58 protein-coding genes (2 of these 58 cut by a window edge) are annotated in these 54,957 nt (G+C 65.6%); 33 read left to right on the forward strand and 25 right to left on the reverse strand.

The genetic code is table 11. The features are described 5' to 3' along the window. The 5 genes from mnmE to L2A60_RS06610 all read left to right on the forward strand — a co-directional run. Positions 1-433 carry the 3' portion of a tRNA uridine-5-carboxymethylaminomethyl(34) synthesis GTPase MnmE gene (gene mnmE / locus L2A60_RS06590; RefSeq protein WP_235703581.1) on the forward strand. The gene continues 857 nt to the left of window position 1, outside the view, so the window shows 433 of its 1,290 coding nt (coding positions 858-1,290); its start codon lies off the left edge, out of view; the stop codon is at positions 431-433. Positions 434-449: 16 nt separating this feature from the next. Then, entirely contained in the window at positions 450-2,168 is a 1,719-nt protein-coding gene (mnmG, locus tag L2A60_RS06595; RefSeq protein WP_235703582.1) for a tRNA uridine-5-carboxymethylaminomethyl(34) synthesis enzyme MnmG, read from the forward strand. Beyond that, positions 2,168-2,794, forward strand: a complete 627-nt coding sequence (gene rsmG, locus L2A60_RS06600) for a 16S rRNA (guanine(527)-N(7))-methyltransferase RsmG (protein WP_235703583.1) — start codon at positions 2,168-2,170, stop codon at positions 2,792-2,794. The genes mnmG and rsmG overlap by 1 nt, the downstream gene beginning before the upstream one ends. Positions 2,795-2,907: 113 nt before the next feature. Continuing rightward, positions 2,908-3,729: a ParA family protein gene (locus L2A60_RS06605; RefSeq protein WP_316044769.1), complete on the forward strand. Its 822-nt coding sequence runs from the start codon at positions 2,908-2,910 to the stop codon at positions 3,727-3,729. Then, the gene (locus L2A60_RS06610; protein ID WP_235703584.1) at positions 3,726-4,604 is read left to right on the forward strand and encodes a ParB/RepB/Spo0J family partition protein; all 879 of its coding nucleotides are present in this window, start codon (positions 3,726-3,728) and stop codon (positions 4,602-4,604) included. The genes L2A60_RS06605 and L2A60_RS06610 overlap by 4 nt, the downstream gene beginning before the upstream one ends. A gap of 8 nt (positions 4,605-4,612) precedes the next feature. Here L2A60_RS06610 and L2A60_RS06615 read toward each other — a convergent pair whose 3' ends face one another. From L2A60_RS06615 to L2A60_RS06625, 4 genes are all read right to left on the reverse strand, one after another. Further along, complete coding sequence (locus tag L2A60_RS06615; protein ID WP_235703585.1) at positions 4,613-5,101, reverse strand: GNAT family N-acetyltransferase; 489 nt, start codon at positions 5,099-5,101, stop codon at positions 4,613-4,615. Between the two features lie 129 nt (positions 5,102-5,230). Further along, the gene (locus L2A60_RS20565) at positions 5,231-5,356 is read right to left on the reverse strand and encodes a hypothetical protein (RefSeq protein ID WP_268920160.1); all 126 of its coding nucleotides are present in this window, start codon (positions 5,354-5,356) and stop codon (positions 5,231-5,233) included. Between the two features lie 5 nt (positions 5,357-5,361). Next, entirely contained in the window at positions 5,362-5,685 is a 324-nt protein-coding gene (locus L2A60_RS06620; protein ID WP_235703586.1) for a chaperone modulator CbpM, read from the reverse strand. Next, the gene (locus L2A60_RS06625; protein WP_235703587.1) at positions 5,682-6,608 is read right to left on the reverse strand and encodes a DnaJ C-terminal domain-containing protein; all 927 of its coding nucleotides are present in this window, start codon (positions 6,606-6,608) and stop codon (positions 5,682-5,684) included. The genes L2A60_RS06620 and L2A60_RS06625 overlap by 4 nt, the downstream gene beginning before the upstream one ends. A gap of 278 nt (positions 6,609-6,886) precedes the next feature. Between L2A60_RS06625 and L2A60_RS06630 the strand changes: the two genes are divergently transcribed. Beyond that, on the forward strand, positions 6,887-7,408 hold the full coding sequence (locus L2A60_RS06630; RefSeq protein WP_235703588.1) for a MarR family winged helix-turn-helix transcriptional regulator: 522 nt from the start codon (positions 6,887-6,889) through the stop codon (positions 7,406-7,408). A 175-nt stretch (positions 7,409-7,583) separates the two neighbouring features. Further along, entirely contained in the window at positions 7,584-8,096 is a 513-nt protein-coding gene (locus L2A60_RS06635) for a hypothetical protein (RefSeq protein ID WP_235703589.1), read from the forward strand. Between the two features lie 60 nt (positions 8,097-8,156). Here L2A60_RS06635 and L2A60_RS06640 read toward each other — a convergent pair whose 3' ends face one another. Continuing rightward, positions 8,157-9,050, reverse strand: coding sequence for a hypothetical protein (locus L2A60_RS06640; protein ID WP_235703590.1), 894 nt, complete (start codon positions 9,048-9,050; stop codon positions 8,157-8,159). A gap of 64 nt (positions 9,051-9,114) precedes the next feature. Continuing rightward, positions 9,115-9,444: a hypothetical protein gene (locus L2A60_RS06645; RefSeq protein ID WP_235703591.1), complete on the reverse strand. Its 330-nt coding sequence runs from the start codon at positions 9,442-9,444 to the stop codon at positions 9,115-9,117. A 12-nt stretch (positions 9,445-9,456) separates the two neighbouring features. Here L2A60_RS06645 and L2A60_RS06650 point away from each other — a divergent pair, with 12 nt between their 5' ends. Continuing rightward, a complete protein-coding gene (locus L2A60_RS06650) occupies positions 9,457-9,729 on the forward strand; it encodes a hypothetical protein (protein WP_235703592.1) in 273 nt (90 codons plus the stop codon). 143 nt (positions 9,730-9,872) lie between these two features. Here L2A60_RS06650 and L2A60_RS06655 read toward each other — a convergent pair whose 3' ends face one another. The 3 genes from L2A60_RS06655 to L2A60_RS06665 all read right to left on the reverse strand — a co-directional run bounded on the left by L2A60_RS06655 (position 9,873) and on the right by L2A60_RS06665 (position 11,838). After that, positions 9,873-10,499, reverse strand: a complete 627-nt coding sequence (locus tag L2A60_RS06655; RefSeq protein ID WP_235703593.1) for an NADPH-dependent F420 reductase — start codon at positions 10,497-10,499, stop codon at positions 9,873-9,875. Between the two features lie 55 nt (positions 10,500-10,554). Continuing rightward, positions 10,555-11,274: a GNAT family N-acetyltransferase gene (locus L2A60_RS06660; protein ID WP_235703594.1), complete on the reverse strand. Its 720-nt coding sequence runs from the start codon at positions 11,272-11,274 to the stop codon at positions 10,555-10,557. Positions 11,275-11,358: 84 nt separating this feature from the next. Beyond that, positions 11,359-11,838: an OsmC family protein gene (locus tag L2A60_RS06665; RefSeq protein ID WP_235703595.1), complete on the reverse strand. Its 480-nt coding sequence runs from the start codon at positions 11,836-11,838 to the stop codon at positions 11,359-11,361. Positions 11,839-11,919: 81 nt separating this feature from the next. On the opposite strand from L2A60_RS06665, the gene L2A60_RS06670 reads away from it, so the two are divergent. Both L2A60_RS06670 and L2A60_RS06675 read left to right on the forward strand, forming a co-directional pair. Then, positions 11,920-12,735 carry a DUF3667 domain-containing protein gene (locus tag L2A60_RS06670; RefSeq protein ID WP_235703596.1) on the forward strand — a complete coding sequence of 272 codons (816 nt, stop codon included), beginning with the start codon at positions 11,920-11,922 and terminating at the stop codon, positions 12,733-12,735. A 31-nt stretch (positions 12,736-12,766) separates the two neighbouring features. After that, positions 12,767-13,798 (forward strand): sulfotransferase family protein, encoded by a 1,032-nt coding sequence (locus L2A60_RS06675; RefSeq protein WP_235703597.1) that lies wholly within the window; start codon positions 12,767-12,769, stop codon positions 13,796-13,798. Here L2A60_RS06675 and L2A60_RS06680 read toward each other — a convergent pair. After that, positions 13,793-14,401 carry a LysE family translocator gene (locus L2A60_RS06680; RefSeq protein ID WP_235703598.1) on the reverse strand — a complete coding sequence of 203 codons (609 nt, stop codon included), beginning with the start codon at positions 14,399-14,401 and terminating at the stop codon, positions 13,793-13,795. The genes L2A60_RS06675 and L2A60_RS06680 overlap by 6 nt on opposite strands. Before the next feature lie 301 nt (positions 14,402-14,702). On the opposite strand from L2A60_RS06680, the gene L2A60_RS06685 reads away from it, so the two are divergent. Then, positions 14,703-15,920, forward strand: coding sequence for a polyhydroxyalkanoate depolymerase (locus tag L2A60_RS06685; protein ID WP_235703599.1), 1,218 nt, complete (start codon positions 14,703-14,705; stop codon positions 15,918-15,920). A 219-nt stretch (positions 15,921-16,139) separates the two neighbouring features. On the opposite strand, the gene L2A60_RS06690 is transcribed toward L2A60_RS06685, so the two are convergent. Both L2A60_RS06690 and L2A60_RS06695 read right to left on the reverse strand, forming a co-directional pair. After that, positions 16,140-16,538, reverse strand: a complete 399-nt coding sequence (locus L2A60_RS06690) for a hypothetical protein (RefSeq protein WP_235703600.1) — start codon at positions 16,536-16,538, stop codon at positions 16,140-16,142. Between the two features lie 46 nt (positions 16,539-16,584). Then, positions 16,585-17,226, reverse strand: coding sequence for a TetR/AcrR family transcriptional regulator (locus L2A60_RS06695; protein ID WP_235703601.1), 642 nt, complete (start codon positions 17,224-17,226; stop codon positions 16,585-16,587). Positions 17,227-17,304: 78 nt separating this feature from the next. On the opposite strand from L2A60_RS06695, the gene L2A60_RS06700 reads away from it, so the two are divergent. The 4 genes from L2A60_RS06700 to L2A60_RS06715 all read left to right on the forward strand — a co-directional run bounded on the left by L2A60_RS06700 (position 17,305) and on the right by L2A60_RS06715 (position 21,373). Continuing rightward, positions 17,305-17,940, forward strand: coding sequence for a glutathione S-transferase N-terminal domain-containing protein (locus L2A60_RS06700; RefSeq protein WP_235703602.1), 636 nt, complete (start codon positions 17,305-17,307; stop codon positions 17,938-17,940). A gap of 38 nt (positions 17,941-17,978) precedes the next feature. Further along, positions 17,979-18,131, forward strand: a complete 153-nt coding sequence (locus L2A60_RS06705) for a hypothetical protein (RefSeq protein WP_235703603.1) — start codon at positions 17,979-17,981, stop codon at positions 18,129-18,131. A 379-nt stretch (positions 18,132-18,510) separates the two neighbouring features. After that, entirely contained in the window at positions 18,511-20,076 is a 1,566-nt protein-coding gene (locus L2A60_RS06710; protein WP_235703604.1) for a Hint domain-containing protein, read from the forward strand. Between the two features lie 163 nt (positions 20,077-20,239). Next, positions 20,240-21,373 (forward strand): OmpA family protein, encoded by a 1,134-nt coding sequence (locus L2A60_RS06715; RefSeq protein WP_235703605.1) that lies wholly within the window; start codon positions 20,240-20,242, stop codon positions 21,371-21,373. 39 nt (positions 21,374-21,412) lie between these two features. On the opposite strand, the gene L2A60_RS06720 is transcribed toward L2A60_RS06715, so the two are convergent. Together L2A60_RS06720 and L2A60_RS06725 are read right to left on the reverse strand one after the other, a co-directional pair. Further along, positions 21,413-21,823: a PIN domain-containing protein gene (locus L2A60_RS06720; protein ID WP_235703606.1), complete on the reverse strand. Its 411-nt coding sequence runs from the start codon at positions 21,821-21,823 to the stop codon at positions 21,413-21,415. Beyond that, positions 21,813-22,043 (reverse strand): AbrB/MazE/SpoVT family DNA-binding domain-containing protein, encoded by a 231-nt coding sequence (locus L2A60_RS06725; protein ID WP_235703607.1) that lies wholly within the window; start codon positions 22,041-22,043, stop codon positions 21,813-21,815. Before L2A60_RS06725 ends, L2A60_RS06720 begins: the two co-directional genes overlap by 11 nt. 161 nt (positions 22,044-22,204) lie before the next feature. Between L2A60_RS06725 and L2A60_RS06730 the strand changes: the two genes are divergently transcribed. From L2A60_RS06730 to L2A60_RS06750, 4 genes are read left to right on the forward strand one after another with little or no spacing between them, the layout of a single operon-like run. Continuing rightward, positions 22,205-23,119, forward strand: coding sequence for a bifunctional helix-turn-helix transcriptional regulator/GNAT family N-acetyltransferase (locus tag L2A60_RS06730; protein WP_235703608.1), 915 nt, complete (start codon positions 22,205-22,207; stop codon positions 23,117-23,119). A gap of 44 nt (positions 23,120-23,163) precedes the next feature. Then, positions 23,164-24,513, forward strand: coding sequence for a TolC family protein (locus tag L2A60_RS20570; protein ID WP_268920161.1), 1,350 nt, complete (start codon positions 23,164-23,166; stop codon positions 24,511-24,513). Further along, positions 24,510-25,388, forward strand: coding sequence for an efflux RND transporter periplasmic adaptor subunit (locus L2A60_RS06745; protein WP_235703609.1), 879 nt, complete (start codon positions 24,510-24,512; stop codon positions 25,386-25,388). Before L2A60_RS20570 ends, L2A60_RS06745 begins: the two co-directional genes overlap by 4 nt. A 6-nt stretch (positions 25,389-25,394) precedes the next feature. Continuing rightward, the gene (locus tag L2A60_RS06750) at positions 25,395-28,487 is read left to right on the forward strand and encodes an efflux RND transporter permease subunit (RefSeq protein WP_235703610.1); all 3,093 of its coding nucleotides are present in this window, start codon (positions 25,395-25,397) and stop codon (positions 28,485-28,487) included. Between the two features lie 7 nt (positions 28,488-28,494). Here the strand turns inward: L2A60_RS06750 and L2A60_RS06755 are convergent, their stop codons facing one another. After that, a complete protein-coding gene (locus L2A60_RS06755) occupies positions 28,495-30,861 on the reverse strand; it encodes a TonB-dependent receptor (protein ID WP_235703611.1) in 2,367 nt (788 codons plus the stop codon). Between the two features lie 143 nt (positions 30,862-31,004). Continuing rightward, a complete protein-coding gene (locus L2A60_RS06760; RefSeq protein WP_235703612.1) occupies positions 31,005-31,655 on the reverse strand; it encodes a cation transporter in 651 nt (216 codons plus the stop codon). Between the two features lie 63 nt (positions 31,656-31,718). Here L2A60_RS06760 and L2A60_RS06765 point away from each other — a divergent pair, with 63 nt between their 5' ends. After that, positions 31,719-32,132 carry a MerR family transcriptional regulator gene (locus L2A60_RS06765; protein ID WP_235703613.1) on the forward strand — a complete coding sequence of 138 codons (414 nt, stop codon included), beginning with the start codon at positions 31,719-31,721 and terminating at the stop codon, positions 32,130-32,132. On the opposite strand, the gene L2A60_RS06770 is transcribed toward L2A60_RS06765, so the two are convergent. Both L2A60_RS06770 and L2A60_RS06775 read right to left on the reverse strand, forming a co-directional pair. Beyond that, positions 32,129-33,418, reverse strand: coding sequence for an adenylosuccinate synthase (locus tag L2A60_RS06770; RefSeq protein ID WP_235703614.1), 1,290 nt, complete (start codon positions 33,416-33,418; stop codon positions 32,129-32,131). The two genes, L2A60_RS06765 and L2A60_RS06770, sit on opposite strands and share 4 nt — an antisense overlap. 3 nt (positions 33,419-33,421) lie before the next feature. Beyond that, positions 33,422-34,567: an ATP phosphoribosyltransferase regulatory subunit gene (locus L2A60_RS06775; protein ID WP_235703615.1), complete on the reverse strand. Its 1,146-nt coding sequence runs from the start codon at positions 34,565-34,567 to the stop codon at positions 33,422-33,424. A gap of 114 nt (positions 34,568-34,681) precedes the next feature. Between L2A60_RS06775 and L2A60_RS06780 the strand changes: the two genes are divergently transcribed. Both L2A60_RS06780 and L2A60_RS06785 read left to right on the forward strand, forming a co-directional pair. Beyond that, the gene (locus tag L2A60_RS06780) at positions 34,682-36,139 is read left to right on the forward strand and encodes an MBOAT family O-acyltransferase (protein ID WP_235703616.1); all 1,458 of its coding nucleotides are present in this window, start codon (positions 34,682-34,684) and stop codon (positions 36,137-36,139) included. Then, positions 36,139-37,236 carry a hypothetical protein gene (locus L2A60_RS06785; RefSeq protein ID WP_235703617.1) on the forward strand — a complete coding sequence of 366 codons (1,098 nt, stop codon included), beginning with the start codon at positions 36,139-36,141 and terminating at the stop codon, positions 37,234-37,236. Before L2A60_RS06780 ends, L2A60_RS06785 begins: the two co-directional genes overlap by 1 nt. Here the strand turns inward: L2A60_RS06785 and L2A60_RS06790 are convergent. The 3 genes from L2A60_RS06790 to L2A60_RS06800 are packed head-to-tail and all read right to left on the reverse strand — an operon-like array spanning position 37,140 to position 39,957. Continuing rightward, positions 37,140-37,604, reverse strand: coding sequence for a hypothetical protein (locus L2A60_RS06790; RefSeq protein WP_235703618.1), 465 nt, complete (start codon positions 37,602-37,604; stop codon positions 37,140-37,142). The two genes, L2A60_RS06785 and L2A60_RS06790, sit on opposite strands and share 97 nt — an antisense overlap. Next, a complete protein-coding gene (locus L2A60_RS06795) occupies positions 37,601-38,116 on the reverse strand; it encodes a TadE/TadG family type IV pilus assembly protein (protein WP_235703619.1) in 516 nt (171 codons plus the stop codon). Before L2A60_RS06795 ends, L2A60_RS06790 begins: the two co-directional genes overlap by 4 nt. Positions 38,117-38,160: 44 nt before the next feature. Continuing rightward, positions 38,161-39,957 (reverse strand): pilus assembly protein TadG-related protein, encoded by a 1,797-nt coding sequence (locus L2A60_RS06800; protein ID WP_235703620.1) that lies wholly within the window; start codon positions 39,955-39,957, stop codon positions 38,161-38,163. 254 nt (positions 39,958-40,211) lie between these two features. On the opposite strand from L2A60_RS06800, the gene L2A60_RS06805 reads away from it, so the two are divergent. From L2A60_RS06805 to L2A60_RS06855, 11 genes are all read left to right on the forward strand, one after another. Continuing rightward, positions 40,212-41,249 carry an ABC transporter substrate-binding protein gene (locus tag L2A60_RS06805; protein WP_235703621.1) on the forward strand — a complete coding sequence of 346 codons (1,038 nt, stop codon included), beginning with the start codon at positions 40,212-40,214 and terminating at the stop codon, positions 41,247-41,249. A 350-nt stretch (positions 41,250-41,599) separates the two neighbouring features. Then, positions 41,600-42,634 carry an ABC transporter substrate-binding protein gene (locus L2A60_RS06810; protein WP_235703622.1) on the forward strand — a complete coding sequence of 345 codons (1,035 nt, stop codon included), beginning with the start codon at positions 41,600-41,602 and terminating at the stop codon, positions 42,632-42,634. A gap of 12 nt (positions 42,635-42,646) precedes the next feature. Continuing rightward, positions 42,647-44,158, forward strand: coding sequence for a sugar ABC transporter ATP-binding protein (locus L2A60_RS06815; RefSeq protein ID WP_235703623.1), 1,512 nt, complete (start codon positions 42,647-42,649; stop codon positions 44,156-44,158). A 5-nt stretch (positions 44,159-44,163) separates the two neighbouring features. Next, positions 44,164-45,138, forward strand: coding sequence for an ABC transporter permease (locus L2A60_RS06820; RefSeq protein WP_235703642.1), 975 nt, complete (start codon positions 44,164-44,166; stop codon positions 45,136-45,138). Positions 45,139-45,140: 2 nt separating this feature from the next. After that, positions 45,141-46,115: an ABC transporter permease gene (locus tag L2A60_RS06825; protein ID WP_235703624.1), complete on the forward strand. Its 975-nt coding sequence runs from the start codon at positions 45,141-45,143 to the stop codon at positions 46,113-46,115. Positions 46,116-46,259: 144 nt separating this feature from the next. Next, positions 46,260-47,351, forward strand: a complete 1,092-nt coding sequence (locus L2A60_RS06830; RefSeq protein ID WP_235703625.1) for a sugar ABC transporter substrate-binding protein — start codon at positions 46,260-46,262, stop codon at positions 47,349-47,351. Positions 47,352-47,414: 63 nt separating this feature from the next. Then, positions 47,415-48,389, forward strand: coding sequence for an ABC transporter permease (locus tag L2A60_RS06835; protein WP_235703626.1), 975 nt, complete (start codon positions 47,415-47,417; stop codon positions 48,387-48,389). Continuing rightward, positions 48,386-49,150: an ATP-binding cassette domain-containing protein gene (locus L2A60_RS06840; protein WP_235703627.1), complete on the forward strand. Its 765-nt coding sequence runs from the start codon at positions 48,386-48,388 to the stop codon at positions 49,148-49,150. The genes L2A60_RS06835 and L2A60_RS06840 overlap by 4 nt, the downstream gene beginning before the upstream one ends. Positions 49,151-49,164: 14 nt before the next feature. Beyond that, a complete protein-coding gene (locus L2A60_RS06845; protein ID WP_268920162.1) occupies positions 49,165-49,938 on the forward strand; it encodes an SDR family NAD(P)-dependent oxidoreductase in 774 nt (257 codons plus the stop codon). Between the two features lie 18 nt (positions 49,939-49,956). After that, complete coding sequence (locus L2A60_RS06850) at positions 49,957-50,841, forward strand: 2-dehydro-3-deoxygalactonokinase (RefSeq protein ID WP_235703628.1); 885 nt, start codon at positions 49,957-49,959, stop codon at positions 50,839-50,841. Continuing rightward, positions 50,832-51,458, forward strand: coding sequence for a 2-dehydro-3-deoxy-6-phosphogalactonate aldolase (locus tag L2A60_RS06855; protein ID WP_235703629.1), 627 nt, complete (start codon positions 50,832-50,834; stop codon positions 51,456-51,458). The genes L2A60_RS06850 and L2A60_RS06855 overlap by 10 nt, the downstream gene beginning before the upstream one ends. On the opposite strand, the gene L2A60_RS06860 is transcribed toward L2A60_RS06855, so the two are convergent. The 4 genes from L2A60_RS06860 to L2A60_RS06875 all read right to left on the reverse strand — a co-directional run. Further along, the gene (locus L2A60_RS06860; RefSeq protein ID WP_235703630.1) at positions 51,459-52,073 is read right to left on the reverse strand and encodes an MgtC/SapB family protein; all 615 of its coding nucleotides are present in this window, start codon (positions 52,071-52,073) and stop codon (positions 51,459-51,461) included. A gap of 107 nt (positions 52,074-52,180) precedes the next feature. Beyond that, a complete protein-coding gene (locus L2A60_RS06865; RefSeq protein WP_235703631.1) occupies positions 52,181-53,557 on the reverse strand; it encodes a carbohydrate porin in 1,377 nt (458 codons plus the stop codon). Positions 53,558-53,610: 53 nt separating this feature from the next. Then, positions 53,611-53,817: a hypothetical protein gene (locus L2A60_RS06870; protein WP_235703632.1), complete on the reverse strand. Its 207-nt coding sequence runs from the start codon at positions 53,815-53,817 to the stop codon at positions 53,611-53,613. Between the two features lie 9 nt (positions 53,818-53,826). Continuing rightward, a protein-coding gene (locus tag L2A60_RS06875; protein ID WP_235703633.1) for an NRAMP family divalent metal transporter crosses the window boundary here: on the reverse strand, positions 53,827-54,957 show its 3' portion. The gene runs 243 nt beyond the window's last position; only the last 1,131 of its 1,374 coding nucleotides appear in the window; its start codon lies off the right edge, out of view — the gene reads right to left on this strand; its stop codon occupies positions 53,827-53,829.

Here is a 54,957-nt window from a genome sequence, read left to right on the forward strand (position 1 = left end):
CGCTCATGGCGCCCGCGCCGATTTTTTGCTTCTCATTTCTGCTCCGCCGGATTTTATGGCACCTGAAGCGCCGCCTGGTATCGAAACCTTGCTGGTCGCGACCAAATCCGATCTTCCTTTTGCGCCGCCTGACAATGCTTTGGCGGTCAGCGCGAAAACCGGCGCCGGCATGGCCACGCTGATCGAAATTCTGAAGGCGCGGGTTATGGATTTGACCGATCGCGGCGCCGGTCCGGCCTTGCCACGACCCCGGCAGATGACCTGTCTGCGCGACATGGTTGCGGCGCTCGATCGGGCGATGGCGGTCTCGGCGCCGGAACTGCGCGCCGAGGAATTGCAACTCGCCGCCAATGCCGTCGCTCGCCTGACCGGGGTGATTGGCGTGGAAGACGTGCTCGATCAGGTGTTTTCCAGCTTCTGCATCGGCAAATAATGCTATAGGCGGCGCCATGAGCGAGACGGAGCAAAACTTCGATGTGGTGGTGATCGGCGGCGGCCACGCCGGAACCGAGGCGGCGGCCGCGTCGGCGCGGATCGGCGCGCGCACCCTGCTACTGACCCACCGTCTCGACCGGATCGGCGAAATGTCGTGCAATCCGGCGATCGGCGGGATCGGCAAGGGCCATCTGGTGCGCGAGATCGACGCGCTGGATGGCATCATGGGCCGCGCCGCCGATGCCGCCTGCATCCATTTCAAGATGCTCAACCGCGCCAAGGGCCCGGCGGTGCGCGGCCCGCGCGCGCAGGCGGATCGGGCGCTGTATCGGGAAGCGGTTCAGGCGAGGCTGCGCGATCAACCCAATCTTTCGCTCCGCGAAGGCGAGGCGGCGGACCTGGAACTTGCCGCGGACGGATCGCTCGCGGCGGTGCTCACCGCCGATGGCGCACGAATCGCGTGCAGGACGGCGGTTCTGACCACGGGGACGTTCCTGCGCGGTCTTCTGCATTTCGGCGATCGCACCGAAGCCGGCGGCCGGGTGGGCGATGCGGCGTCGAACGCGCTGGCCGCGCGCTTGCTCGGGCTCGGATTGGCGCTGGGCCGGCTGAAAACCGGCACGCCGGCGCGATTGGACAAAAAATCGATCGACTGGGACTCGCTGCCCGAGGACAAGGGCGAGCACCCGCCGACGCCGTTCAGCCTGCTGACCGAGTGGATCGAAAACCGGCAGATTTCGTGCCGGATCACCGAAACCACCGCCGCGACCCACGCGATCATCCAGGCAAACCTGCACCGCTCGGCGGTGTATGGCGGCAGGATCGCAGGGATCGGGCCGCGCTATTGCCCCTCCATCGAGGACAAGGTGGTTCGCTTCGCCGACAAGTCCCGTCATCAGGTGTTCCTGGAGCCGGAGGGGTTGGACGACGACACGGTCTATCCGAACGGGATTTCGACAAGTTTGCCGGTCGAGGTGCAGGAAGCGTTCATCCGCACCATGCCGGGCCTGTCGCGCGCGGTGTTGCTCCGTCCCGGCTATGCGGTGGAATATGATTATATCGACCCGCGCGAACTGACCCATGATCTGGCGCTGAAGCGCGTGGCCGGCCTGTTTCTCGCCGGACAGATCAACGGCACCACCGGCTATGAGGAAGCCGGCGCGCAGGGGATCGTCGCCGGGATCAATGCCGCGCGGCGCGCGGGAGGCTCGGCACCGGTCACGGTCGGGCGGGCCGAAGGCTATATCGGCGTGCTGATCGACGATCTGGTGACGCGCGGCGTGACCGAACCATATCGGATGTTCACCTCGCGCGCCGAGCACCGGCTGAGTCTGCGGGCGGATAATGCCGATATCAGGCTGACGCCGCGCGGGATCGCTTGGGGCTGCGTCGGTCCGGCGCGGCGCAAGGCGTTCGAAGGCTTGCGGGCGGATATTGCGAGTGGCGCGGCAGGGGTGCGGGCGCGCGACATCGTCGAGGCGGACCGGCTCTATGCCGGGTATGTCGCGCGGCAGGCGGCGGAAATCCGCGCGCGCGAGAAGGATGATGCGGTGCTGATTCCGGGTGATTTCGATTATCGCGCGGTGGGCGGTTTGTCGACGGAGCTGCTGGCGCGGCTGGAGCGATTCCGACCCGCCTCGCTGGGGGTTGCGGGGCGGCTGGAGGGAATGACACCGGCGGCTTTGGGCGCGCTATTCGCGGCGCTGCGCAAGCCGCGCGCGCTCGCCGCGTGATGGCGATCGAGGCCGAAAAAAAGGTCCGGTTTGGTTCCTTTGTTTCACGTGAAACAAAGGAACCACTTCGATACTATTCGATATCGATCAAAAAATGGACCGAGCGGATCAACCTGATCGCCCGGAAGGATGCCAATGATGAGGCGATCTGGCAGCGGCATATCCTTGATTCTCTTCAGCTTTTGCCGCTGATTCCCAGTGACGTGGACTGCGCGGCCGATCTCGGTTCCGGGGCCGGGTTGCCGGGGCTGGTGCTCGCGATCGAACGGCCGGACATCCATGTGACGCTGATCGAGGCGGATCGGCGCAAGGCGGCGTTTCTGCAGACCATGGTGGCGGAACTGGGATTGAACGCTGCTGTGATCGCCGAGCGTATCGAAAAAGCGACGGTGGCGCCGGTAAAATTGGTCACGGCGCGGGCGCTGGCGCCGCTGCCGGCGTTGCTGGAGTATGCCCACCCGTTGCTTGCCGAAGGCGGGGTATGCCTGTTCCCGAAAGGGCGCGGGATGGAGACCGAATTGACCGCGGCGGTGCTGCAATGGCACATGAGGGTCGAGCGGTTTCCGAGTCAAACGGACGCGGACGCCACGATCCTCCGTATCAGTGAGTTGCGCCGTGCAGCCTAGTGTGGTTCTGAAATTCCTGCGGATGTGCGGCCGCGATTTTAGGAACTTCAGAACAAAAAACCACACTAGAATCATAGGATTACTAGTGTCCTCTCGATTTGGAAGTTCGTAACGTGACGGGTATTGGTGGTAACGAACTTCCAAATCGGAACACTAGGGTTATTGCGATTGCCAACCAGAAAGGCGGCGTCGGCAAGACGACGACCGCGATCAATCTCGCGACCGCCCTGGCCGCGACCGGCGAGCGGGTGTTGGTGATCGATATGGACCCGCAGGGCAACGCCAGTACTGGGTTCGGCATCGGCGCGGATGAGCGCGGGATGGGCAGCTACGCGCTGATGACCGGCGAGGCGGCGGCGGCATCGCTGGTTTTGCCGACCGAAGTGCCGGGCTTGCTGATCATTCCGGCGACCGAGGATCTGATCGGCGCGGATATCGAGTTTTCTCAGGTGGATTCGCGGGAACGGCTGGTCGAGCGCGCGCTGGCGGAGCCGGGGCTGGCCGGCCAGTTCGGCTATGTGTTTGTCGATTGCCCACCTGGCCTCGGGCTGCTTACACTGAATGCTCTGGTTGCGGCGTCTTCGGTGCTGATTCCGCTGCAATGCGAGTTTTTCGCGCTGGAAGGGATCAGCCAGTTGACCCGCACGATCGAGCTGGTGCGGCGCACGCTGAATCCGCGCCTTGCGCTGGAAGGGGTGGTGCTGACGATGTTCGACCGGCGAAACAATCTGGCGCAGGCGGTGGCGGAGGATGTGCGGGATTATTTCAAGCAGAGCGTGTTCGAGACCGCGATTCCGCGCAATATCCGGGTGACCGAATCGCCGAGCCACGGCAAGCCGGTGCTGCTGTATGATTTTCGCTCGCCGGGGGCGCAGGCTTATGTCAGCCTCGCGGCGGAATTTTTGCGCCGCCAGAACCAAGAGACAAAAGTATGAGCGTGAAGGAACAGCCGCGCCGGCTGGGCAAGGGACTCGTCGAATTGATGGGCAGCGCCGCGTCGGCGCTGACGCCGCACGCGATGCCCGCCGAAGGGGCGCGCACCGTGGCGATCGCGGCGCTGCATCCGGGGCCGTTCCAGCCGCGCCGGGCGATGGACGAGGCGGCACTTGAGGAATTGGCGGCGTCGCTGAAGTCGCGCGGGGTGTTGCAGCCGCTGCTGGTGCGGGGGCATCCGGCGAAACCGGGGCAATATCAGATCATCGCGGGCGAGCGGCGCTGGCGGGCGGCGCAGCGCGCCGGGCTGCACGAGGTTCCGGTGCTGGTGCGCGAGCTGTCCGACACGGACGCGATGGCGGCCGGGCTGGTCGAGAATTTGCAGCGTCAGGATCTCGATCCGATCGAGGAAGCAGAAGGGTATCAGCGGCTGCTGGACGAATTCGGAATGATCCAGGAGGATCTGGCGGTGGCGGTGGCGAAATCCCGCCCGCATATCACCAACATGCTGCGGTTGCTGAATTTACCGCGCAGCGTGCAGACGGCGCTGCAATCGGGCGAGCTGAGCTCGGGCCATGCGCGCGCGTTGATGCAGCACCCGGACCCGGAAGCCGGCGCGCGGGCGATCCTGGCGAACCGATTGACGGTGCGGCAGGCGGAATTGCTGGCGCAGACCGCGCTGACGCCGAAGCCGCCGCCAGCGCGGGCGCGCTATGAAACCGATGTGGAAACCCGTGCCCTGGAGCGGGATTTGTCGGAGCGGCTGGGGCTGCGGGTGCGGATTTCGTTCAACGGAAAGGGCGGCTCGGTCAGTCTGGCCTATGAGGGTCTCGATCAGCTGGACGGAATTCTGGCGCTGCTGAACGGGCGGCAATAGGCGCGGGTTCAGGTTTTGTCAGCAATCGGCTTCATCATTTCCAGTCCATGTGGCGCGAAGCCAGCATCGGCATAAAAACGTTGGGCGTTGGGATTCTCCGCCAATACGTACAGCATAAGACGGTGAACGCCCCGAGCCGCGGCAATACGCTCCGCCTCGACCATAAGAGCTTTTCCGACCCCGGAACCACGCATGGCTTCCTGGATGAATAGGCTGGAAATATAACCATACGATCGCACGTCATCTCGGATAAAAACATCGTCTTCTTCGAATAGGAGGAAGAGATGACCGACGACTCGTCCATCGAGTTCCACAACCAGCGCGCTGCCGCCCTTTGCGGCAATATTTCTCCAGGCGCCCTCCAAAGACTCCAATGCGCCCTGATGATCAGACCGTCGATCGTCCGAGATCGCGTGTTCATATCGATTCAAACCCAGAAACTGCGACAACAGGGCATCATGATCGTCTGGAGCGGCGGGGCGAATGAGGAGGGACATGGCTTCAAATAAGATGACAGACGGTTCAGGCCGAGGGTATGAGCGTTACGTTGGCGCGGAGCCAGTCGGCCAATCGCCCGAACTCGAACGTGTCGGCCTGATAAAGACCGATGATGAATGCATTGTCCGTCATTCGGTCAATTTCTTGTAAAGCGGCCCGAATTTTCCGTGGCTCGCCTGATAAGCGGCCATGATATCGGCGCGGGGTCTACCCTGCTTGCGCTTTTCGATCAGATCGCGGGTTTGGGATGTCACGGGGGTCAGAGTTTGGCGAGGTGGTCGGCGAGGGTTCGGCGAAGGTCGTCCGGTGCGGTGCGGGCGATGGCGTCGCCGAGTTCGGCGATGCGGCGGCGCAGATCATAGAGCTGGTCGAGCAGCGAGAGAACGACGGGGAGCGCGTCCTCGTTGACCTGAAGATCGTCGCGCAATTCACGGATCAGGCGGACCCGCGCGACATCGATGTCGCGGAAGACGTAGTGCCCGGCATCGCGGTCGGGCCGGACCCATTGATTGCCGATCCAGCGTTCGATGTCCTGCCGGTGCAGGCCGGGAAGCCGGGTGATGAGAACCTCGATGGTGATCATGGGCCTGGCTCCATCGCCGCGCGCGGATTGGCGGGGTGTTCGGGCTTCCAGTCGCGCAGAAAGGCTTCGAGCGCGGCGTCGGGCTGGCCCACGACGACGCGCAGCGTGGCGTAGAGATCGCCCTCGCTTTGGCCGGCATGGGCGGGAACGCCACGGCCGCGCAGGCGAAGCTCGGTGCCGGTATCCGAATGGGGCGGCACGCGCATCCGCACCTTGCCGCCGGGGGTGGGGATTTCGACCGGACCGCCGAGCACGGCTTCGGCGAGAGTGACCGGCAGGTCGAGCCGGATATCGTTGCCGTCGCGCCGGAAGATCGGGTGCGGGGCGATGTGGATTTCGATCAGCGCGTCGCCCGAGGGACCGCCGTTCCAGCCGGCGGTACCCTGGCCGCGCAGGCGAAGGATCTGGCCGTCCTCGGTGCCGGGCGGGATGCGGACGTCGAGGGTGCGGCCATCCGGCAGGGTGAGGCGGGTGGTGGCGCCGTTGACCGCATCGAGAAAGCCGGTGGGCAGGGTGTAGCGCTCGTCCTGGCCGCGAAGAGGACTATCGGTGCGAGGCCGGGCGCCGGCGCCGAACATGGTGCCGAAGATGGATTCGATGTCTTCGGCGCTCCAGGCGGTTTGTTGCGGGCCGGACGGGCCGTAGCGGCGGCCGGGTTCGGCCTCGGCGTAGTCGCGGTATGAGGGATGCTGAGGACGTTCCTGGCCCTGGGCGTCGATTTCGCCACGATCGAAGCGGGCGCGCTTTTCGGGATCGGAGAGGATTTCGTTGGCGGCGGTGACGGCTTTGAACCGGGCCTCGGCCTGGGCGTTGCCGGGGTTGAGGTCGGGGTGGTGCGCCTTGGCGAGCTTGCGGAAGGCACGGCGGATATCGTCCTGGCTGGCATCGCGCGCGACGCCGAGAGTTTGGTAGGGATCGTCCACGGTTGCTCCTCATCGGTTCGCGACGCGCCGATGGATGTAATCATGGCTAAGCGGTGGTGTCACGGGGTGGAGCTGGTGATTGATTTAGAGCGTGATCGGTTCAAGCCGATCACGCTCTACTCATATTTTGGCGAGCAAGTTGGCCGGTTTTGATCGAACCCCATGGTTCAATCAAAACCTACCCTGCTCTAGCCGCGGCGCGTGCCTTCGATCGCTCCGGTGCGGTGACCGTGGACGTGTGGACGCCATGATTATATATGCATATGCAGGGAGACGCGATGATCGTCAGCGATTCCGATGATGCGCCGTGGGTGTCGATTCCCGCCTCGGATAGGCGGATGATCGGCGGGGTGGATATCCGCGATGTCGCTGGATGCACCTGTTTGCGGCTGCGCCGCGCGGGCCGAATGGCGACACAGATTTTCGACGCCCATCTTCAGCCGGTTGGGCTGACGGTCGGCCAGTTCGGCGTCATGGCGCAGGTTTACGGCTGTTCGCTGTGGCGCCCGCCGATGACCATGAAGGAGCTGTCGACCATCGTCGGCATGGACCCGACAACCCTCAACCGAACGTTGAAGCCGCTTGAGGCCCAGGACCTTGTCCGCATCGAGCCGGATCGCCGCGACCGTCGCGCACGGTGTATCCGCTTGACGATGTCCGGGCGAGACCGTCTTGCCCAGGCCATGCCGTTATGGCGAGCGGCCGATGACGAGCTGCACCGGACGGTGGGCGCCGAGGCCACTCTGGCGCTGAGCGGCCTGCTCAGTCTGGCGGGCGAAAAGCTGCGCAAGCCCGAATAAAATAATAGTTCTGGACGGGGGAACTGGCCCAGGCTATTAGCTGCATATACAGCTTTTTAGGGGCTGCATGCCGTCTGGCTGAATCAGCCATCGGTACTGGCTCCGGCGGATCAACGCGCAACGAGAGACGGATGCCGGGTGGCCCAGGCGTTCGCCGCGGGCAAGGAGGGCGGGCATGCTGGTGAAAAACATCTTCCTGATCGACATGGCGCTGGGCTATCTCGCCTGGGCGTTGTGCATCGCGACTTACGTCTGGCCGCGGCTGCGGGCGATGGATCGGGTCGAGGCGCAGCGCGCTATCGCCACGCTGCACAGTTTCCGTTTCTTCGGCCTGGTCTTTCTGCTGCCCGGATTCGTCGGGCCGAACCTGCCGGCGGCCTTCGCGACGCCGGCGGCTTACGGCGATTTCGCCACCGCGCTGCTCGCAATCCTCGCGCTGCTGACGGTGCGCGTGCGCTTCCTGTTCTGGCCGCTGGTCTGGGCGTTCAATCTGGTCGGCCTCGCCGACCTCATTATGGCCACGGTGCACGCGATCGGCCTGGATCTGCCGTCAGTGGCCGGCCAGCTCGGGGCGGGTTACGCGATCCTCATTCTCTACGTACCTGCGCTTTTCTGGACGCACCTCCTCGCGTTCTGGCTGCTGCTGCGACCCGCGCGCGCGCCGAGGTTGATCGCCGCGACTGAATAACCGAGAACGGTGTGACGGGCGGGCTGAAACTGACCCGGTCGGTTTGGATCTGACCCACTGCTAATTTTTCTGCAAGCGGCACATGAAATCGTATGATATGCCGTTTTTGGCTGGGTTCCTGACCTTCTGAGGATGCACGGGACAGTCGCGATACCCGCTCTTGCGAAGAATTATGTCCGCCAAAAGCTCGCGTGATTCCTGCATGACGGTGTCTGTCATGGAAAAGGTTTGTCTGGTGCCATTGACGTATATCCGGGCGCCGCTCGGGATTGATTCGAGCCGGATCAATTCAGGGGGAGACGGTTCGAGGGAACACTTGATGCACAGCAGCAATGTGAACCATCCTCTATCGACTGTTTTCCTATATATTCCCGGAGTCGCTTGCGCATTCAGGGCCTCAACGTAGGTCTTCGTTGAATGCTGATGCGCGAGACTCGTGAACGGGCGGTAAAAGCGTCCATTGCGCTCAAGTACGAGTGGAATCACTCGGTTGCGAGTCATTCCCTTTTCCGTGGCCATCGTGAAATCGGTGAGGGCCGCAAATGGCGCGGCTGGGAGCGACAGATGATATACGCCTTCGCGTGGCGAGATCGTCGTCTTGGCGTGGATAAGTTTCTTGAGAAGAACAGCGTGCCCCCGGAGATGGAGATCAAGCTTGGGGTCGTACGGGAACATGGTTAGATCGAGAGATTCCGTCTGGATCACAAGTTTTTCGGAGCGGCCCGGAGTGATGTCGATTTTGTAGATTGGCCTTTCGACGAGTTGCGGAATCCCGATATCTATGTGCAGCGCCTTCGTATTGCGTCGTATGACGAATTCCGACGGTAACAGCGCGCGAAGCTTGCCGCCGACATAGATCATCGGAAGCGGCAGATGCCCTTCATTCTGAAGAAAAGCAGCGAGTTTCCGTTGCCTTGCGAATCCGGTCCAATCGAGATTGATCGATAGCGTCAAGGGTGTTTCCGCCGCACGCGCGGGTGGCAATAGTGCGAGAGCGACGCAGACCGCAAATACAAAATTACGCATTGTCTTCTTTTGGGGTGACAATTTTCTTGCGGTTGTCAATAAAGATCGTGGAAATAAAGAAGGCAACAAAAATTGCGGCGATGATGAGAGTCAACGCCTGAAAATAATAGTCATGCAAATGTCGATAATCAAATGCACCACCCACCAACTGAGCGGCAATTTCCAAATGACCGAAATATGCATAGAACAATGACACACCACTGGAAAGGGAGAAGAGAAGAAGTGTTAAATACTGAAGGCAACGTATACAACCGGAAGTTGCCAGTCTGTCCTTGGCAAAATATCCAACGAGCGCGAAGAGCGCTAGGTCGAGCGTGACCATGAAGTCGATTAGATGTTCGAAAACGCCCGGTACCATTACCTGAAAGTCGCCACCGGTAACATCGGCGCGGGCAGGAAAGACAAAGACAAGGGAAAGCAGAGCGATGCCGATAATAACGGATACCAAACGCTCTGGCCGGGGGTGCATCTAGGTGATGTAACTCCGTTGTTCGCCTATTGTGAATCCGGGCAGGCCAAAAAGGAGGCTGGACGTTTCGAAAACGAAAATCCAGATTCGATGCGGAGTCAAGCGCATTTTTCCGATTCGGACATTTCTCATCATTGAAAATAGAACGATACTCGAATCATTACTCGAAGGTCACCACAAAGGGATATTTCGGGGATTATGAATGAACCCCGCACTGTCGCCTTTATAGTTCGATGATGATGCCGCACGGGTTCGCGCGCTCCGCCTCGACTCTTCCCGCCTCAACTCTTCCGCATCACCGCGAAGGCGAAGTTTGGGCCGGCGCCGCGATACAGTGCCTGGTCGACCCACAGCATGGCGAGGGGTTCGAGCAGGCGGGCGATGCGGAGCGGGCCGGCGTCGATCGGCTCGAAGCCGAGGTCTCGGGCCAAGGTCATGACCGACGGTTTACGGTCCGCGTCGTCGCCGGCGACGAACATCGCGGGCGCGGTTCCGTAGCCGGAGAGATCCGCCATGTTGGCGGCGCCGGTGGTGTTGAACGCCTTGAACACCGAGGCGCCCTTCGCCCACTGGGCGACCAGCTCGCCGCCGGAGCGGTCATGGCCCAGGGCGAGGCGGAGTCCCTCCGCGGTCATTTCGAGCGGGTTGGTGCAGTCGATGACGATCCGGCCGGACAGATCGCCGAGATCGCGGATCGCGGCCTCGGTCGCTGGCCAGGGGGTGGCGAGCACGACCGCCGCGGCGCTCGCCGCCGCCTCGGCGGGCGTTGCGAGGCGATTCGCCGGCAGGTCGCGGTATTTCGGATCGGCCGGCGCGCGCACGCCGAAGCGCACGTCGTGGCGGCGCTTCAGCCATCCGTTGCCCAGGGCGGCGCCGACATTGCCCGCGCCGATGATCGCGATCCGCATGGTTCCGCTCCTTCGCCTGTCGCGGCGCCGACCTTAACGGGCCGGCGCGCCGGATTCACGTTAAAACCGTATCCCGGAAGGCGGCGAGCCTGGCGCGCTGGGTGTCGTCGGGAGAAAAATTGTCGGGCGCGAGCCAGGCTTCGAAGGCAGCGCGGATCGCGGGAAATTCGCCGTCGATGATCGAGAACCAGGCGGTGTCGCGGTTGCGGCCCTTGGTGACCATCGCCTGACGGAAAATCCCCTCGAAGCGGAAGCCGTAGCGCGCGGCGGCGGCGCGGGAGGGTGCGTTCAGCGCGTCGCATTTCCACTCGTAGCGGCGGTAGCCGAGTTCGTCGAAGACGCGGCGCATCATGAGGAACATCGCCTCGGTCCCTGCCCGGTTGCGCATCAGGGCGCGGGAGAAATTGATCGAGCCGATCTCGATCGATCCGTTCGCGGGGTCGATCCGCATATAGGAGGCGAGGCCCAGGGCGCGGCCGGTGGCGTGGTCGACGATGGCGAAGGTGATCAGGTCCTCGGCTGAAGCCGCGCGCTCGATCTCATGGTCGAATGCAACGCGGTCGGCGGGCCGTTCGGTCCAGAGATAGGTCCAGTCCCGGTCGTCGGGCGCGGCCAGGAAGGACGCGAACAGATCGTTAGAGTGGCGGGCGGGGTCGAGCGGTTCGACGGCGCAGTAACGCCCGGTCATCGGTGTGCGCGGCGGGGCGATGCGCGGCGTCCAGTCCGGCAGGGGCGCGCCGATCGGCTGGCCGTAATGGTTGGTGCGATGGGTCATGACGGCGAGGATAACGGCAATGTTTGCGGCCGCCAACCCGCGCGCATACCAAATCTCATGAGTCGGGGCTCGTGAGATTTGGTATTAGCCGGGAGCGACGATGATGGTGGGGTCGTGGCGGATCGGGGTTTTGAGCGAGCGGGCGATGAAGCAGTGCTCGTTGGCCTCGTGGTGGAGCGCGCGGGCGGTTTCGGGGTTTGAATCGGCGGCGATGGTGACGGTGGGGCGGAGCAGGATGCCGGCGAACTGGCCGGCGCCGGAGGGTTCCTCCTCCATCGTGGCTTCGGCGGCGTCCTCATAGGCGAGGACGGTGACGCCGGCGACGGCGCAGAGATGCAGATACCAGAGCTGGTGGCAGGCGGAAGCCGAGGCGAGCAGCAGCTCCTCGGGGTTCCAGCGCGCGGGGTCGCCGCGAAACGCCGGGTCGGACGAGGCGAGGATGGCGGGCTTGCCGGCGGCGGCGATCTCGTGGTCGCGCGCGTAGCCGCGATAGCTCCGGGTCCCCTGCCCGGTATTGCCGGTCCAGCGCAGATTTGTGCGGTAGTGATGGGTTTTCGTTGGCATGGCGGCTCTCCGGCGGTCGATGCTATAGGCGATCGGATCCGGCCCTGCTTAACGCGGGGTTCCAATCCTGACGAGGCCGAGATGGATCATGTCCCGCATGAAATGGACGCCGGAGTCGGGGCGCTGGCGGGCGATGCGTGCCTGAATTGTGGGACGGCGCGGGTCGGGCCGTGGTGCCATGAATGCGGGCAGCACGCGGAAGCGGTGCACCGGTCGGTGAAGCGGCTGGCCGTGGAGGCGGTCGAGGCGGCGCTGGAAACCGATGGGCGGTTTCTGCGGACGGTGCGGCGGCTGGCTTTCGATCCGGCGGGGCTGACGCGGGATTATCTGGCGGGAAAGCGGGTGAGCCAGTTCGGGCCGTTCAAGCTGTTCGTCATCGCGCTCGTGCTGTTCCTGTTTTTCGCGAATACCCATGTGTCGGTGATTTTCGGCGTTCCGAAGACCAGGGAAACCGCCGCCATGCCGGGCTGGCTTTTGCGCGCGAGCGCGGTTCTCAATGCGCATGGCGCGCAGGTGTTGCGCGAACTGCGCCACAGCGCGGAGCTGTTCGCGTTTCTGACCGTGCCGGTCGGGGCCGCGGTGCTGCGGCTGATCTTTCCCCTGCGGCGCGGCGTGGCGTTCTACGATCACCTGATTTTCGCGATGCAGTCTTTGGCGTTCCAGTTGGTGATGCTGACGCTGATCGTGGCGATGCCCGAGGGCTGGCCGGACCTGCTGGTGCTGCTGCCGCTGGCGGCGATGACGATCCACCTGTTCGTGCATATGCGCGGCGTCTACCGGACCTCGAAAGCGGGGACGGTGGTGCGGATGCTGCTGCTCGGGACCGGCACGGCGATCGCCTATTCGGCGCTTGCGACGGTCTGGCTGGCGGCGGCGGCGCTGCTCGCGCTGGCTTGATCGGCGCGCGATGGCGGGCGAGATAGAGGGCATGTCGGAGACACTTTCGGCGCGGCGGCAGGCGATCCTCGTGCTCGGGATGCACCGGAGCGGCACCTCCGCGCTGACCAGGGTGCTCGGCCTGTGCGGCGCGGCGCTGCCGGAACGGCTGATGGATGCGGCGCCGGAGGTCAATGAACGGGGGTTCTGGGAGCCGCGCGAAATCGTCGCCCTGCATGAAGAGGCGCTCGAAGCGGCGGGCTCGGTCTGGCACGATATTCGCCCCCTGCCCGGCCCATGGTTCGAATCGGCGGCGGCGGCGGCGTTTCGCCAGCGGCTGGCGGCGCTGCTGGACGAGGAGTTCGGCACTGCCGCGCTGCCGGTGGTGAAGGACCCGCGACTGTGCCGGCTGCTGAATTTGTGGCTGCCGGTGCTGGGAACCCTGGATATCGCGCCTTGCGTGGTGATTCCGGTGCGCAATCCGCTGGAAGTGGCCGCCTCGCTGCGCCAGCGGGAGGGTTTCGGCGCGGCGAAATGGCTGATGCTGTGGCTCGGGCATTTTCTGGCGGCGGAGCGGGAGTCGCGCGGATTGCCGCGCTGCTTCGTGACCTATGAGCAGATTCTGACGGATTGGCGCAGCGTGGTGGAGCGGATCGGCGCGGTGCTCGGGATTGCGTGGCCGCGCGCACCGGGCGCGGCGGCGCCGGAGATCGAGGCGTTCCTTTCGGGCGCGCTGCGGCATCATGCGCGCAGCGACGATGCGCTGGACGATACCGTGCCGGTGTGGATCAGGGATGTTTACGATTGGGCGCTGGCGGCTTGCCGAGGCGCCGAACCGGATGGCGCGGCGCTCGACCGGATCGGCGCCGAAATGGCGGGGACGATGGCGGCGTTCGGGCCGGTGATCGGCGAGCTGGATGGGGAAATCGAGCGGAAATCGGCGGAGCTGCGGCGCTGGATCGATGTCGCGGTGGAGCGGTATGCGCTGATCGAGCAGTTGCAGACGGTTGCGGCGACACGAGAGACGGCGCGGCCGACGGGGACGCTGCAGGCCATGCTGCACCGGCTGCGCGGCAAATCATAGAATATCGAGAAGCGCGGCGAGGCCGAAGCCGATCAGGCAGAGCGCGGAAAGCTGGCCGATGCGCTTGCGGGCGGCGGGGCCGATGACATGGTGCAGCCGGGCGATCAGGCTGACGAGGCCGAGCCACCACAGCATCGAGCCGGCAAGGACGCCGAGCGTGGTTTCGGCGACCGCTTGTGCGCCGGAACGCATGCCGGGCGCGAAGGCGGCGAACATGGCGGCGAAGGTGAGCAGAGTCGGCGGGTTCGCCAAGGTGAGCGCATAGGCGCTGGCGAAGGCGGCGCGGATCGAGCCGGCGCCGGTGGTCGACGGATTTTCGGCGAACGGGGCGAACCAGAAGCGGGCGCCGATCGCGATCAGGATAAGCCCGGCGACCGCCTGGATTATGGCCTGATGGGCATGGAGGAAGGCTGCGAACAGCCCGGCGAGGCCGAGCGCCGCGGCGAAGGCGTAGGTGGTATCGGCCAGCGCGATGCCGGCGCCGGTGGCGAATCCCCAGCGTGGCCCGTGCGCCAGGGTGCGGCGCATGCAGATCAGGCTCATCGGGCCGACTGGAGCGGCGACCGCGAGGCCGAAGCCGATGGATTTGAGGAAAATCAGCAAGGATGGAGTTCCGCTTTGTCGCCGTTCCGCATGTCACGCTTTCCTTTTTTATAAAAATCATTCAATCTCGAAAAATTATCGCTCAAGCGTGACGGGCGCGGCACATGCGGGAGCGCGCAACCGGGACCGATAAACAGAAAAGCTGAAACAGGATGGCAATGCAAAGCAGAATTGTGCCCAGGCGATTAACGATTACGTTCGCGCGGCCCCACATGCGGTAGCGGAAGCTCGATATCCTCCCGGTAAACCATGCGGTGTCTCTTTCTGTCATGCGCCGCTCATTTCAAGGCGATTTTCACCGATGATGTATGATTGGTATCAGACGCAGGAGGATCTGCTCGATCCGCTGCGGCTCATGGCCCGGAATTTCGCACCGGTCATGGAGCTGTTCAGCCCGGCCCGGCCATTCGCCACCATGGCGCGGGAGATGCGCGCGGCGCTGGAGCTGTTCGGCAATAGCGGAATTTCGCATCAGCGGCCGCCATTCGGGATCGGCAGCGTCATGGTCGGCGATCGCGAGGTCGGCGTGACCGAAGAGGTGGTGCAGGCGACGCCGTTCGGCGATCTGCTGCATTTCCGCAAGGCGGGCGATCCGGTCCAGCCGCGCGTGCTGATCGCGGCCCCGCTATCCGGCCATTTCGCGACCCTGCTGCGCGATACCGTGCGGGTGATGCTGGCGGATCACGATGTCTACGTCACCGACTGGCACAATGCGCGGGATATTCCGCCGGGCGCGGGACGGTTCGGGTTCGACGATTACGTGGCGCATATCATGACGTTCCTGCGGCGGCTCGGGCCGGGCGCGCATGTGGTGGCGGTGTGCCAGCCGGCGGTCGCGGTGCTGGCGGCGACCGCGCTGATGGCCGAGGACGGCGATGCCGCGACGCCGCGCAGCATGACCCTGATGGGCGGGCCAATCGACACGCGACGCAACCCGTCCAAGGTGAACGCGCTGGCGAAGACGCGGGATATCGGCTGGTTCGAGCAGACCATGATCACCACCGTGCCCTGGCGCTATGCCGGGGCCGGGCGCGCGGTATATCCGGGGTTCATGCAGCTCGCGTCGTTCGTGTCGATGAATCTGGACCGGCATATCGGCGCGCATCTCAGGCAGTTCCGCGCGATCGTGACCGAGGATGCGGCGAGCGAGGCGGCGCATCGGCGGTTTTACGACGAGTATCGGGCGGTGATGGATCTGACCGCCGAATTCTATCTGGAGACGGTGGAGCGGGTGTTCCAGCGCCACGACCTGCCGCTGGGAACCCTGGTATGGCGCGGCAGGCCGGTGCGGCCGGAGGCGATCGGCCAGACCTTCCTGTTCACCGTGGAGGGCGAGCGCGACGATATCTGCCCGCCCGGCCAGTCGGAAGCGGCGCTCGAACTTTGCTCCGGGCTCGCGGCGGCGCGCAAGCGCAGCCATGTGCAACCGGGCGTCGGGCATTACGGGGTGTTCAGCGGATCGCGCTGGGCGGGCGAGATTTATCCGCGGCTGCGCGAGGTGATCGCGCTGAGCGATTGACGCCGCATCGGCCGGGCCTGTTACAATTGGTCGGGTTGCGAAACCGCCGGATTACATCGCGCCGGTTAGCTATGATGCTTCAAGCCCAGGCTTTGGGCGGGGTTCAAGCGCCATGGGAGGAAGCGGAATGGCAAAGCGGATTTTCGCGGCGGCTCTGGTCGTCGGGATGGGGATCACGCTGTCGGGCTGCGTGATCGTGCCCGGACGGCCGGGCTGGTGCTACTGGCATCCGTATCGCTGCCGGTAAGCGGGGGCCGCAAGCGGATAGAGGGTGGTGCCGGCATTGACCAGGGTGCCGCCGCCTCTCAATGCGACGCCGACCACGGCACCGCCCTCGATCAGGCCGGCGTTGCTGACCAGCCCGTAGGTGCCGTCAACGCCGATCGCGCGCTGGCCGCCGGCAATCGTGCCGCTGTTGGTCACCGCGTCGCTATTGGTGAAGTCGACAGCGTAGGCGGCGCCGGTTGCGGCGGTGATCTGCCCCTGGTTCCGCAGGCTGTCGGCCCCAAGGCCGGTGACGCTGCCGGTGATGGCGATGTCGTTGATGAGGCCGGCGAAGGTGCCGAGGCTGACGCCGCCGGTGAAGCAGTTGCGCGCGCAGGAATGTCGCCTGCGCATCGGTCTCGACGCCTTCGGCGACCACCGAGAGGCCGAGATGCCGGTGTCAGCCGGTCGCTGCCGGTTTACCGCAGATGACCCCCACCGCCTTGCGGGCGAGTTCCCGCAATTCGGCGCGCGGAGTGCCGGAGCGCGCGCGGATGGCGATGGTGTGCAAGGTGGCGGAAGCGAGGATGGCGAGGGAGGCTGGGTCGGCATCCTGTCCGATTTCGCCGCGCGTTTGCGCGGCGCGAATCCGCGCCTCGAAATTTTCGTCGAGCGTGCGGAGCCCCGCCGCGAAGGCGGCGCGGATTTCCGGGTCTTCCACAGCCTCCGCCGTCGCCGTGCCGATCATGAAACAGCCGCGCGGCGGGCCGTCGCCGGGAAAATACATCGACAGAGCCTTCTCGTAGATCAGCATCAGGGTCTCGTCCAAAGGCCGGTTCTGGGCGAGCGCTTCGCGCATCGCAGCACCGGCGAGCTGCCGGTAATGGTCAAGCGATTTGAGATAGAGCGCGTGCTTGTCGCCGAACGCCGCATAGAGGCTCGGCCGGTTCATGCCGGTCGCCACGGCAATCTCGTCGAGCGAGGTGTTGGAATAGCCGGCCTTCCAAAAGGCATCGATGGCATGGCGAAGCGCGGTTTGCGGATCGTAGGCGCGGGGACGTCCGCGCCGCTTCGGTTCCGTGCCGGAAGTTTTTTGTACCATTTCGCAAAAAATCCTTGACCGCGCTCTCGTGATGATAGATATTATGCGAATTGGTACATAATTCAATGGAGAACGATCATGCAGCTTTATTTCTCGCCGCTTGCCTGCTCGATGGCGTCGCGCATCGCGCTTTACGAGGCCGACGCTCCGGCGCGGTTCATCGAGGTCGATCCCAAGACCAAGCGCACCCTCGACGGCGAGGATTTCCGCGCGGTCAATCCGCTCGGGCTGGTGCCGGCGATTCGCACCGATGACGGCGAGGTGCTCACGGAAAACGCGGCGATCCTGCAATATATCGCCGATCGGTTTCCGGGGGCGGCTTTGGCCCCGCGCGAGGGCATGGCCCGCTCGCGCCTGCATCAATGGCTGTGTTTCATCGGCACCGAATTGCACAAGGCGCTGTTCAACCCGCTGTTCGATCCGAACATGCCGGAGGAGGCGAAGGCGCGGGCCCTGGAGAAAGGCGACCTCCGGCTTGCCTATCTCGACGGTTATCTGGGCGGGCGGGAGTTTCTGCTCGACCGGTTCAGTGTGGCGGATGCCTATCTCCTGACCGTTCTGAACTGGAATATCGCCACACCGGTGGATCTCAAAAGATGGCCCGAGGTGCAGGATTATTACATGCGGCTGAAGCAACGCCCGAGCATCGCGCGCGCCCTGGCGGAAGAGCACGCGCTTTATGCCGCGGAGCAGGCGCGCCACCGGGCCGCGTGAGCGATGCGGAACCGGCCGAACCCATGGAGGTGAATTCGATGAACGCAATTCTCAAAATTCTGGTTATCGCCGCACTCGGCCTGCTGACCGCTTGTGCCGGCGGCAATCCCAGGCTGGTTTCGAAGATCAACGCGGCCTATGGCACGACGTTTCCGATTGCCGCGCACGGTTATGCCGGTCTGGGGCGGTGACGTTCCGACACGTTGCGGATCGGCAACTTTGTTCGTATGATTTTCCGAGGCGGGTTTTCCGTGATTGGTGGCCGGGATGAGCGTGCCCGTCGCTTGGGCGCGTCTGTTTCGCGATGGCCGGTTGAGACGACGATGATTACAGAAAATTAATCCACGTGCCGTTTATTTTGAAATTGTTCCGAAATTGCGAATAAGTCTCATCGAGCTGCGATCAACCGATTGAAATAATATAATTTTTGATTGCGTCTCCGGCGATCGGCCGGTTTCGAATTATTGCGATTTCCGGGCGGTTTGTCGCGTTTGTTATGAACAATTTGGTTGACGACGCTTTCATCCAGCCCCTAAACGTATAGGGAAATCAGCGTTTGGAGGACGTCGCATGGCCACGGACATCACGATCACCAGCAGTACCCCTTTGACGCTGACCAGCCAGCTTCAGGGCGGCTATATCGATTTCACCGGGGCGAATCAGACGCTGGTGATCGAGCCGAGCGCGCTGGTCGGGTCGCCGAGCGCGCCGACCCAGACGTTGATCAACGGCGAGGTGTATAATTTCGCACCGAGCGACGAGGTCATTCTCGACAATATCACGGCGCAGCTTGCGATCATCGGTTTTTCAAATATCGGGACTCTCCTGCCAGCGGAATTCGCTGGTGATCCGAACCCCGATCTCGTTCTGACGCCGGGGACGACGCAACTTGCGGTCGTCGCCGGAATTCCAATTTACGGCACTCTCACCTCGAACAACCCGTTTTTCGTGGACGTGGCTCCGACCGGTAGTGCCAACTACAACTCCATCATCGCCTCGCTCGAATTGATCGAGGAAAAGACGCTGGGCAAGATCGTGTCCGACAGCGGCCCTAGCGGACCGACCTTGACTCTCGACCTCTCTAATCCGTCCTCGGGTCTGTATAATGGCACGCTCCTCACCTCGGCCGAGGTGAACGTCAATCCCCACCCGTGTTTCGTGACCGGCACGCGGATCGCGACCGAGCGGGGCGAGGTCGCGGTTGAGGATCTCGCGGTTGGCGATGTGGTGAAAACCGCGTCGGGCGGCGCTCGGCCGGTGAGGTGGATCGGCCATCGCGCGCTCGATTTCGCGAAACATCCACGACCGGGGACGGCGCGGCCGGTGCGGATCGCCGCCGGCGCGCTCGCCGAAGGCGTGCCGGCGCGCGACCTCACGGTCTCACCGGATCACGCGCTGTTCGTGGGCGGCGTGCTGGTGCAGGCGAAGGATCTGATCGACGGCGCTCTGATCGTTCAAGAATCGCTGTGCCAGAGTGTGACCTACTGGCATGTCGAGCTCGATGCGCATGACGTGCTGCTCGCCGAGGGCGCGCCGGCCGAGAGCTATCTCGACACCGGGCATCGCGGCTTCTTCGAGAATGGCGACGGGCCGGTGGCGCTGCATCCCGATCTGATGCAGGCGCGGCGCGAAGGCGAAAGTTGCGCCAAGCTGGTGACCGAGGGTGAGGCGCTGGCATCGGTGCGGCGGCTCCTGGCGGCGCGGAAGGCGGCGCTGGGCTACGGCGTCGTCGAGAACGCGCCGTGGCTGCGGGCGGGCGGGATGTTCCTGGCACCGCGCACGGCCGCGCCCGGCGAGCTGGAATTCACCCTGCCGGAAGGGACGCGCAAGCTCGAACTGATCACCGGCAGCTTCGCGCCGAGCGAGGTCGAGCCGGACTCGGACGATTGCCGCCGGCTGGGCATCGCGCTTCACGGCATCGTGCTCGACGGCAAGGCGCTGCCGATTGAGCGGACGATCCCGGAAACCGGCCGGCATCCGCGCGCCGAGGGCGATTCCGCGATCTGGACGCGCGGCGATACGGCATTGACTTTGCCGCGTTCCGGGCGCACGCTGACACTCCGTTATTCAGCGATCGCCTCGGCGTGGCGCCGGCGTGACGAGAGTGCGAAAGCGGCCTCCGTTCACGCGGCATGACCCGCAGCGTGCCGAGTGCCGCCAACCACAACAAGAAGAGCGTTCCCTTATCTGAAATTTGAGCCCGAAGGCGAACCGTGCCGAGTCCCACACCGGCACGGTTCTTTTCTTCAGGGGCAGCCTTGTTCTATTCCATCATTCGGGCTTGCTGGAGAGACACGACATGACGCGGAAATCCTGGCTGTTCGCCACCGTCGCGAATTTGGTTTTTGCCGCCGCCGCGGCGGGCGCGCTGATGGGCGGAACCGCCGCCGCGCAGACCGCCACGCAGGCAGTGACCGGGCCGTATGTGAGCCTGGGCGCGGGCTATAACATTCTGAGCGGCGAGACGATCAAGCCGCTCGACGGGACCCAGGCGGTCGCCGGCACGACCGATTATCACCAGGTGTTTCATGGCGGGTTCACCGGCGAGGCGGCGGTGGGGTACGGGTTCGGCAACGGGCTGCGGGTGGAGGTCGAGGGCGATTATTTCCGCAACACGCTCTACAAGCTCGACCAGGGTTCGGCGCAGGTTCGCGCGGGTGGGGCGGAGCGGAAATTCGGCGCGATGGTGAACGCGCTGTACGACATTCCGCTGGGTTTGCCGGTTACTCCGTTCGTCGGCGCGGGTATCGGCTACCAGTTCATCGACTGGACCAATATGGGCTACAATAACGGCACCACCGGGCTGCTGTTCAACAATCGGCAGGGCGGCTTCGCCTATCAGGCGATCGCCGGCATTTCGATGCCGGTGCCGAGCGTGCCGGGGCTGGATATCACCGCGCAATACCGGTTCATGGGGATCAGCTCGGGGCGGCAATATTACGGCTATGCGACCGGGCCGGGCGGCACGGTGGCCGGATTCTTCAAGGCCGGGCCGGATTACAACAACGCGGTGCTGCTGGGCCTGCGCTACCAGTTGTTCCAGCCCGCGCCGATGGCGGCCGCGCCGATCCCGACGCCGGTGGCCGCACCCGCACCCGCGCCGGCGCGGACCTATCTGGTGTTCTTCAACTGGGACAAGGCCAACCTGACGCCGCGGGCGAAGCAGATCGTCGGCGAGGCGGCGCAGGCGTCGCGCACCACGCAGGTCACGCGGCTCAACGTGAACGGCTATACCGACACCTCGGGCTCGCCCGCCTACAACATGAAGCTGTCCTATCGCCGGGCCGACAATGTCGCGGCGCAACTGGTGTCCGACGGGGTGCCGAAGCAGGATATCGTGATCAAGGGCTATGGCGAGACGCATCTTCTGGTGCCCACCGGCCCCGGCGTGCGCGAGCCGCAGAACCGGCGGGTGGAGATCATTCTGCACTGAGGGCGCCGGGCGGGGTGTCCTCGCGGATACCCCATATTCCTATTCCGCTTCCGCGACGAACGGGTTGGTCACGCGCAGGCGGTTTTCGATGAGCAGATCGTGGTGCATGTCCTCCGACAGGAGGACGGTGCAATCGGCCTGGAGAGCGGCGGCGGCGATCATCGAATCGTAGACCGAGAGTGCGTATCGGCTCGCCAGATCGAGTCCGATCGCGTGCGTTTCGACGGTCAGGGGTCTGACATCGAGGAGGGCCGCGAACGGAGCCAGGAATTGCCGCGTCTCGTCCCAGGACATCGCCATTTTTCGCCGCGCGACGTTGGCGGCCTCGTTGAGAACCTGAACGCTGATGACGCCGCCCTGGCCGATCAGGCGCTCGGCCCGGCCGGCTTTTCCGGGATCGGCGGAGGCGAGGTAGAGCAGAACGTTGGTGTCGAAGAAGCTATCGGGCATTCGCCTCGTCCCGGTCGAACTTGAAATCGGCCGGAAGCCGTCCGCGAAATGCGCGGAGCCGGTTCAGCAGATCCGCACGACCGGGCTTGCGGGCGATCGCGAAATGCCGGGAATCGGCGACATGAACCTCGACATTGTCGCCTTCCTTGAGATCGAGCGCTGCGACGACGACCGAGGGCAGCCGGATGGCGAGGCTGTTGCCCCATCGGGAGACCTGCATTCGAACCTCCGATCACGGGATGATATACGCACATGAAACGTATATCAGACGGAAGAGTGCCGATCAAGGGTGGACCGGCGAGCGGAAAATTGGGCTTTCCATCCATGGGGTTGCCGCGTTAAATGTTGTCTGAGACAACACTGTAAGCGCAAGGAGGGACGATGGACGCGGTCGCGGAAGTCCGAAGCTTCAACCGATTTTACACCAACCGGATCGGCCTGCTGAAAACCCGTCTGCCGGAGAGCGAGTTTTCGCTGGCGGAGGCGCGGGTGGTCTTCGAGCTGGCCCAGGGCGGCGAGCAGACCGCCGCCGGCATCGCGCGCCGGCTGGACATGGACAAGGCGCATCTGAGCCGGATCGTCGCGCGGTTTCGCACGCGCGGGCTGCTGCGCAGCCGGGTGAACCCGGATCACGGCAAGCATCATCTGCTGTCCCTGACCGATGCGGGGCGAGCGGCGTTCCGCACGCTCGACCAGGGCACGCGGGCGCAGATCGGGGCGATGCTCGACCCGCTCGGCGGAGATGCCCGCGAAACCCTGGTTGCGGCGATGCGGCGGATCAGGACGGTACTGAACCAAGAGGATGGGCCGGCTGATGCCGCGGCGCTGCGCGGGTTGCGGCCGGGCGATCTCGGCTGGATCATCCATCGCCAGGCGGTGCTGTATCATCGCGACTATGGCTGGGACTGGAGCTATGAGGGGCTGGTTGCCGAAATCCTCGGCGATTTCGTGAAAAATTTCGACGCCGCCCGCGAGGATTCCTGGATCGCCGCGCACGCGGGCGGGATCGCCGGGTCGATCTTTCTGGTGCGAAGCGACGATGCGGCGGTCGCGAAGCTGCGGCTGCTTTATGTCGAGCCGGAGGCGCGCGGCCGCGGGATCGGCAACATGCTGGTCACCGCCTGCATCGATCGCGCCCGCGAATTCGGCTATCGCCGCCTGGCGCTCTGGACCAACAACGTTCTGGTTTCGGCGCGCCGGATCTATCAGGCCAAGGGGTTCCGGCTGGTCGACGAGACGCCGCGTCATTCGTTCGGTTGCGATCTGGTCGGCCAGACATGGACTCTTGATCTATAGGGCGGTTGCGCCGGGGGTTCGGGGCTGGCAGGGTCCGCGCCGGAATGAAACGGGGTTCGCGGATCGCTGGTCTGGCGGCGCTGGTGGCATTGTCCGGCTGCGCGCGGTATCACGCGCGGCCGATCGATGCCGGGCGGAGTGCCGCGCGGCTGACGGCGCGGCGGCTGGACGATCCGCGCCTGGACAAATTTCTCGCCGCGATGGGGCGGAAGCCGGAGCAGCGCTGGGGGCTCGGCGCGCTGACCCTGGTTGCGGTGTATGAGCGGCCCGATCTCGCGATCGCCAGGGCGAATTTTTCGGTGGCGCGCGGCTTGGTGGCGAGCGCGTCGGCGCTGCCCAATCCGGTGCTGTCGCTGCAGCCGACCTATAATGCGACCAACGGCAATCCATCGCCGCTGAAAATCGGGCCGCTGGTCAGTTTCCTGATCGATAATTTCGGCGCCCGGCAGGCGGGGATCGCGGCGGCGCGGGAACGGGCGGCGGCGGCGCGGCAAGTGATCGCCACCGCCTCATGGGCCGAACGCGCGCGGGTGCGCGATGCGCTGCTGGCGTTGTGGAGCGCGCGGCGCGGGCTGGAACTGGCGAAACGCAACGACGCCCTGGCGGGCGCGGCGGAACGGACGATCGATCAGCGCTATCGGGCGGGGATGGTCTCGTCGGTGGCGCGCAACCAGGCGGCGCTGGCGGCGGAGCAGGCGGAATTCGCCGCCGCCGAGGCCGGGCGGCGCAAGTCGGTCGCGCGGGCCGGGCTTGCGGCGGCGCTCGGGCTGCCGGATGCGGCGCTGGACGGTGTTTCGATATCGACCGCCGCGTTCGATGCGCCGGGCGCGCCGGGCGAGATGGCAGGACTGGTGCGGACGGCGCTGGTCGCGCGACCCTCGGTGCGGACGGCGCTGGCGCGGTATCAAGCGGATCAGGAGGATTTGCGCCAGGCGATCGACGCGCAGTTTCCCGGCGTGACGATCGGGCCGGGCTATCATTACGATCAGGGCGACAACAAGTTTCTGCTGGCGATTTCGCTGCCGCTGCCGGTGCTGAACCAGAATCAGGGGCCGATCGCGGTGGCGCGGGCGAAGCGGCGGCGCGCGGCGGCGCAATTCCAGGCGGCGCAGTTGCATGTTCTCGATCAGGTCGGCCGGGCGGAGCGGAATTATCGAGCCAGCGTCGTGGCCGAGGCGGAAGCGGACCGGATCGCGGCGCGGGCCAGGGTGCAGGCGCGCGCGGCGCGCGCGGCGTATCGCGCCGGGGCGACCGGGAGGGTGCGGCTGCTCGGCGCGGAACAGGCCGATATTCTCGCGCGGCAGAACGCGCTGGCGGCGGAAATCCAGGTGCGCACGGCACTCGGCCAGTTGGAGGACGGTTTGCATCATCGGTTTTTTGGGAGCGGCGCATGAGAGTTTTTGCAGTGGCGCTTCTGCTCCTGGTTCCCGCGCTGGCGTGGGGCGCGCCGCGCGGCATCGCGCTGACCAAGGCGCAGATGCGGGACGGCGGGGTCGCGGTGGCGCGCCCGGCGCCGATGCGGTTCGCCCCGGCGCGCCGTGGCTACGGCATGGTGATCGATGCGTCGCCGGTGCTGGCGCTGCGCGCGGCGATCGTTCAGGCCGAGGCGCGGGAGCGGCTGACCATGGCGACGCTCGGGAGGACCCGAACCCTGTTTCACGGCGCAGGCAATGTGTCGGAAGCGGCGTTGCAGCAGGCCGAGGCGGCGCAGGCGGTGGCGGCGGCGCGGCTCGCCGGGCTGAAGGTGAAGGCGCGGACGACATATGGCGCGGCGCTGGGCGGGGCGCTGATTTCGGGCGGAAAAGTGGTTCGGGCGCTGGAGTCGGGCCAATCGCTGGTCGAGGTCGGCCTGTCCGGCGCCGCACTGACCGATCCGCCCGCCGTGGCGAAGGCGGGCACGGCGAAGCTGACGCTGATCGGGGTTTCGGGACATCTGCCGCGCGGCATGGTCGGCCAGGGGCTGTATTATCGCGGCCCGGCGATGCAGGTCGGCACGCCGCTTTCGGTGTCGCTGCCCACCGGGCCGGTGCGGCGCGGGATTTCGGTGCCGGCGTCTTCGGTGCTGTATCGAGGCGGCGCGGCCTATGTGTTCGTGGAGACATCGCCTGGCCGGTTCGTGGCGCGCGCGATTCCCATTGGCGCGAAAATCCGAAAGCACGGGGCGGTAACCGGGTATTTCGTGGCCGGCGGGGTGCTGCCTTCGGGTGCCAAGCTGGTGGTGAAGGGCGCGGGGCTGCTGCGTTCGATCGCCAAGACGACGAAGGGCTGAGCGGGGATGCTCACCGGCATCGTTCGCGCCGCGCTGCGCTACCGGCTGGTGGTGGTGCTGGCGGTTGCCGGGTTCGCGCTGATCGAGGCGGCGCATCTGCCTTATGCGCATTACGGCGTGTTCCCCGAATTCGTGCCGCCCAGCGTGCAGGTGCAGACGGCGGCGCCGGGGCTCGATCCGCGCGGGGTGGAGCGGGCGGTGACCGACCGGATCGAGCAAGGGCTGGGCGGGTTGGCCGGGCTCGCCGCGCTGCGTTCGCAATCCGCGGCGGGGGTGTCGGTCGTCGATGTGGTGTTCCACGGCGGAACCAACGTCTATCGCGACCGGGAGCGCGTGGCGGGGCGGCTGGCAGCGATCGGCGCCGGGCTGCCGCGCGGCGCGGTGCCGGTGATCGTGCCGATGCAGTCGGCGACCGGGACGGCGGTGGATATCGGGCTCGAAGCGCCGGGGATGTCGCTGATGCGGCTGACCGCGATCGCCCAGACCCTGGTGCGGCCCGCATTGCGCGCGGTGCCGGGGGTGGCGAACGCGGTGATGTTTGGCGCCGCGCCGCCGCAATTGGATATCGAGGCGAAGCCGGCCGCGCTGCTGGCGACCGGGTTCGGGCTGAACGCGGTGGCGGCGGCGGCGCATCGGGCCAGCGCGGTGCTGGGCGGCGGGTTTTTCGATACCGGGAATCAGCAGATCCTGCTTCAGGCGCATGGCCAGACCCGGACCGCGCGGGAATTGGGTGACAGCCTGCTCGGGATGCGCGACGGCGTGCCGGTTCTGCTCCGCGATGTGGCGACTGTGCGCGAGGCGGCGCCGCCGCGCTTCGGCGCCGCGCTGATCGAGGGCAGGCCGGGCATTCTGCTGATCGTGTCGTCGCTGTATGGTGCGAATACGCTCGCGGTCGCCGACGGTGCGGAGAAGGCGATGGCGCGGATCGGCCCGGCGCTGCGCGCGGAGGGGGTGATTGTGGTGCCGGATGCGCTGGCGCCCGGCGATTTCACCCGCGAGGCGCTGGCCGATCTCGGCCATGTGCTGCTGATCGGCGCCGCGCTGATCCTGATCGTGCTGATCCTGGCGCTGCGCGACTGGCGGATCGCGCTGATTTCCTTCGTGTCGATTCCGGTCTCGCTGCTTGCCGCCGTGGCGGCGCTGCAGTTTTTCGGCATGACCCTGACCACCATGGCGCTGGCGGGGCTGGCGATCGCGCTCGGCGAGGTGGTGGACGATGCGGTGGTCGATATCGAGAATATCAGCCGCCGGTTGCGCGAGAATGCGCGGCTTGCCGAGCCCGCGCCGGCGCTGCGCGTTATTCTGCACGCGTCGGTCGAGGTGCGCAGCGCGATCGTGTTCGCGACCGCCTCGGTTGCGGTGATGTTCATGCCGGTGCTGGTGCTGGGCGGCGTGGCGGGGCGGATTTTCGCGCCGCTGGGCATCGCCTATATCGCGGCGATCGCGGCCTCGCTGGTGGTGGCGCTGACGCTGACCCCGGCGCTGGCCGCGCTGTTGCTGCGCGGGCCGGGGCATGAGACGGTTTCGCCGACGATCGCCGCGGCGCGGCGCATCTATGCGCGCGGACTGGAGCGGACGGCACGCGGCGGCCGGGTTTTCATTCTCGTCGGCCTGATCGCGGTGGTTGCGGCGGCGGCGAGCCTGGGGTTCCTGCGGGTGAGCTTCCTGCCGAGCTTCCGCGAGCAGGACGTGATCGCGCATTATCTCGCCGCGCCCGGCACCTCGATCGACACCATGCTGGCGATCGGGCGGCGGGCGCTGGCGAAGCTGAAAGGCGATCCCGATGTCGGTCAGGTGGTGCTGCATGTCGGCCGGGCCAGTCTCGGCAACGGCCATGCCGGGGTGAACAAGGCGGAGATCGACATCACGCTGAGCCGGACGGGCAATGCGAGGCCGGTGGCGGCGGGGCGGCGGATTCTGGCGAAAATCGGCGACGTGCCGGGGGTGCGCTGGTGGGAGAACACGTTCCTGACCGAGCGGATTCACGAGAGCCTGTCGGGGTTCGCGGCACCGCTGACGATTTCGGTGTTCGGGCCGAAGCTTGTGGAACTGTCGGCCGATGCGCGCCGGATCGCGCGGGTGGTCGGCACGATTCCCGGCGTCGCCGCCGCCAATGTCGCCGCGCCGCCGAACACGCCTGCGGTCTCGGTCACGCCCGAGCGGGCGGCGCTGGCGCGCTATGGGCTGACCGCGCGCGGGGTGCTGGGGGCGATCCGTGCCGCCTATGCCGGCGAGACGGTGGGGAAAGTGTATCGCGGCCTGCTGGTCGAGCCGATCGTGGTGACGCTGCCGCGCGCGATGCGGCGCGATCCGGGGACGCTGGCCGGATTGCCGGTGTCGGGCGCGGGCGGCCGGGTGGTGCCGCTCGGGCTGGTCGCGCGCATCCATTCGACCGAGGCGCCGGCGCTGATCCTGCACAATGGCGGGCGGCGGGTGCAGGTGGTGACGGTGGAGACCGCGCCGGGGCAGGGCGGCGCGGTGCTGGCGGCGGCGCAGAGGCGGATCGCGCGGTTGCATCTGGAGGCGGGCGATTACTATGTCGCGTATGGCGGCAGCGCGGTCGCCGGAGCCAAAGCGCGGCGGAGCCTGCTGATGCACGCGGGGATCGCCTTCGTTGCGATTCTGGCGCTGCTGTCGATCGCGCTGCGCGACGGGCGGGCGGTGGCGCTGCTGGCGCTTGGTCTGCCCTTCGCGCTGGCCGGCGGGATCGGGGTGGCGTGGATTTTCCTCGGCGGCGCGGTCAGCCTGGGCGCGATGGTCGGGTTGGTGACTTTGTTCGGGCTGTCGCTGCGCAACGGGCTGTTGCTGCTGATCCATTATCGCAGGCTGGTGACGGTGGAGGGGCTGGAGTGGGGTTGGGAGACCGCGCGGCGCGGCGCGATGGACCGGCTGCCGGCGATTCTGATCACCGCGACGGTGACGGCGCTCGGGCTGCTGCCGCTGGCGGTCGCCGCCGGGTCGCCGGGCGACGAGATCGAGGGGCCGATGGCGATCGTGATCCTGGGCGGATTGGTGACCGCGACCATGCTGACGCTGTTTTTGCTGCCGCGACTGGCGGCGTATTTTCTCCATTGGCGCGAGGCACCGGAAGGGTTCTGACGTTCCGTCAGAATTTGACCTTGATCCCGGCGTAGCCGCCGATCGGCGCGGCGGGACTGTAGGCGCGCGGGTTGGTGAGGTTGGGGACTTGCGCGACAAAGACGTTGCCGAGCGAGGCGAATCCGCCATAGGTGTAGTAGGTCGCGTTGAATGCGTTCTCGATGGTGCCGAAGACTTCGAGTTTCGGGGTGATGTGGTAACGGGTTGTCAGATCCGTCACGACGTAGCCGGGCAGCGGCTTGTTCAGATTTGCCTCGTCGCCGAACAGATAGCTCGACGTGACCGCGACGGCGGAGGCGCCGACGCTCCATTTCGGGGTGATCCGGTAATCCGCGCCGAACTTGATTTGATTGGCCGGAATGCCGGGCAGGTGGTCGCCGGGGACGATGGCGATGTTGCCGCTGGAATCGGCGGCCGGATTGCCGCCGGCGGATTCGATGAAACCGTTGCGATAGGTCGCGCTGGTGAAGGAATAGTCGAGATAGGCGCGCCAGCGTCCGGCATGGAGATCAAGGCCGAGATCGACGCCCTGGCGCAGAACCTTGCCGATATTGCTGAAATAGGCGCGGCCGATGGTGGGCGCGTTGATGAAGGCGATGTCGTCGGCGAGGACGGTGCGGTAGTAATCGGCCTGATAGCTCAGCGTGCCGCCGCCGATCAGTGCGGCGCCGCGCAGCCCGGCCTCCCAGGTGCGGGCGGTGACCTGCTTGAGATTGGGGTCGTTGGTGAAGAAATTGGCGAGGCTGCACGCATTCTGCGGCCCGGCGCAGGAGAGTTCCGCCGGGGTTGGATTGCGGTTCGCCTCGGAATAGCCGCCATAGACGGTCACTAACGGCGTGAGTTGGTAGGCGATGCCGAGCGCCGGATTCAGATGCGAGAAAAAATGTTGCCCGGTGAGCGTGCCGCCGCCTTGATCGTGGGTGGCGAGCTGGGCCGCGTTGATCCGCGCCGAGGCGGTGACCGACAATTTTTGGGTGAGATCGAAGGTGTCGGAGGCGTAGACGCCGTAATAGGCGCTGCGGAAAAAGGCGCGGACCGGGACATTGGTGCCGGGTTCGTCGATCACGATGCCGGGGCCGACGAAAATGCGGGTGAGCGGCGTGATGCCGCCGATCAGGCCGACCGCGTCGAACTCGGTTGCCGAGCCGTCGAAGCTCAACCCGGCGACCAGGTGGTTATGGCGCGAGAATAACGGCGCGGTATTGGTCCATTGGAGCGACGCGCCGTAGCCGTTGGTGTTGGTGCTTTCCTGGTCGAGCTCGGAGTAGAAATTCCCGGTCGCGAAGGCCGGGATCGGCACGCCGCCGCGCGTGGTGCTGAGAACGCCGGGTGCGGAACAGAGATAGGGTGAGCCGGAATAGCACGGCAGGTCGTTCGGCGCGTTGCCGTTGGAGATTTTCTGCAGAAAATAATCGTAATAGGCGACCGCCTGGATCGCGTTGGCGGAATCGATCCGGTCGTTCAGCGAAATCGCGAATTTGGCATATCGGTTGCCCTGGAAATTCGGCGCGGTGTATTGCGCCGAAGGGTCGGCGGCGAGGAGCTGCACCGGCGCGGTGCCCGGACCGTTCAGCGCGGAATGGGCGAGGGTCAGGCTCATATGCAGCTCGGCGCGTGGGCCGCGCCAGCCGAGATTGGCATAGACATTCTGGATGCCCGACGACTGGTCCTGGCGCCAGCCGCCCTCGTGGCGTTCGCTCGCCGCGACATAGGCCGAGACGTTGCCGCGTTGCACGCCATATTGCGCGTCGAGCTCGGCGCGGCCGAACGAGCCGCCGAGCGCCTCGATCTCGCCGCCGTGGTAATCGAAACCGTTTTTCAACTGGACATCGATGGCGCCGCCGAGCGCGTTCAGGCCGAAGACCGGGTTGGCATCCTCCACGGTGAGGGTGCGGATCGCGGGTTCGGGCAGCAGATCCCAGTTGACCGTGTCGCCGAAAGGTTCGTTGAAGCGCACGCCGTCGACATAGACCGCGAGACCCTCCGACGTGCCTTCGAGCGGCGAGATTTCGAAGCCGTGATAGAACAGGCTGGGCTGATACGGGTTGCCTGCGGTGTTGTCGAGATTGACGCCGGTGGCGTTGCGCTGGAGCGCGCGCAGCGCGTCGGGCGCGCCGTTGCGCGAAATCTCGCGCCGGCCGAGCACCTGCACCGCCTGGGCTGCCTTGGCGATGTCGATGCCCGAATTGGTCAAGGGCGACGTCTGGACGGTGATTCTCCTGATCTTGACGCTGCTGGCGGGGGCCGCGGGAATGATGATCGGCGCGGGCGAGGACGTGGGGACGGTTTGCGCAAAAGCGGGCGCGATGCCGGTGCAGAAGATCAGGCCGATCCAGCCGGCGCGGCGTGCGGTCAGGTCGAAGACAGGTCGCACGGCGGCGTTTCCTCATTTTCCCCTATGTTTTTGAGCGACATATGACGCAAACTCAAGATTCCACGCCAGATCATGTCGTGAAAATCATGTTTGCCAGCACAACATTTGCGTGACCGGGCGCGGGATCCGGGCCATCCGTCCGGTCATGCGCGCGAAACCAATTCGCGCGGCGTGCGGTGATGCCGCAGCTCTCCGATGGCTTGGCGGATCACCTGGCCGCCGCCGACGATCGCGAGCGTGCCCATCACCAGCGCCACAACGAAATCCGGCCAGAAAGTGCTTGTGGCGAAGACGCCGAATGCGGCGAGCAGCACCGCGAGATTGCCGAGCGCGTCGTTACGCGAGCAGATCCAGACCGAGCGCATATTCGCGTCGCCGCCGCGAAACCGCGAGAGCATCACGGCGACCCCCGCATTGGTCGCGAGCGCGAGAATCGCGATTCCGCTCATGATACCGGCATGGGGTATGTTGCCGGTCGTGGCGAGCCAAGCGGTGCTGGCCAGCACCCAGAGACCGAAGCCGAACATCGTGATGCCCTTCACGAGGGCAGCGCGCGCCCGCCAGGATAGCGCCATGCCGGCGACGCCGAGGCTGATGCCGTAATTCGCCGCATCGCCGAGAAAATCGAGCGCGTCGGCGCGCAGGGATGCCGAGCCGGCGGCGAGGCCGGCGCCGATCTCGATGGCGAACATCGCGACATTGAGCGCGAGTGCTGTCCAGAGCACCAGCCGCCAGCCGGGACGGAACGCGGCATCGGCGTCCGGGCCGGTCTCGCCGGGGCAGCATCCGGTCATTTCTATCTCGACCGATCGTTCATCCCTCCCATATGCACCTTACAGCAACTATAGGGTCAAGCGATGAGCGATCAGAGCATCACCATCGGCGCGCTGGCGCGGGCGGCCGGGACGACGCCGGCAACGATTCGCTGGTATGAGGGTATCGGCATGTTACCCGCGCCGGCGCGCAGCGCGGGCAATTACCGGCTCTACGGCCCCGAGCATGTTGCGCGGCTCGGACTTATCCGCCGCTGTCGGGATTTGGGGTTCAGCCTCGATGCGGTGCGGACGCTCCTGAACCGCACCGAAAACGAGGAGGGGGATTGCGCGGATATCACCGCGATCGCGCGTGACCGCCTGGCCGAACTGGACCGCAAGATCGCCGATCTGACGGCGCTGCGGAGGGAGCTGTCCCGGATGATCGACAGTTGCGCGGGCGGGACGATCGCGGCGTGCCGGATCGTCGAAGCGCTGTCGCCGGTTTCGCGGAGCTAATCGGCGAACGGATCGGTCATCAGGATGGTGTCGTCGCGCTCCGGGCTGGTGGAGAGCAGGGTGACCGGGCATTCGACCAGTTCCTCGATGCGGCGGATGTATTTGATCGCCTGGGCCGGAAGCTCGGCGTAGGAGCGTGCGCCGCGCGTCGAGCCGGACCAGCCTTCGATGGTTTCGTATATTGGTTCGGCTTTCGCCTGGGCGGCAGCGCCCGGCGGCAGATGGCGGTATTCTGCTCCGTCGATGCGATAGCCGATGCCGATTTTCAGTTCCTGCATCTGGTCGAGCACGTCGAGCTTGGTCAGCGCGAGACCCTGGATGCCGCCGACCTTGACCGCCTGGCGGACCAGGGCGGCATCGAACCAGCCGCAGCGGCGGGCGCGGCCGGTGACGGTACCGAATTCATGGCCGCGCTCGCCGAGCAGCCGGCCGGTGGCGTCGCTGAGTTCGGTGGGGAACGGACCGGAGCCGACCCTGGTGCAATAGGCCTTGGCGATACCGAGCACGCGGCCCACCGCGTCCGGTCCGAGGCCCGCGCCGGCGGCGGCCTGACCGGCGACGGTGTTGGACGAGGTGACGTAGGGGTAGGTGCCATGATCGACATCGAGCATCACCGCCTGCGCGCCCTCGAACAGGATGCGGGCACCGGATTTGCGGGCCTCGGCGAGACGTTCCCAGACCGGCTCGGCGAAGGGCAGGATTTGCGGCGCGAGGGCGATGAGGTCGTTGCGGAGCGTCTGCTTTTCGAACGTTTCGGCGCCCAGTCCGGCGAGCAGGGTGTTGTGGTGGAGCAGAAGCTCGTCGAGCCGCCAGTCGAGCGTCTCGGGTTCGGCGAGATCGCAGACGCGGATCGCCCGGCGGGCGACCTTGTCCTCATAGGCGGGACCGATACCGCGCCCGGTGGTGCCGATGCGGCGTTCGCCGCGCGCGGCCTCGCGGGCGCGGTCGATCGCGGCGTGGACCGGCAGGATCAGCGGCGCGTTGTCGGCGATGCGCAGCGTCTCGGGCGTGATGTGCAGTCCCTGGTCGCGCATCCGCTCGATTTCGAGAAGGAGTGCCGAGGGGTCGATCACCACGCCGTTGCCGATGATGCCGAGCTTGCCGCGCACCAGACCGGAGGGGAGCAGCGAGAGCTTGTAGGTCTGATTGCCGACGACCAGGGTATGGCCGGCATTATGGCCGCCCTGGAAGCGCACCACGATATCGGCGCGGGAGGCCAGCCAGTCGACCACCTTGCCCTTGCCCTCGTCGCCCCATTGCGCGCCGATGATGGTGACATTCGCCATGGTTCAGTGTCCTTCGATCGGGGTGGCGCGGTCGCCGCGCCAGAGATGGGTGCAGCCGAGGCGGAGCGCTTCGGCTTCGGTGTCGGCTTCGGTGTCGGCTTCGGTGAGGCCGGCGATGGTGGCGTAGCCTTCGGCGCGTGCGGCGGCGGCGGCGTCCGGTGGCGTTCCAGCGGGGAGATAGAGACGCGGGCGCAGTGCGGGGCGCGGGGCGGAACGCAGAATCGTGTCGGGGTAGAGGGTGATTCCGGTGGCGGATTCGCCGTTGTCGCACAGGTAGCGGCCGCCCCGGCCGAGTTCGGCCTGCCGGCCGGGCGCGAAAATCGTGACCGCGATTCCGGTGTGGTAGCGATAGCCGCGGAATTCCACCGGATCGATGGTGAGGCGCAGAGTTGGGGCGAGATGGCGGATCGCCGCCACGGTCGCGGCGAGGCGATCGGCCATCGGGCGGATGGCGCTGGGCAGGACGATTTTTTCCAGCGCGGCGAGGGCCGAATCGGCCGTGCCGGCGGCATTCAGCAAAGCCAGGAGCGTGGGCGCGAGCGTGCCGCCGTGGGCGGCGATGCCGGCGGCGTCCTTGCGGTCGAGCGCGCGCGTCAGGGCGGCGTGGTTGGTGGCGTCGCCGAGCAAAGCGGGGATCAGCGGCGGCATGGTGAGGTCGATGCTGATCGCGCCGATGCCGGCGGCGGCGAGGGCGGCAGCGGCGACGGCGACGGTTTCGGCGTCGGCCTCGGGCCGGTCGGGGCCGATCAGTTCGATGCCGGCCTGAGCGACCTGGCGTTCCGGGGCGCGCTGCGAGCCGCGCACCAGAAGGCATTGCCCGGCATAGGCGAGGCGAAGCGGGCGCGGCGCCGCGGCAAGCCTTGTGGTGGCGATGCGCGCGATCTGCGGGGTGGTGTCGGCGCGCAGGCCCATCATGCGCTGGGATTCCGGGTCCATGAAGCGATAGGTCTGGTCGGCGACCGCAGCACCTGAGCCGGCGAACAGGGTGGATTCGAACTCGACCAGGGGTGGCTTGACCCGCTGGTAGCCATGCGCGCCGAAGCTGGCGGTGAGGGTTTCGGTCAGCCGCGCCTCGAATTCGGCGTCGGGCGGCAGAAGATCGGTGAAGCCTGAGGGCAACAGAGCGGGGTGGGGCAGATCCTCGGTCATTCCGGCATTTCCAGTGGACGCGGGCGTATAGCACCGGCTTTGGCGCGGGCCAATTCGGGCTGGCAACGGGGTTCGGGTTGTGGCAGGTTGTGCAACCTTAACGGGTAGTCTGCAATGCTGTTCAACTCTTCCGTTTTCGTCATGGGGTTCCTGCCGGCGTTTCTGGTCGGCTTCGCGCTGGCGGGGTGGCGGTTCGGCGCGCGGGCGGCGCTGGGCTTTCTGCTGCTGGCGAGCCTGTTTTTCTACGCGTGGTGGAAGCCGGTGTTTTTGCCGTTGCTGGTGGGGTCGATCGTCGGGAATTATGCGATCGTTCAGATTATGCGGACCGCGCGGCGGCGCAAGGCGTGGCTGGTGTCCGGATTGGCGGCGAATCTCGGCCTGCTCGGGTGGTTCAAGTATGCCGGGCTGTTCGCCGCGACCGGGGCGGCGGTTCTGGGCGTCAGACTGCCCGATCTTGGCATCATCCTGCCGCTGGGGATCAGTTTTTTCACCTTCCAACAGGTGATGTTTCTGGTCGATAGCTATCGTGGCGAGGCGCCGTCGTGCGGGTTTCTGGATTATGCGTGTTTCGTGGGGTTTTTCGCGCACCTGATCGCCGGGCCGATCGTGCGGCCGCGCGAGATCATCCCGCAATTCGCCCGCCACGACGGGCGGGTGCGCCAGGCCGATCTGGTCGCGGGGATCGAGATTTTTCTGCTCGGGTTGGCCAAGAAGCTGGTGCTGGCCGATAGCCTCGCGAAATTCGCCGATCCGGGTTTCCGGGCGGCGGGTGCGGGGCATCAATTGTCGCTCGTCGAGGCATGGGTGGCATTATTGGCCTACGGAGCACAAATCTATTTCGACTTTTCCGGCTATTCGGACATGGCGATCGGGTTGGCGCGGATGGTGGGGATCGGGTTTCCGCTGAATTTCCGCAGCCCCTATCAGGCGCGCGACATCAGCGATTTCTGGCGACGCTGGAACATCACGTTGTCGGTGTTTCTGCGCGACTATTTATATATCCCGCTCGGCGGCAACCGGCGCGGCGAGGCGCGCCGCAATGCCAATCTGATGATCACCATGCTGCTCGGCGGGCTGTGGCACGGGGCGGCGTGGAGTTTCATGCTGTGGGGCGGACTGCACGGGGTTTATCTGGTCGTGCATCACCAATGGCGGCGCACCGGGTGGCGTCTGTCGGGTGCGGTGGTGCAGGCGATTACGCTGTTCGCGGTGCTGATCGCCTGGGTTCCGTTCCGGGCCGGAACGATGCGGGCGTGCTGGATCATGCTGCGCGGGCTGGCCGGGTTGGGCGGGGTGTTGTTGCCGGCGATGATCGTCAGGGCGATGCCGGTTTTGCGGCTGGTGGCGCGGCCGGTCGCGGTGCTGCCCTGGCTGGGCGCCGCGCGGACCATGAGCGTGGTGCAGGGCTCGGCTTTGCTGGTGCTGGCCTGGGGGATCATTCTGCTGGCGCCCGATATTCATAGCCTGCGGGTGCGGGGCAGAAACGCGGCGCTGGTGGCTGGGTTCGCCTTCACCGTGCAGGCGCTGTTTTTTGCGCCGTTCGCGCGGCCGTTCATTTATTTCCAGTTCTGATGCGGCGGTTGATCCTGTGCGGGTTAGCGTCGCTGGGGTTGTATTTCGCGGCGTTCGGGCTGGTGCTGGACCGGCCGCTGTCGCTCGGGCTGCTGCGGCTGGAGATGCGCCAGAAGCTGGCGCGCGGCGCGCGTCTGGCATCGCCGAAACTGGTGATCCTGGCGGGATCGAACGGGCCGTTTTCCCATTCGTGCCGGGTGATCGGCACGATGCTGCGGATGCCGTGCGAGAATGCCGGAATCGCGGTGGGGGTCGGGCTCGACGATCTGTTCGCGCGCTGGGCGAGGCTGCTGCGGCCCGGCGATGTCGTGTATCTGCCGATGGAGGTGCAGCAATACGGGGTGACGCGCGCGCAGAACCGGATGGATGTGGATGGGGCGATCCTGTTCCGCCACGACCGGGCGCTGCTGTGGCGGCTGGGGATTGACCGGGCGTTGGGCGGCGCGTTTTTCAACACCATGCCGGATGGGCTGGAGGCGATCGCCGAAATGGCGGCCCATGCGGCCGGGTTCGGCCATCCGCGCGCGATGCTGGCCACGCAATATGACCGGCAAGGCGACCGGATCGGCACCACCCTGGCGACCGCCGACACCGCGTTTCTGCTGACGCTGCATCGGACCGAACCGAAGGCGCTGGCGATAACCCATGGTTATGGCACGCGGCTGATCGCGCGCTTCGTTCGCGAGGAGACCAGGCGCGGGGTTGTGGTGATCGGCGGGTTGCCAAGCGATTTCGATACGGTGCGGCTACCGCGCGCGGATATCGCGGCGATCCGGGCGGCGTATGCAAAGAATGGCGGGCGTTTCATTGAACTGGCGAATCGGAGCCGGTATCCGCGCGCCGATTTTTACGACAGCGAGGATCATCTGGCGCAGCCTTGTCAGTATTGGCATTCGATGCTGGTGGCACGCGCATTGGCGGCGATGCTGCGGCGGCGCGTTGTTGCGCCGTCGGTGACGCTGCGAAGGCTGGCGGCGACGTGCCCGTCCTTTACCGCGAGTCATTGGATGCGGACGGTGCCGCCTGTCGTGATTGCGGTGGGATTGGCGAAGCCTGGGACGGCAAAAGGCAGATCGACCGACGTGGTGAGCCGGTAGGTGACCATGGTTTCCGGCGTGCCGGTCGGGCAGGTTCCGTTGCTGGCGGAAGGCGTGCTCGATCCGTCGGGTTGCAGGCATTCCTGGGGCGGGGTTTGCGGGTAGGTCGCGGCCATGCCGATGGGGGCGATGGCGGTCCGGTTGATCGCGCCGAGCAGGGTTTGCAGATCCTGGATATTGGTCGCGTCGTTCGGGTTGCTCCAGGCGAAGTAGTACAGCGTGTGCAGCGCGGCATCGGTCTGGTAGCGCGCGGCGAGGGCGAACAGCCCATCCCACGCGCCGAGGGTGAGCGGGATGAGAAAGAACGCGCTGACCAGGGCGACTTCGACGCTGACGCTGCCGCGTTTGTCGCCGACGCGGGATTTCATGACAGAGGCGCGTTCAGCACCGGCTCGATATCGCCGGTCCTGATGGTGACGCCGCCGAAGACTCCGGACATGGCGAGCGGCTGCCACACATAGGTCGCGCTGACATCGACCCAGCCGCCGGGCAGGGTGGCGATGGCGACATTGCCGGTGCCGGCATTGCAGAGGGTGAGCGAGCCACCCCAAATGACGGCGAGCGGCGGCGCAGAGGATGCGGCGATCGGCGGGGTGATGCGCGCGGCGAACCGGGACTGGATTTTGGATGTCTCGGCGCAGACGCCGGAGGAGATGCTGCTTGCCGAAATCGTGCCGAGATTGTTGCTGGTGGTGACGCTGGCATAGCGCGCGGCGGCGACGGCGCCTTCGTGCAGCGAATCGTAGGTCCAGGCGAGATCGCCGAGATTGACGATGCCGAACATCAGGCCGAACAGGACGAGGCCGCCGATCGCGAATTCGACGGCGGCGACGCCGCGCCGGTCGGCGAGGAGTCGCCATCCATGCGAGCGCCCGCGCATGGATGGCGCCGATGCTTCGCATCTCGCGATGACGGGGCGTGAGTTCATTGCGAGAGAAACACCGTGCTGGTTCCCGTCGCCGATGCGGCGACAAGTTCGGAACCGGTCGGGTTGGCGATCAGCGGCATTCCCTTGCCGCAGACCGAGACCGCATTGTTCAGCGCGATGGTGCCGACCGCGCCGCCGCCGGAGGCGTAGCTGAGGCCGAGATTTGGATTTGTGCCGGACGAACTCGAATTGAACAGCGAGCTGCTCGACCCCGTGCAGGAAGCGAGCGCCGCGGTGATTGGCGCGGAGCTTGCGTTCGGGCCGAGATTGCCGCCGTAGGTGGGCAGGTCGAGATTCGTGTTGGTAGTGGTTTCGCCTTCCTGCCAGCTCACGGCCTGGCCGTTCACGAAATCAACCGTGGTCGTGTAGGTATCGGTGGTGGAATAGGCGCTGTTCGTCGGGACGGTGTAGGGTGAGGTGGTTGGTCCGTCGACGGTGTTGCCGGTGTCGAGCGTGGTGGTCGTCACGCCGTTCGACGTGGAGGTGATCTCGGTCGGGCAGATCGGCGCCCCGCTCGATGCGACACCGACCGGCAGCACGCCGAGCGGGCAGAGCTGATCGACGATGCTGGTGCCCCGGCCATCGGTCGAATCCGACGTCATGCTGCTGGTGAACACCAGGACGCCGTTCTGCAATCCGCCGGAATAGATCGTGGTCTGGGTATCGAGGATGAGGTTGCCGATCTGGCTGCCGCCGAAAAAGAACGCGGCGTTCGGATCGTTCGAAGGGCCGAAGGCGTCGGATGTGGACATCAGCAGATTGCCGTCGAGAATCTGGAACTGGTCGGTGCCCTGATTGGCGACGAAATCGAGCGTGACGCCGGGATCGATCTGCAGCCCGCCACAATAGGCACCCGCCGGGATGGTGCAGAGATTGGCGGCATCGCAGAAAGAGCTGCCGGGGCCGACCACGATGGGTGCGAAGCTGTAAACCGCGGATTGCTGGTAGCCGCCGTCGCCACCGCTCCAGCCACCCCAGCCGCCGCCGGCCGATTGGACCAGGGTTGCCGGGCCGAAAAAGGTTTGCACCCCGTTCGCGACGACTGAACTCGGCGCGCTTGCGCTGGCCGTCGGGTTGCTCGGATCATAGGAGGCGCTGCAGCCGGGGACGTAGGAAGGCCGGTTGGTCGTGAGGCCCGGCGCGGGCAGAACTCCGCCATTGTCGTTCAGGCGGATCGGCAGATCCTGCACCGTGCCGGACTGGCCCTGGGCAAAGCCGGTGAGCGGCTGGATCAGCGACGTGTTGCCGCAATCGACCGGATCGACGCCGGCGACATGGGTGAAGCCGACGCCGTCGCCGTTCGGCGTGACATAGGTGTAGCTGCTGGAGCTGAAACAGGTTGCCGACGGCGGCGGCGTGTAGTTGCCCTGGAGTGCGGCGACGGCCGACGCCTGGAGGATGGGTGTGCCGGAGTAGACGACCGATGACAGGAACTTATCACCTGGCGCCGCAGCGGTGACCGCGACATTCACTCCGTTCGGCGACGTGCTGGGCGCGACGATGAAGGAAGCCGAGCCGGGCGTAAACTTGAACTGATCGCCAGTGGCGGCGTTGGCGGCGTTGGCGGCAACCGCCTGCAACGCGGCCTGATTGATGGTGCCGAGCCGGGCGGCGGCCAGCGCCCCCGCATCGGCGGCGGTTTGCAGTGCTTCGTGCGTGCCGTACCAATAGGTGACATCGACGGCGAGGGCAGAGAAGCCCACGATTACGGGTGCGGTAAGTGCCACGATGACGGCGACCGCCGCGCGGCGATCGCGCAGGCTGGACGCGAAGCGCAAAATTGCCTGTTTCACCCAACGAACTCTCCCAAGGACGCCATGACTGGTCCCGTGGCCGGGCGGGACGGCGCATGGTCAATCCATGCGTCGCGTCGGGGCATTATGGCAGGGGATGGTTAACGAACGGTATGCGCACCGGGCCGCGGATTGTTCCACGAATTCCGGTTGACAAGCGATATTTGTTGTCTGTAATTGATAAAAAACAGGCAGAGCGGATATGAAAATTCTGTCCGCGGCGCCTGTCGCGCAATGAATACAAGGGAGAAGAAATGTCCAGATCGAAATCCTGGCTTGTCGCTGGCGGCGTGAGCGCGGTGGCGTTGCTCGCGGCGGTGAACGCGCGGGCGGCGCCGGTCCATGCCGCGACGATGACGCAGTTTCAGTCGAAATCGGTGTGTGTCGATCCACATCCGGTTCATGTCGATTTCGCGCATCTCGTGGTCGGGTTCTCGCAGTCGGAATCGAATGCGAACCCGTTCCGCGCGGCGGAGACGAAATCGGTGAAGGATGCCGCCGCTTCCCTGCACGTGAAGCGGCTGATCTACACCAACGCGCACAGCAATGAGGCGCGGCAGGTCGCCGATGTCGAGAACATGATCAACCAGGGCGCGCAGGCGCTGGTGATCGCGCCGCTGAACGCGACCGGCTTGCAGCCGGCTTTTGCCCAGGCGGCGGCGAAGCATATTCCGATCATCACACTGGACCGCCATACGGCGGGAACGATGTGCACGGATTATCTGAGCTTCATGGGCTCGAACTTCTACGTCAAGCAGGGCGAGATTTCGGGCCGGGAACTGGCGAAGGCCACGCACGGCCATGCGATCGTCGCCGAAATCCAGGGCGCCTACGGCAATTCGGTGGAGGCGGCGCGGACCAAGGGATTTGCCGAGGCGCTGAAGCAATATCCGGGAATGAAGATCGTCGCCGAGCAGACCGGCAACTGGTTCACTACCGACGGCGAGAAGGTGATGAGCCAGATCCTGCTTGCGCATCCGAACGTCAACGCTGTGTATACCCAGAGCGATACCATGGCGTTCGGCGCGATCACCGCGTTGCGCGACGCCGGCAAGAAGCCGGGGCAGGTGAAGATTGTCACGATCGATGGCACCAAGCAGGGCGTACAGGACATCGTCGATGGCTGGATCTATGCCGATGACGAGACCAACCCGCGCTTCGGGCCGCTGGCCTGGCACGAGATCGGCAACTGGTTCGACGGCAAGAAGGTGCCGCAGCACGTGGTTCTGAAAGATCATCTCTATACCAAGGCGAACGCGGCTTCGGCGCTGAAGGCGAACGTGCCGTTCTGACCCGAGCGCCCTGGAGCGTGGCGACTTTCAGTCGATCACGCTCCAGCCTTTGTTTGGGCGAGCAATTTCATGGCTTTGCGGATCGCTTCGCGAATTCCGCTTAAGCCATATTGCTCTGACGGCGGCCGGAATCCGGTTTCATGGGTTCCGGCCGGAACCGCACTGAAAGTCGTGGATTGACAGGATTTCCGGCCATGCTATCGTCAAATCAGAACATAGTTCCGAATAACGGAACAAAAAGTCGGATGCGGGCTGCCGGCATCGCGCGGCGGCCGATGCGGCTGAAGAGACTCCCGATACATCCCGACCAATTTCGATCTGACGATGGCTGAACAAACGGAGGAAACTATATGTCCAAAACGAAAACCCTGCTTGCGTCCACGGCATTCGGTGCGTTGGCTCTTTTGGGCGTGGCGACCGCACAGGCGGCGCCGGATCATGCGGCGCAGATGATCCGCTCGACATCGAAGGCGGTATGCGTCAATCCGCACCCGGACCATGCGAAGCTTTCGGCCCTTGTGGTCGGATTCTCGCAGTCGCAGGGCAATGAAAATCCGTTCCGCGCGGAAGAAACCAAGTCGCTGAAGGACGCGGCGGCATCGTTTCATGCCAGGCGCTACATCTATACCAACGCGCACAGCAACGAAGCGAAGCAGGTCGCCGATGTCGAGAGCATGATCAACCAGGGCGCGCAGGCGCTGGTGATCGCACCCTTGAACGCGACCGGGCTGCAGCCGGCCTTTGCCCAGGCGGCGGCGAAGCATATTCCGATCATCACCATCGACCGGCACACCGCCGGCACGAACTGCACCGATTATCTGAGTTTCATGGGCTCGAATTTCTACAAGCAGGGCGAGATTTCCGGCGAGCAGCTTGCTCGCGCGACCCATGGCCATGCGGTGATCGCGGAAATCCAGGGCGCTTACGGCAACTCGGTCGAAACCGCGCGCACCAACGGGTTCGCCGCGGTGATCAAGAAACATCCGGGGATGAAGATCGTTGCCGCGCAGACCGGCAACTGGTCGACCACCGACGCGCAGAAGGTGATGAGCGAAATTCTGCTGGCCCATCCGAACGTGAACGCGGTCTATACCCAGAGCGACACCATGGCCTATGGCGCGATCACTGCCTTGCGCGATGCGGGCAAGAAGCCGAGGCAGGTGAAGATCGTCACCATCGATGGCACCAAACAGGGCGTGCAGGATATCGCCGATGGCTGGATCTACGCCGATGACGAGACCAATCCGCGCTTCGGACCGATCGCGCTGCACGAGATCCAGAACTGGCTGGACGGCAAGCCCGTGCCGCAGCACATCGTGATCAAGGATCATCTCTATACCAAGGCGAATGCCAAGGCGGCACTGAACAGCGGCGTGCCCTACTGAGGCGCGCGCGGAATGGCGCCGATTCTGGAAACCCGCGATGTGTCGAAGCGGTTCGGCGCGGTGCAGGCGCTGCGGAGCGTTTCCTTCGCGCTGAACGCGGGTGAGGTGCATGGGCTTGTCGGTGAGAACGGCGCGGGCAAATCGACGCTGATCAAGATCCTGACCGGGTTCTACCAGCCGGATGGCGGAGCGATTCTGCTCGGCGGCGAGCCGGTGCATTTCGACAGCCCGCGTGCCTCGCAGAGGCTCGGCGTCAGCGCGGTGTATCAGGAGATCAACCTGATCCCCGAACGGAGCGTGGCGGAGAACGTGTTTCTCGGCCACGAACCTAAACGGTTCGGCGTGCTGATCGACCGCAAGAGGATGGACGCCGAGGCGGATGAGTTGCTGCGGCGTTATGATTTGAAAATCGATCCCCGCGCGCGACTGGGCGCGCTGGGGCTTGGGCTGCAGCAGATGGTGTCGATCGCGCGCGGGGTGCGCCTCGGCGCGCGGGTGGTCATTCTCGACGAGCCGAGCTCGGCGCTGACCGGAGCGGAGGTGGAGACGCTGTTTCGCGCGGTCGACCGGCTGAAGGCGGACGGGATCGCGATCCTGTTCGTCAGTCATCGGCTATCGGAGTGTTATCGGCTGTGCGATCGGCTGACTGTGCTGCGCGATGGCAGCGTTGTGGCGAGTGCCGCGACGGCGGAGCTGCCGCGCGCGGCGCTGATCGGGGCGATGCTGGGACGCAGCGCCGAGAGCATCCATCGGGTGCGGCCAGCGCGCGTGCCGCGCGAGGCGACGCCGGCGCTGGAAACGCGGGGGCTGCGCTGGCGCACCCGCGTGCGCGATGTGTCGTTCGCGGTGCGGCCGGGCGAGGTGGTCGGGCTGGCCGGGCTGCTCGGCGCGGGGCGGACCGAGACGATGAAGGCGAGTTTCGGCGCGGAGACCAAGGAGGCGGGCGAGGTGCGGATCGCGGGCGGGCCGGTTGCGTCCCCCACGCCGGGGCGCTCGATCGCGGCGGGGTTGGCGTTTCTCTCGGAGGACCGGCGCGCCGAGGGGATTTTCCCGAAATTGTCGGTCGCCGAGAACCTGGCGGCGACGGCGCTGCCGGCGCTGGCGCGGTTCGGCTTCATCTCGCGTAAAAAGCAGGACGCGATGGTCGCACGGTTCACCCGTGCGCTCGGGATCAAGGCGGCCGGCCCGGGCGCGCCGATCACCTCGCTCTCGGGCGGCAATCAGCAGAAGGTTCTGCTGGCGCGCTGCCTTGCGACCGCGCCGCGCGCGATCATGCTGGACGATCCGACGCGCGGCATCGATGTCGGCGCCAAGGCGGAGGTTCACGAGGCGATCCATCTTCTGGTCGAGGACGGGCTGGGAGTGCTGGTGACATCGTCGGAAATGGAGGAGTTGATGGCGCTTGCCGACCGGCTGGTGGTGCTGAACGAGGGTGCGGTGAGCGGCGCGCTGAGAACCGAGGGTGCCGCAGTGCAGGACGTGCTCGACATGCTCGCGGCCCCGCATGAGGACGCGCCGGCGTGAGTGCGATGGCGGCGTCGCGCGGCAGGCTGGCGGCTCTGGCCGAACGGGCGGGACACGATTCGCCGCTGGCGCTCGCCCGGGCGCACAGCGTGTACGCCGCGTTTGCGGTACTGATCGTGATCGATCTGCTGTTCACCCCAGGGTTTCGCAATGTTTTCGTGATTCGCAATTTGCTGTTCGCGGCGGCGCCGGTGATTCTGGTCACGTTGGGGCAGAGTCTGACCATCGGGACACGGGGGATCGATCTGTCGGTGGGTTCGGCGATGGGCCTGGCGGCCGCGGTGATGGCGCTGGCGCTGGCGGGCGGGGCGTGGCTCGCGGTCGCGGCAGGGGTTGGCGCCGGGCTTGCGGTGGGGCTGATCAATGGAGGTCTGGTCGCGGCACTCGACATCAATCCGCTGATCTCCAGCCTGGCGCTGCTGGTCGCCGCGCGCGGCACGGCCGAGGCGCTCCTCGACGGCTCGCGCGTGAGCTTGCCGGAAGGCGGACTGTTTGACGTGCTCGGGATCGGCGCGGTGTCGGTGATTCCGATCGTCGCGATCATCGCCGTGATCGTGGCGGGGCTGGTCGCGGTGATGGTCCGCACGACGGTTTTCGGGCGATCTCTGCTGTTCATCGGCGCCAACAAGGCGGCGGCGATCCTCGCCGGGATCAAGGTGCGGCGCACGCTGCTGCTGGTCTATGCGGCGAGTGGCCTGCTCGCCGGGCTTGCCGGGGTGTTCGCCGCGGCTCGGCTCGGTGCTTCCGATCCGAATTATATTGGCGTGAACTACGAACTCGACGCGATCGCGGCTTCGGTGATCGGCGGCACGCCGCTATCGGGCGGGCGAGTGTCGATCCTGGGTGGGGTGGCCGGCGTGCTTCTGCTCCAGGTGCTGGGGGCGAGCTTCATCATGAACGACATCAATTTCAGCTACGCACAGATTCTGAAGGCGCTGTTCATCGTGGCCGCGCTGTATCTGCAACGGGCGGGAGGCTGAGCGTGTCCGCGGCGGTTCTTGCGGCGCCAAGCGCGGAACGGCGTGCAAGGATGATCGCGCTGATCCAGTCGCGCGGCGCGATCGGGGTGCTGGCGCTTGCGGCGATTATCGCGAGCCTGCGGTTTCCCTATTTCGCGACCGCGAATAATTTCGAGAATATCGGCACGGCGGCGAGTTTTCTCGGGCTGGTCGCGATCGGTCAGACCTTCGTGATCATTCTCGGCGGCTTCGATCTGTCGGTAGGATCGCTGATCGGACTCGGCTCGGTTCTCGCGGCCTATAGCGTACCCTACGGATGGCTGCCCGCGCTGCTGGTACCGGCGCTGGCGGGGTGCGGGATCGGACTGATCGACGGACTGCTGATCGCGCGCGCCGGGATGGCGCCGTTCATCGTGACTCTCGCGGCTTTGCTGGGCGTGCGGGGCCTGGCGCTGGTTCTGGCCAGGAACAGCATGGTGATCGCGCAGCCGGGCATTTTCGGGCTGATCGCTAACGGGCAGATTCTGGGAATAAACAATCTGATCTGGATTCTGCTGATCGGCTTCGCGCTGGCCGCCCTCGTGCTCAACCGGACCCGCTTCGGGGTCGCGGTTTTCGCGATCGGCGGCAACGAGGAAGCGGCGAGAATGCTGGGCGTGCCGGTGATCAGGGTGAAGGTGATCACCTATATGCTGTCGGGCACGCTTGCGGGCCTCGCGGGCGCGCTGCTCGGGGCGCATCTGTCGTCCGGGCTGGCGACCGCCGGACAGGGCGAGGAGCTGAAATCGATCGCCGCCGCGGTGATCGGCGGGGTGCTGCTGACCGGCGGGGTGGGCACCATGGCGGGTGCGCTGTCGGGCGTGCTGCTGCTCGGGCTGATTCAGAACGTGATCGACCAGATCGGTAATCTCAGCTCCTATTATCAGAATCTCGCGAGTGGGGTTTTTCTGCTGCTCGCGGTGCTTGTGCAGACCGTGCTGACTCGACGGCGTGCTTGATGTTTCGTGATATGGAACTGTTTTCTATATATTGCCAGACAGCCTGGGCTCGCTTATGGTCGAATCCGTCGAGCATTTCGGCCCCTGTTAGTCGAATTCCGGGCCGTCTTCGTCCAAGTCAAAGCACCTGAAGGGGAGACAATCATGACCGATAAAATTGAGGAGAAGATCGCGGAAACCGTGGCCGGACGCCTGCCGCGCCGCGCGATGATGCATGGCGTGTCGCTGGCCGGGGCCGCGGCACTTCTGGCGGCGGGCGCGAAAACCGCCGAGGCGGCTGGCAAGATGCCGTTTCCCGCGCATCCGCGCTGGAAATTCGTGTTCGTCAACCATGTGACCACCAATCCGTTCTTCGTGCCGACCCAATACGGCATTCACGACGCCTGCGAGTTGCTCGGCTGCACGTATCAATGGACCGGATCGCAGACCTCCAACGTCGCGCACATGGTCGATGCGATGAATACGGCGGTGGCCGGCAAGGCCGATGCAATCGCGGTGCCGATCGTCGATCCCACCGCGTTCAACGCGCCGACCGCGAAGGCGCTGAATGCCGGGATTCCGGTGTTTGCCTACAACGCCGATGCGCCAGCCAATTCCGACAACAAGCGCCTCGCCTATATCGGCCAGGATCTGTTCAAATCCGGCTATCAGATGGGTGCCAGGATCGTGAAGCTGGTGGGATCGGGTGAGGTTGCCCTGTTCATCGCGACACCGGGGCAGCTCAACATCCAGCCGCGCATCGACGGTGCGGCGGCGGCGATCAAGAAGCTCGGCAAGACCATCAAGTATCACGAAATCGCCACCGGCCCGACGGTGAACGAGGAGTTGACCAAGATCAAGGCTTTCTATCTGGGCCATCAGAAGATCAAGGGGATGTTCGCGGTGGATGCCGGAAGCACCCAGGGCGTCGGCGAGGTGATGCGCCAGTTCGGATTGTCGAAGAAGGGCGTTCACGCCGGCGGGTTCGATCTGCTGCCGAAAACCCTCGATCTGATCAATGCCGGATTCCTCGATTTCACCATCGATCAGCAGCCCTATCTGCAGGGGTTCTATACGGTGATGGAGATGTTCATGTACAAGGTTTCCGGTGGCCTGGTAGGGCCGGCGGATATCAATACCGGGCTGAAATTCATCACCAAATCCTCGGTGAAGCCGTATCTGACGACCAAGACGCGCTACGAGGGCAATGCCTCGAAGGCGCAGATCGTGCCGCGCACCGGCCCGATCGCCGGTTGATGCCCGCCGTGGCGCTGTCGGTCAGTTCCGGCGGCGCCATCTCTTACCGATAACGGAGTTGGGATGAGCGCAAGCCTGAGTTTTCGCCAGCGCGGCACGCGGTTGCTGGCGCTGCGCGAGGCGAGCATCGTGGTCGTCGCCCTGTTGCTGTTCGGGTATTTCTCGGTCGTCAACGGGAATTTTCTGACCGGGCCGAACCTGCAGACGCTGTCGCAATTCGTTGCACCCTCGGCGATCATCGCCTGTGGTGAGATCATGCTGCTGATCTGCGGCGAGATCGATCTTTCGGTGGGGCAGGTCTTTGCGCTGGCCCCGTTCATCATGGCGTTCACCGACAAGGCCGGACTGGGGCTGTTCGTCGGCTTCGTGTTCGCGATGATCGTCTCGGCGCTGATCGGGCTGATCAACGGCGCGGTCACGGTGCTGCTGCGGGTGCCGAGTTTCGTCACCACGCTGGGCACGCTGTTCCTGATCAACGGATTCACCCTGACGGTATCGCGCGGATTTCCGATCAACACGCCGGGCGGCCAGACGGTCGCGAATATTTTCGGCGCCGCCGGCTACAACGAATTCCTGTGGGCGATATTGATCGTGGCGATCATGCACATGGTGCTGCGCCACCGGCGCTGGGGTCTGCACACCATCGCGGTGGGCGGCAATCTGACCGGCGCGACCGAAGCGGGGATCAACGCCGCGCGGATCAAGATCGGCAATTTCATGCTGACCAGCGTGCTTGGCGGAATCACCGGAATTCTCGAAGCCTTCCGCATCGGCTCGACCGATCCGCTCGCCGGTGGCACCAATATCATGTTTCTCGCGGTCGCTGCCGGCGTGATCGGCGGCACCTCGCTCGCCGGAGGGTCGGGGACGATCATCGGCGGGCTGATCGGCGCGATCGTGCTCGGCGTGCTGCAGGACGGGTTTACTTTGCAGGGCATCAACGCCTTCACCTTCGACATGATCATCGGCGCCGCCATCCTGATCGCGATGATCGCCAATATCCATGTCGGGCGGTTCAATCGCGGAGGCCGGCAATGAGCGCCGTCACCGGCAACGAGGCGCTGCGCGCGACCGACATCACCAAGAATTTCGGCAGCATTTCGGCGCTTTCCGGTATTTCGCTGCATGTGAACAAGGGCGAGGTGCTCGGCATTCTCGGCGATAACGGCGCCGGCAAGTCGACTCTGATGAAAATCATCACCGGGTTTCACAAACCGACTTCCGGGCAGCTTTTCATCGGCGGCGAGGCGGTGTCGCTCGCCTCGGTCGATCATGCGCGCGCGCTCGGGATCGAATGTGTGTATCAGGACCTCGCTTTGGTCAACACGCTGCCGATCTATCACAACATGTTTCTCAATCGCGAGTTGCGCACCCGGTTCGGGATGCTCGACCATCGCGCCATGCGCAAGCGCGCGGCCGCGGCGCTGGAGGATATTGGCGTGAACGTGCCCTCGGTGGACGATGAGGTGGCGATGCTGTCGGGCGGCCAGCGCCAGGCGATCGCGATCGCGCGGGCGGTGTATACCGATGCGAAGATTCTGCTGCTCGACGAACCGCTCGCCGCGATGGGGGCGCGCGAGGCGGGGCTGATCATCGACCTGATCCAGCGCCAGCGCGCGAAGGGCGACATTTCGATCATCATGATCATGCACAACTACGCGCAGACTTTGGAAATCGCCGACCGGGTCATGATGATGCAGCGCGGCACGGTGACGTTCGAGGGGGCGGCGAAGGATACCTCGGTCGAGGCGCTGCTGGAGATCGTGCGGCGCGAATACCGCGCGATGCGTTCACGCTAACAGAGTGAGAGAGAATGACCGAGATCAAGACGGCGATCTATCCGAGCCTGCGCGATCGCGCGGTGTTCGTCACCGGCGGCGGCGGCGGTATCGGCGCGTCTCTGGTCGCGCATTTCGCCGAGCAGCACTGCAAGGTGGTGTTCGTCGACATCGATCAGGCGGGCGGCGAACGGGTCGCCGCCGCGCATGCGGACAAGGATTATCCGGCGCCGATCTTCATCCGCTGCGATCTGCGCGATATTGACGCGTTGCGCGCGGCGATCGCCGAAGGTGCGGCCAAGGCCGGCAAGTTCACCGTTCTGGTCAACAACGCGGCGCATGACGAGCGGCACGACACGCTGACGGTGACGCCGGAATACTGGGACGAGCGGCTGGCGGTCAATCTGCGCCATCAGTTCTTCGCGGCGCAGGCGATCATTCCGATGATGCGCGAGGCGGGCGGCGGCGCGATCGTCAATTTCGGGTCGACGAGCTGGCATGTCGGGCAGGGCGGGATGCCAGCCTATGTGACGGCGAAGGCCGGGATCGAGGCGCTGACCCGCAGTTTCGCGCGGGATTTCGGCAAGGACGGGATTCGGGCGAATTGCATTCTTCCGGGCTGGATCATGACCGAACGGCAGATCGAGAAATGGCTGACGCCGGAGGCCGAAGCCGAATTGATGCAGCGCCAATGCATGAAGGAAAAGCTGACGCCCCCCGATGTCGCGCGGATGGCGCTGTGGCTCGCCGCCGATGACAGCCGGCTGATCACCGCGCATAATTTCTATGTCGATGCCGGCTGGGTCTGACCGCGCCGGGCCGGGCCGATGATCGGCGTCGATTGGGGAACCAGCAGCCTGCGCGCCTTTCGCATCGCCGATAACGGCGCGGTGATCGAAAGCCGGTCTTCGGCGCGGGGCATCATGACGATAACCGATCGCCGGTTCGAGCCGGTGTTGCGCGCGGAAATCGGCGACTGGCTGGCGGCGGGCGAGACGCGGATTCTGCTGTGCGGCATGATCGGCAGCCGGCAGGGCTGGCGGGAGGCGCGCTATCTGCCGTGTCCCGCCGGAATCGTCGATCTGGCCGGGCAGCTCATTCCTGTCGGGTTCGACGGCGCCTCGGTAATGATCGTGCCGGGGATCGCGACCGAGGACGCGGACGGCGTGCCCGAGGTGATGCGCGGCGAGGAGACGCAGATTCTGGGCGCCGCTTCGGCCGAACGCATGGTAGCCTGCCTGCCCGGCACCCATTCGAAATGGGCCAGCGTGGCGGGCGGGCGGATCGAAGGGTTCACCACCTATATGACCGGCGAGATTTTCGCAGCGCTCGGCGAGCACACGATTCTCGCGCGCACCCTGCGGCGCGCACCGATCGACGAGGCGGCCTTCGACGAGGGGCTGGCGCGGGCGAGGGTTGCAGGCGGGCTGCTGCACCATGTTTTCGGCGTCCGCACCCGCGTGCTGCGCGGCGGGTTGAGCGAGGCGGCGGCGTTTTCCTATCTGTCCGGGCTGCTGATCGGGCATGAAATGGTTTCGGTGTTCGGCGGCGGTATCGGGATCAACGACAAGATCCGGGTGATCGGATCGGGTGCGCTCACCGCGCTCTATGCGCGGGCGATCGGCGCCTATGGCGGCGAGCCGGTGACGATCGGCGAGGCCGCGACCGCCGCGGGGCTCGCGCTTCTGGGGGGGCGGGTGACATGGCAATGAAGGAATGGCTGGCGCGGTCGAAGCTGATCGCGATTCTGCGCGGAATCAAGCCGGATGAAGCCGAAGCGGTCGGCGCGGCGCTGGTGGCGGCTGGCATCGTCATTATCGAAGTGCCGCTGAATTCGCCCGCGCCGTTCGAGAGTATCGCGCGCCTCGCGCGGGGGTTCGCCGACCGGGCGCTGATCGGCGCCGGCACGGTGATGACCGACGGCGATGTGGCGCGAGTTGCGGAAGCGGGTGGCGGGCTGATCGTTACCCCGCACGCCGATCCGGCGATCGTGGCGGCGGCGAAGCGGAGCGGGATGCTGGCCGTGCCGGGATTTTTCACCCCGGCCGAGGCGTTTTCGCTGCTGCGCGCGGGGGCCGACGCGCTGAAACTGTTTCCCGCCGAAGGTGCGAGCCCGGCGATGCTGCGCGCGCTGCGCGCGGTGCTGCCGCCCGAGATGCCGGTGCTGCCGGTGGGCGGAATTGCGCCGGAGACCATGGCGCCGTGGTTCGGGGCGGGGGCCGCGGGATTCGGGATCGGCTCGGCAATCTACCAGCCGGGCGATCCACCGGCGATCGTTGCCGGCAAGGCGCGCGCGTTCATGGCGGCACTGAATCAGGGCAGGTTCTGATCAGGCGGTGGTGCTGACGGTCCAGGTCGCGGTCTTGATCGGGCCGGCCTTCTCCAGCGCGGCGACGACCGCATCAAGCTCCGCCGGCTTCGCATTGGTGGGCACCAAGGTCGCCGCCAGTTCGACCAGCTCGTCGCTGTCGGACAGGGTTGCGATCTCGCGGATCGGGTAATGCGCGGCCTCCAGCTCGGAGAACAGCAGGTCGCGCACATCCGACACGTCGGCCGGGTCGCACAGAGCATGGATCGCGTATTGCGCTTCGGTGGCGCGCGCGTCGATCGGCCGGCGGTTGATGTAGTTCACCAGGGGACGAAGCAGCGTGTTGCCGGCGAGGATGAAAACGGTCAGCAAGGTGGCCTCGGCGGAGTAGCCGCAGCCGCAGAACGCGCCGACCGCAGCCGAGCACCAAAGGGTTCCCGCCGTGTTGATGCCACGGATATTGGCGCCCTCCTTCAGGATGACGCCGGCGCCGAGAAAGCCGATGCCGGAGACGATGTAGGCGACCACGCGGGTCGATCCGGCGGGACCGGCGAACCCCGAGATCGGCGAAGGCGGCGGCGCCGAGGGCGACCAGAACGGTGGTGCGCAGGCCGGCATCGCCGTCGCTGCCGCCATTGGCGTTCGGCACCGATCAGGGTGCCGAGCACGAAGGCGACCGCGAAATCCGCGACGGTGGTCAGAAAAGGCACCTGAGCGAGCATGGCGATCTCTTTCGCGGTTCTTCAGAAGGCGATCGTCAGTTGGAGCTGGACCAGGACGGCATTCGGTTCGCGCCGCGGCGGATCGTTCGGGTCCGCGATGCCGCCGCCGGGATGGACGATATATTGCAGATCGGGCGTAGCGGTCAGCCAGGGCGCAAGCGCCGCATTGTAGTCGAGTTCGATGTCGGTCTCGCCGGAGGGGATCGGCGCCGGGGTTCCGGCGAGGCGGTTTTGCGCGCGCACGAAGGAGACTTTGCGGGCGCTGATCTTCTCGTAGGCGACCGCGAACGCCGCGCTGTCGCCGGGGCGGGCTGTGAACGGCGCGTCGAGCACGACGCCGGCCTGGGCATCGAGCGAGATCAGGTTCTGTGCGGGCGGGGCATAGGCGATGCGGGCGAAGCCGCGCAGGCGGCGCTTGCCGGTGCCGTGCCAGATCGTTTGGGTATCGCCGGCATAGAGCACGTATTCGCCGCGATCCTGCCGCGCCGGAGCGGGATCGGACCGGGCAAGGCTCCGGCCGGAGGCGGAAACCAGCAGATCGGGCCGGGCCAGCGTGTCGTAGAGACCGCCGATAAGGAACTTTCCCTTGCCGAAATCCGGCAGGCGATAGGCGTAATCCGCCTCGGCAATGGCGAGGGCGCCGACATCGAGCGGGAAAGCGAGACCGCCGGCATCGCGCGCGGGCGGCGGCGGCCCTTCGAGCGGGCGGCCGAGCGGATCGCCGCCGAACAAGCCGATGCGCAGCCGTAGCGGTTTCGTGGCCTGCACAGCGAGCATCGCGCCGGGACCCTCGTAGGAATAGGCGGGCCCGCCGCCGGGCAGATTGTTCGCCATGATGTCGCGATAGGTGAAGTTTGAGTCGAGCAGGGTGGCGGCGGCCGGATTCTGGTCGAAATTCTCGTCGATGCCGAATTTCCCCAGCTTCACATGGATCGCGTCATGCGGCGCGCGCCAGCTCAGATAGGCATCGGCGAGGCGCGCGCCGTCCGGCGCTTCGACATAAGCAAGCCCGCTCAGGCTATGGACGGTGTACGCGGTGGGGCCGTGGCCCTGCGCGACCCAGGCGGACACATAGGCGGTTAGGCCGGAGATGCCGGTATACCGTGCCAGATCGGCACGCGTGGAGAGAGTCAGCAATCCGGAGAACGCGTTGCCCTGGCGTGCGCCGCCGCCGAGCACATTGGACGGCACTGCTTGTTCGGTCGCGCCAAGAGTAACGCCGTTGCCGGCCAGCCAGGACTTCAGCCCGCCCCAGGAGCCGAACAGCGCGTCGCGTTGCCAGAGCGACGCCGGCGCCGGCGTCGTCTGGTTCGGCTGATCCGCCCAGGCGTGGCCGGAGGCCGGCAGAAGCATGGCGCCGGCCATCGCGACGCGCAGGAAACGTGTCGGCATAACCATGGGCCGAGCCATTCATGTCAGAAGTTGAAGTTACGGGATTTGTGGCTGGAATTTTACCCGCCGGCGACGTGGAAAAATCCCAGTCCCATGATGACGAGCATGATGCCGATATAAATCCGCAAGCCCCAGAACACGGCCTGTTGCCAGGGACGCAGGGCGATCCGCCCGATCGGCGCCGGCGGCACGAGCCAGCCTTCGGTGCGGGCGATCGCAGCGATGTCGGCGGCGGTGTCGGTGACGAAACGATCATGGTTGTTCATGGCGGAACCTCAGAGCGCATGGGGGAAAACGGTCGCGATACCGTAGAGGCCGTTGCAGACGATCAGCATAACCATGACGCCGACCGAAAGGACGTTGCGGATCGGTGAATTCACGTGCTCGCCCAGCAACTCCCGGTCGTTGAGCAGCATCAGCAGGAACAGCATGGCGGCCGGCATGAACACAGTGGCGATCACCTGGACGGTCAGGTTGAGGAAACCGACCGGAACATGGGGCAGCATCAGGACGCCTGCCGCGATCGCCGTGCCGAGAATGGCGGGCGCGTAGAAATACAACGACCGGCGTGGCGAGATGTTGACCGAGCGCGGCACGTCGAGTGCCTCGCCGATCGCCCAGGCGGTGCTGGCGGTGATCACGATCGAGGCGATCATCCCGGCCTCGAGCAGGCCGAGCGCGAAGATCACCATCGCGCCGTGGCCGAGCCGCGACCCGATGCCGGCGAGCACCGAATGGTCGCCGAGCGACGCGGCGTTCGGCAGATCGTGCAGATACTGCCCCGAAATCACGATGATCGAGATCGCGACCGCCACCATGCCGATCACGCCGAGCATCAGGTCGCGCCGGCTCGCGGCGATGTCCCTGGGCAGCAGGCCCTTGTCCACCACGCAGGATTGCTGGAAGAACAATTGCCAGGGCGCGATCGTGGTGCCGATATTCGCCGAAACCAGGATCAGGAATCCGGCGGAGAACAGCCCGCCCGGCAGCGCCCAGCCGCTGCCCGTGAAGGTGCGGCCGATCGCGCCCCAGTCGGGGTGGGAAAACAGCGCGAGCGGCACGAACACCAGGTTGAACGCGGCGACGAACAGCGAGATGCGCTCCCAGGTATAATATTTCAGGAAGACCAGGATGCCGACGATGAAGGCGAAGGCGAGCGGGATCGTCACCAGATAGGGGATGTGAAAAATCGCGCTGGCGACCCGGATGCCGATGAACTCGGTCATCAGGGTGAGGATGTTGGCGACCACGAGATCGATCAGCGAGAAGGCGCCCCAGAACGCGCCGTAGCGCTTCCAGATCATTTCGGCATGGCCGCGCCTGGTGACCGCGCCGAGCCGGATGGTCATTTCCTGGACCAGATAGGCGATGAAGCCGAGCGGGATCATCAGCGGGATGAACAGGCT

It is taken from the genome of Acidiphilium iwatense (assembly GCF_021556475.1).
GTDB lineage: Bacteria > Pseudomonadota > Alphaproteobacteria > Acetobacterales > Acetobacteraceae > Acidiphilium > Acidiphilium iwatense.

Bases quoted from the DNA above. Each gene is read 5' to 3' on its own strand.
- mnmG (WP_235703582.1), top strand. From the start codon at position 450: ATGAGCGAGACGGAGCAAAACTTCGATGTGGTGGTGATCGGCGGCGGC.
- rsmG (WP_235703583.1), top strand. From the start codon at position 2,168: ATGGCGATCGAGGCCGAAAAAAAGGTCCGGTTTGGTTCCTTTGTTTCA.
- L2A60_RS06610 (WP_235703584.1), top strand. From the start codon at position 3,726: ATGAGCGTGAAGGAACAGCCGCGCCGGCTGGGCAAGGGACTCGTCGAA.
- L2A60_RS06615 (WP_235703585.1), bottom strand. From the start codon at position 5,101: ATGTCCCTCCTCATTCGCCCCGCCGCTCCAGACGATCATGATGCCCTG.
- L2A60_RS06620 (WP_235703586.1), bottom strand. From the start codon at position 5,685: ATGATCACCATCGAGGTTCTCATCACCCGGCTTCCCGGCCTGCACCGG.
- L2A60_RS06630 (WP_235703588.1), top strand. From the start codon at position 6,887: ATGATCGTCAGCGATTCCGATGATGCGCCGTGGGTGTCGATTCCCGCC.
- L2A60_RS06635 (WP_235703589.1), top strand. From the start codon at position 7,584: ATGCTGGTGAAAAACATCTTCCTGATCGACATGGCGCTGGGCTATCTC.
- L2A60_RS06645 (WP_235703591.1), bottom strand. From the start codon at position 9,444: ATGGTCACGCTCGACCTAGCGCTCTTCGCGCTCGTTGGATATTTTGCC.
- L2A60_RS06650 (WP_235703592.1), top strand. From the start codon at position 9,457: ATGTTCGAAAACGCCCGGTACCATTACCTGAAAGTCGCCACCGGTAAC.
- L2A60_RS06655 (WP_235703593.1), bottom strand. From the start codon at position 10,499: ATGCGGATCGCGATCATCGGCGCGGGCAATGTCGGCGCCGCCCTGGGC.
- L2A60_RS06660 (WP_235703594.1), bottom strand. From the start codon at position 11,274: ATGACCCATCGCACCAACCATTACGGCCAGCCGATCGGCGCGCCCCTG.
- L2A60_RS06665 (WP_235703595.1), bottom strand. From the start codon at position 11,838: ATGCCAACGAAAACCCATCACTACCGCACAAATCTGCGCTGGACCGGC.
- L2A60_RS06670 (WP_235703596.1), top strand. From the start codon at position 11,920: ATGGATCATGTCCCGCATGAAATGGACGCCGGAGTCGGGGCGCTGGCG.
- L2A60_RS06675 (WP_235703597.1), top strand. From the start codon at position 12,767: ATGTCGGAGACACTTTCGGCGCGGCGGCAGGCGATCCTCGTGCTCGGG.
- L2A60_RS06685 (WP_235703599.1), top strand. From the start codon at position 14,703: ATGATGTATGATTGGTATCAGACGCAGGAGGATCTGCTCGATCCGCTG.
- L2A60_RS06690 (WP_235703600.1), bottom strand. From the start codon at position 16,538: ATGCGCAGGCGACATTCCTGCGCGCGCAACTGCTTCACCGGCGGCGTC.
- L2A60_RS06695 (WP_235703601.1), bottom strand. From the start codon at position 17,226: ATGGTACAAAAAACTTCCGGCACGGAACCGAAGCGGCGCGGACGTCCC.
- L2A60_RS06700 (WP_235703602.1), top strand. From the start codon at position 17,305: ATGCAGCTTTATTTCTCGCCGCTTGCCTGCTCGATGGCGTCGCGCATC.
- L2A60_RS06705 (WP_235703603.1), top strand. From the start codon at position 17,979: ATGAACGCAATTCTCAAAATTCTGGTTATCGCCGCACTCGGCCTGCTG.
- L2A60_RS06710 (WP_235703604.1), top strand. From the start codon at position 18,511: ATGGCCACGGACATCACGATCACCAGCAGTACCCCTTTGACGCTGACC.
- L2A60_RS06715 (WP_235703605.1), top strand. From the start codon at position 20,240: ATGACGCGGAAATCCTGGCTGTTCGCCACCGTCGCGAATTTGGTTTTT.
- L2A60_RS06720 (WP_235703606.1), bottom strand. From the start codon at position 21,823: ATGCCCGATAGCTTCTTCGACACCAACGTTCTGCTCTACCTCGCCTCC.
- L2A60_RS06725 (WP_235703607.1), bottom strand. From the start codon at position 22,043: ATGCAGGTCTCCCGATGGGGCAACAGCCTCGCCATCCGGCTGCCCTCG.
- L2A60_RS06730 (WP_235703608.1), top strand. From the start codon at position 22,205: ATGGACGCGGTCGCGGAAGTCCGAAGCTTCAACCGATTTTACACCAAC.
- L2A60_RS20570 (WP_268920161.1), top strand. From the start codon at position 23,164: ATGAAACGGGGTTCGCGGATCGCTGGTCTGGCGGCGCTGGTGGCATTG.
- L2A60_RS06745 (WP_235703609.1), top strand. From the start codon at position 24,510: ATGAGAGTTTTTGCAGTGGCGCTTCTGCTCCTGGTTCCCGCGCTGGCG.
- L2A60_RS06750 (WP_235703610.1), top strand. From the start codon at position 25,395: ATGCTCACCGGCATCGTTCGCGCCGCGCTGCGCTACCGGCTGGTGGTG.
- L2A60_RS06760 (WP_235703612.1), bottom strand. From the start codon at position 31,655: ATGACCGGATGCTGCCCCGGCGAGACCGGCCCGGACGCCGATGCCGCG.
- L2A60_RS06765 (WP_235703613.1), top strand. From the start codon at position 31,719: ATGAGCGATCAGAGCATCACCATCGGCGCGCTGGCGCGGGCGGCCGGG.
- L2A60_RS06770 (WP_235703614.1), bottom strand. From the start codon at position 33,418: ATGGCGAATGTCACCATCATCGGCGCGCAATGGGGCGACGAGGGCAAG.
- L2A60_RS06775 (WP_235703615.1), bottom strand. From the start codon at position 34,567: ATGACCGAGGATCTGCCCCACCCCGCTCTGTTGCCCTCAGGCTTCACC.
- L2A60_RS06780 (WP_235703616.1), top strand. From the start codon at position 34,682: ATGCTGTTCAACTCTTCCGTTTTCGTCATGGGGTTCCTGCCGGCGTTT.
- L2A60_RS06785 (WP_235703617.1), top strand. From the start codon at position 36,139: ATGCGGCGGTTGATCCTGTGCGGGTTAGCGTCGCTGGGGTTGTATTTC.
- L2A60_RS06790 (WP_235703618.1), bottom strand. From the start codon at position 37,604: ATGAAATCCCGCGTCGGCGACAAACGCGGCAGCGTCAGCGTCGAAGTC.
- L2A60_RS06795 (WP_235703619.1), bottom strand. From the start codon at position 38,116: ATGCGCGGGCGCTCGCATGGATGGCGACTCCTCGCCGACCGGCGCGGC.
- L2A60_RS06805 (WP_235703621.1), top strand. From the start codon at position 40,212: ATGTCCAGATCGAAATCCTGGCTTGTCGCTGGCGGCGTGAGCGCGGTG.
- L2A60_RS06810 (WP_235703622.1), top strand. From the start codon at position 41,600: ATGTCCAAAACGAAAACCCTGCTTGCGTCCACGGCATTCGGTGCGTTG.
- L2A60_RS06815 (WP_235703623.1), top strand. From the start codon at position 42,647: ATGGCGCCGATTCTGGAAACCCGCGATGTGTCGAAGCGGTTCGGCGCG.
- L2A60_RS06820 (WP_235703642.1), top strand. From the start codon at position 44,164: ATGGCGGCGTCGCGCGGCAGGCTGGCGGCTCTGGCCGAACGGGCGGGA.
- L2A60_RS06830 (WP_235703625.1), top strand. From the start codon at position 46,260: ATGACCGATAAAATTGAGGAGAAGATCGCGGAAACCGTGGCCGGACGC.
- L2A60_RS06835 (WP_235703626.1), top strand. From the start codon at position 47,415: ATGAGCGCAAGCCTGAGTTTTCGCCAGCGCGGCACGCGGTTGCTGGCG.
- L2A60_RS06840 (WP_235703627.1), top strand. From the start codon at position 48,386: ATGAGCGCCGTCACCGGCAACGAGGCGCTGCGCGCGACCGACATCACC.
- L2A60_RS06845 (WP_268920162.1), top strand. From the start codon at position 49,165: ATGACCGAGATCAAGACGGCGATCTATCCGAGCCTGCGCGATCGCGCG.
- L2A60_RS06850 (WP_235703628.1), top strand. From the start codon at position 49,957: ATGATCGGCGTCGATTGGGGAACCAGCAGCCTGCGCGCCTTTCGCATC.
- L2A60_RS06855 (WP_235703629.1), top strand. From the start codon at position 50,832: ATGGCAATGAAGGAATGGCTGGCGCGGTCGAAGCTGATCGCGATTCTG.
- L2A60_RS06860 (WP_235703630.1), bottom strand. From the start codon at position 52,073: ATGGCGGCAGCGACGGCGATGCCGGCCTGCGCACCACCGTTCTGGTCG.
- L2A60_RS06865 (WP_235703631.1), bottom strand. From the start codon at position 53,557: ATGGTTATGCCGACACGTTTCCTGCGCGTCGCGATGGCCGGCGCCATG.
- L2A60_RS06870 (WP_235703632.1), bottom strand. From the start codon at position 53,817: ATGAACAACCATGATCGTTTCGTCACCGACACCGCCGCCGACATCGCT.